The organism is Heyndrickxia vini (assembly GCF_016772275.1).
In the GTDB taxonomy this organism is placed as follows: Bacteria; Bacillota; Bacilli; order Bacillales; family Bacillaceae_C; genus Heyndrickxia; species Heyndrickxia vini.
The window spans coordinates 1095003-1152673 of the sequence record NZ_CP065425.1; the positions used below are offsets into that span (position 1 = coordinate 1095003).

The 57671-nt window shown below is 37.2% G+C and carries 55 protein-coding genes, 1 other RNA gene and 2 pseudogenes (2 of these 58 cut by a window edge); 50 read left to right on the plus strand and 8 right to left on the minus strand.

Going from position 1 to position 57671, the window contains the following annotated elements; all coding sequences use genetic code 11:
* The 14 genes from I5776_RS05375 to I5776_RS05440 form a co-directional block, all read left to right on the plus strand.
* Nucleotides 1-309 carry the final stretch of a phosphoglycerate kinase gene (locus tag I5776_RS05375; protein WP_202779318.1) on the plus strand. Its footprint begins 876 nt before the window's first position, so the window shows 309 of its 1185 coding nt (coding positions 877-1185); its start codon lies beyond the left edge, outside the window; its stop codon occupies nucleotides 307-309.
* Nucleotides 310-537: 228 nt separating this feature from the next.
* A complete protein-coding gene (gene tpiA / locus I5776_RS05380; protein ID WP_202779319.1) occupies nucleotides 538-1299 on the plus strand; it encodes a triose-phosphate isomerase in 762 nt (253 codons plus the stop codon).
* Nucleotides 1292-2827: a 2,3-bisphosphoglycerate-independent phosphoglycerate mutase gene (gpmI, locus tag I5776_RS05385; RefSeq protein WP_202779320.1), complete on the plus strand. Its 1536-nt coding sequence runs from the start codon at nucleotides 1292-1294 to the stop codon at nucleotides 2825-2827. The genes tpiA and gpmI overlap by 8 nt, the downstream gene beginning before the upstream one ends.
* Before the next feature lie 38 nt (nucleotides 2828-2865).
* Nucleotides 2866-4158, plus strand: coding sequence for a phosphopyruvate hydratase (gene eno / locus I5776_RS05390; protein WP_107920636.1), 1293 nt, complete (start codon nucleotides 2866-2868; stop codon nucleotides 4156-4158).
* A 174-nt stretch (nucleotides 4159-4332) separates the two neighbouring features.
* Nucleotides 4333-4566 carry a preprotein translocase subunit SecG gene (gene secG / locus I5776_RS05395; RefSeq protein ID WP_202779321.1) on the plus strand — a complete coding sequence of 78 codons (234 nt, stop codon included), beginning with the start codon at nucleotides 4333-4335 and terminating at the stop codon, nucleotides 4564-4566.
* A 128-nt stretch (nucleotides 4567-4694) separates the two neighbouring features.
* Entirely contained in the window at nucleotides 4695-5441 is a 747-nt protein-coding gene (locus I5776_RS05400) for an alpha/beta hydrolase (protein ID WP_202779322.1), read from the plus strand.
* Nucleotides 5442-5453: 12 nt separating this feature from the next.
* Nucleotides 5454-7793 (plus strand): ribonuclease R, encoded by a 2340-nt coding sequence (rnr, locus tag I5776_RS05405; RefSeq protein ID WP_202779323.1) that lies wholly within the window; start codon nucleotides 5454-5456, stop codon nucleotides 7791-7793.
* 77 nt (nucleotides 7794-7870) lie between these two features.
* Nucleotides 7871-8338: an SsrA-binding protein SmpB gene (gene smpB / locus I5776_RS05410; protein WP_202779324.1), complete on the plus strand. Its 468-nt coding sequence runs from the start codon at nucleotides 7871-7873 to the stop codon at nucleotides 8336-8338.
* Between the two features lie 135 nt (nucleotides 8339-8473).
* Nucleotides 8474-8836, plus strand: a transfer-messenger RNA (tmRNA) gene (gene ssrA, locus I5776_RS05415).
* A gap of 401 nt (nucleotides 8837-9237) precedes the next feature.
* Nucleotides 9238-9600: a Na-translocating system protein MpsC family protein gene (locus I5776_RS05420; protein ID WP_202779325.1), complete on the plus strand. Its 363-nt coding sequence runs from the start codon at nucleotides 9238-9240 to the stop codon at nucleotides 9598-9600.
* Between the two features lie 419 nt (nucleotides 9601-10019).
* Nucleotides 10020-11552: an NADH dehydrogenase subunit 5 gene (locus I5776_RS05425; RefSeq protein ID WP_202779326.1), complete on the plus strand. Its 1533-nt coding sequence runs from the start codon at nucleotides 10020-10022 to the stop codon at nucleotides 11550-11552.
* Nucleotides 11552-14170, plus strand: a complete 2619-nt coding sequence (locus I5776_RS05430; protein WP_202779327.1) for a DUF2309 domain-containing protein — start codon at nucleotides 11552-11554, stop codon at nucleotides 14168-14170. The genes I5776_RS05425 and I5776_RS05430 overlap by 1 nt, the downstream gene beginning before the upstream one ends.
* A 236-nt stretch (nucleotides 14171-14406) precedes the next feature.
* Nucleotides 14407-15093, plus strand: a complete 687-nt coding sequence (locus I5776_RS05435; RefSeq protein ID WP_202779328.1) for a YjjG family noncanonical pyrimidine nucleotidase — start codon at nucleotides 14407-14409, stop codon at nucleotides 15091-15093.
* A gap of 132 nt (nucleotides 15094-15225) precedes the next feature.
* A complete protein-coding gene (locus tag I5776_RS05440; RefSeq protein ID WP_202779329.1) occupies nucleotides 15226-15687 on the plus strand; it encodes a DinB family protein in 462 nt (153 codons plus the stop codon).
* A 475-nt stretch (nucleotides 15688-16162) separates the two neighbouring features.
* Here I5776_RS05440 and I5776_RS05445 read toward each other — a convergent pair whose 3' ends face one another.
* Complete coding sequence (locus tag I5776_RS05445; protein ID WP_202779330.1) at nucleotides 16163-16726, minus strand: TetR/AcrR family transcriptional regulator; 564 nt, start codon at nucleotides 16724-16726, stop codon at nucleotides 16163-16165.
* Nucleotides 16727-17046: 320 nt separating this feature from the next.
* Between I5776_RS05445 and I5776_RS05450 the strand changes: the two genes are divergently transcribed.
* Nucleotides 17047-18135, plus strand: a complete 1089-nt coding sequence (locus I5776_RS05450; protein WP_202779331.1) for an isocitrate/isopropylmalate dehydrogenase family protein — start codon at nucleotides 17047-17049, stop codon at nucleotides 18133-18135.
* Nucleotides 18136-18227: 92 nt separating this feature from the next.
* Here I5776_RS05450 and I5776_RS05455 read toward each other — a convergent pair whose 3' ends face one another.
* Nucleotides 18228-18623, minus strand: a complete 396-nt coding sequence (locus I5776_RS05455; RefSeq protein WP_202779332.1) for a cupin domain-containing protein — start codon at nucleotides 18621-18623, stop codon at nucleotides 18228-18230.
* Between the two features lie 19 nt (nucleotides 18624-18642).
* Nucleotides 18643-18963 (minus strand): carboxymuconolactone decarboxylase family protein, encoded by a 321-nt coding sequence (locus I5776_RS05460; protein WP_202779333.1) that lies wholly within the window; start codon nucleotides 18961-18963, stop codon nucleotides 18643-18645.
* Between the two features lie 308 nt (nucleotides 18964-19271).
* Between I5776_RS05460 and I5776_RS05465 the strand changes: the two genes are divergently transcribed.
* From I5776_RS05465 to I5776_RS05530, 14 genes are all read left to right on the plus strand, one after another.
* A complete protein-coding gene (locus tag I5776_RS05465) occupies nucleotides 19272-19826 on the plus strand; it encodes an MFS transporter (protein ID WP_202779334.1) in 555 nt (184 codons plus the stop codon).
* 10 nt (nucleotides 19827-19836) lie between these two features.
* Complete coding sequence (locus I5776_RS05470; protein ID WP_202779335.1) at nucleotides 19837-20466, plus strand: MFS transporter; 630 nt, start codon at nucleotides 19837-19839, stop codon at nucleotides 20464-20466.
* A gap of 143 nt (nucleotides 20467-20609) precedes the next feature.
* Nucleotides 20610-21254: an SDR family oxidoreductase gene (locus I5776_RS05475; protein WP_202779336.1), complete on the plus strand. Its 645-nt coding sequence runs from the start codon at nucleotides 20610-20612 to the stop codon at nucleotides 21252-21254.
* 69 nt (nucleotides 21255-21323) lie between these two features.
* Nucleotides 21324-22181: an aldo/keto reductase gene (locus I5776_RS05480; RefSeq protein WP_202779337.1), complete on the plus strand. Its 858-nt coding sequence runs from the start codon at nucleotides 21324-21326 to the stop codon at nucleotides 22179-22181.
* Nucleotides 22182-22570: 389 nt separating this feature from the next.
* Nucleotides 22571-22837, plus strand: coding sequence for a hypothetical protein (locus I5776_RS05485; RefSeq protein WP_202779338.1), 267 nt, complete (start codon nucleotides 22571-22573; stop codon nucleotides 22835-22837).
* A gap of 97 nt (nucleotides 22838-22934) precedes the next feature.
* Complete coding sequence (locus I5776_RS05490; protein WP_202779339.1) at nucleotides 22935-23513, plus strand: YitT family protein; 579 nt, start codon at nucleotides 22935-22937, stop codon at nucleotides 23511-23513.
* A 123-nt stretch (nucleotides 23514-23636) separates the two neighbouring features.
* On the plus strand, nucleotides 23637-24041 hold the full coding sequence (locus tag I5776_RS05495; RefSeq protein ID WP_202779340.1) for a MerR family transcriptional regulator: 405 nt from the start codon (nucleotides 23637-23639) through the stop codon (nucleotides 24039-24041).
* Nucleotides 24042-24127: 86 nt separating this feature from the next.
* Nucleotides 24128-25324, plus strand: a complete 1197-nt coding sequence (locus I5776_RS05500; protein ID WP_202780698.1) for a macrolide family glycosyltransferase — start codon at nucleotides 24128-24130, stop codon at nucleotides 25322-25324.
* A gap of 44 nt (nucleotides 25325-25368) precedes the next feature.
* Nucleotides 25369-26232: an alpha/beta hydrolase gene (locus I5776_RS05505; protein ID WP_246483931.1), complete on the plus strand. Its 864-nt coding sequence runs from the start codon at nucleotides 25369-25371 to the stop codon at nucleotides 26230-26232.
* Nucleotides 26233-26358: 126 nt separating this feature from the next.
* Entirely contained in the window at nucleotides 26359-27378 is a 1020-nt protein-coding gene (locus I5776_RS05510) for a DUF3231 family protein (RefSeq protein ID WP_202779341.1), read from the plus strand.
* A gap of 133 nt (nucleotides 27379-27511) precedes the next feature.
* Entirely contained in the window at nucleotides 27512-27820 is a 309-nt protein-coding gene (locus I5776_RS05515) for a metal-sensitive transcriptional regulator (RefSeq protein ID WP_181294331.1), read from the plus strand.
* 16 nt (nucleotides 27821-27836) lie between these two features.
* Nucleotides 27837-28043 (plus strand): copper chaperone CopZ, encoded by a 207-nt coding sequence (gene copZ, locus I5776_RS05520; protein ID WP_202779342.1) that lies wholly within the window; start codon nucleotides 27837-27839, stop codon nucleotides 28041-28043.
* A 313-nt stretch (nucleotides 28044-28356) separates the two neighbouring features.
* Nucleotides 28357-30783: a heavy metal translocating P-type ATPase gene (locus I5776_RS05525; protein WP_202779343.1), complete on the plus strand. Its 2427-nt coding sequence runs from the start codon at nucleotides 28357-28359 to the stop codon at nucleotides 30781-30783.
* A 22-nt stretch (nucleotides 30784-30805) separates the two neighbouring features.
* On the plus strand, nucleotides 30806-31630 hold the full coding sequence (locus I5776_RS05530) for a DUF8832 domain-containing protein (protein WP_202779344.1): 825 nt from the start codon (nucleotides 30806-30808) through the stop codon (nucleotides 31628-31630).
* Nucleotides 31631-31926: 296 nt separating this feature from the next.
* Here I5776_RS05530 and I5776_RS05535 read toward each other — a convergent pair whose 3' ends face one another.
* Complete coding sequence (locus tag I5776_RS05535; RefSeq protein ID WP_202779345.1) at nucleotides 31927-32373, minus strand: hypothetical protein; 447 nt, start codon at nucleotides 32371-32373, stop codon at nucleotides 31927-31929.
* A 267-nt stretch (nucleotides 32374-32640) separates the two neighbouring features.
* On the opposite strand from I5776_RS05535, the gene I5776_RS05540 reads away from it, so the two are divergent.
* From I5776_RS05540 to pqqE, 7 genes are all read left to right on the plus strand, one after another.
* Complete coding sequence (locus I5776_RS05540) at nucleotides 32641-34602, plus strand: outer membrane protein assembly factor BamB family protein (protein WP_202779346.1); 1962 nt, start codon at nucleotides 32641-32643, stop codon at nucleotides 34600-34602.
* Nucleotides 34603-35006: 404 nt separating this feature from the next.
* A complete protein-coding gene (gene pqqA / locus I5776_RS21790) occupies nucleotides 35007-35081 on the plus strand; it encodes a pyrroloquinoline quinone precursor peptide PqqA (RefSeq protein ID WP_425490371.1) in 75 nt (24 codons plus the stop codon).
* Nucleotides 35082-35135: 54 nt separating this feature from the next.
* Complete coding sequence (locus I5776_RS05550) at nucleotides 35136-35375, plus strand: hypothetical protein (RefSeq protein ID WP_202779348.1); 240 nt, start codon at nucleotides 35136-35138, stop codon at nucleotides 35373-35375.
* A 4-nt stretch (nucleotides 35376-35379) separates the two neighbouring features.
* Nucleotides 35380-36294: a pyrroloquinoline quinone biosynthesis protein PqqB gene (pqqB, locus tag I5776_RS05555; protein WP_202779349.1), complete on the plus strand. Its 915-nt coding sequence runs from the start codon at nucleotides 35380-35382 to the stop codon at nucleotides 36292-36294.
* Between the two features lie 2 nt (nucleotides 36295-36296).
* A complete protein-coding gene (gene pqqC, locus I5776_RS05560) occupies nucleotides 36297-37058 on the plus strand; it encodes a pyrroloquinoline-quinone synthase PqqC (RefSeq protein WP_246483932.1) in 762 nt (253 codons plus the stop codon).
* A 6-nt stretch (nucleotides 37059-37064) separates the two neighbouring features.
* The gene (gene pqqD, locus I5776_RS05565) at nucleotides 37065-37415 is read left to right on the plus strand and encodes a pyrroloquinoline quinone biosynthesis peptide chaperone PqqD (protein WP_202779350.1); all 351 of its coding nucleotides are present in this window, start codon (nucleotides 37065-37067) and stop codon (nucleotides 37413-37415) included.
* Entirely contained in the window at nucleotides 37384-38523 is a 1140-nt protein-coding gene (gene pqqE / locus I5776_RS05570; protein WP_246483933.1) for a pyrroloquinoline quinone biosynthesis protein PqqE, read from the plus strand. Before pqqD ends, pqqE begins: the two co-directional genes overlap by 32 nt.
* Before the next feature lie 375 nt (nucleotides 38524-38898).
* Here pqqE and I5776_RS05575 read toward each other — a convergent pair whose 3' ends face one another.
* A complete protein-coding gene (locus I5776_RS05575) occupies nucleotides 38899-39282 on the minus strand; it encodes a YkvA family protein (RefSeq protein WP_202779351.1) in 384 nt (127 codons plus the stop codon).
* A gap of 241 nt (nucleotides 39283-39523) precedes the next feature.
* On the opposite strand from I5776_RS05575, the gene I5776_RS05580 reads away from it, so the two are divergent.
* A complete protein-coding gene (locus I5776_RS05580) occupies nucleotides 39524-40777 on the plus strand; it encodes an MFS transporter (protein WP_202779352.1) in 1254 nt (417 codons plus the stop codon).
* Between the two features lie 67 nt (nucleotides 40778-40844).
* Here the strand turns inward: I5776_RS05580 and I5776_RS05585 are convergent, their stop codons facing one another.
* Nucleotides 40845-41726 (minus strand): LysR family transcriptional regulator, encoded by an 882-nt coding sequence (locus tag I5776_RS05585; protein ID WP_202779353.1) that lies wholly within the window; start codon nucleotides 41724-41726, stop codon nucleotides 40845-40847.
* 133 nt (nucleotides 41727-41859) lie between these two features.
* Here I5776_RS05585 and I5776_RS05590 point away from each other — a divergent pair, with 133 nt between their 5' ends.
* The 6 genes and pseudogenes from I5776_RS05590 to I5776_RS05615 all read left to right on the plus strand — a co-directional run bounded on the left by I5776_RS05590 (nucleotide 41860) and on the right by I5776_RS05615 (nucleotide 49255).
* Entirely contained in the window at nucleotides 41860-42411 is a 552-nt protein-coding gene (locus I5776_RS05590) for a nucleoside deaminase (RefSeq protein ID WP_246483934.1), read from the plus strand.
* A gap of 118 nt (nucleotides 42412-42529) precedes the next feature.
* Entirely contained in the window at nucleotides 42530-43750 is a 1221-nt protein-coding gene (locus tag I5776_RS05595; RefSeq protein WP_202780703.1) for an amidohydrolase family protein, read from the plus strand.
* Between the two features lie 56 nt (nucleotides 43751-43806).
* Nucleotides 43807-45036: an amidohydrolase gene (locus I5776_RS05600; protein WP_202779354.1), complete on the plus strand. Its 1230-nt coding sequence runs from the start codon at nucleotides 43807-43809 to the stop codon at nucleotides 45034-45036.
* A 595-nt stretch (nucleotides 45037-45631) separates the two neighbouring features.
* A pseudogene (locus I5776_RS05605) lies at nucleotides 45632-46456 on the plus strand (DUF4822 domain-containing protein); the annotation flags it as partial.
* A gap of 655 nt (nucleotides 46457-47111) precedes the next feature.
* Nucleotides 47112-48566: a sensor histidine kinase gene (locus tag I5776_RS05610; protein WP_202779356.1), complete on the plus strand. Its 1455-nt coding sequence runs from the start codon at nucleotides 47112-47114 to the stop codon at nucleotides 48564-48566.
* Nucleotides 48567-48568: 2 nt separating this feature from the next.
* Nucleotides 48569-49255, plus strand: a complete 687-nt coding sequence (locus tag I5776_RS05615; RefSeq protein ID WP_202779357.1) for a response regulator transcription factor — start codon at nucleotides 48569-48571, stop codon at nucleotides 49253-49255.
* A 92-nt stretch (nucleotides 49256-49347) separates the two neighbouring features.
* Here the strand turns inward: I5776_RS05615 and I5776_RS05620 are convergent, their stop codons facing one another.
* Nucleotides 49348-50013, minus strand: a complete 666-nt coding sequence (locus I5776_RS05620) for an ankyrin repeat domain-containing protein (RefSeq protein ID WP_202779358.1) — start codon at nucleotides 50011-50013, stop codon at nucleotides 49348-49350.
* A gap of 500 nt (nucleotides 50014-50513) precedes the next feature.
* Between I5776_RS05620 and I5776_RS05625 the strand changes: the two genes are divergently transcribed.
* From I5776_RS05625 to I5776_RS05650, 6 genes and pseudogenes are all read left to right on the plus strand, one after another.
* On the plus strand, nucleotides 50514-52415 hold the full coding sequence (locus tag I5776_RS05625) for a BglG family transcription antiterminator (RefSeq protein ID WP_202779359.1): 1902 nt from the start codon (nucleotides 50514-50516) through the stop codon (nucleotides 52413-52415).
* Between the two features lie 160 nt (nucleotides 52416-52575).
* Nucleotides 52576-52908 carry a PTS sugar transporter subunit IIA gene (locus tag I5776_RS05630; RefSeq protein ID WP_202779360.1) on the plus strand — a complete coding sequence of 111 codons (333 nt, stop codon included), beginning with the start codon at nucleotides 52576-52578 and terminating at the stop codon, nucleotides 52906-52908.
* On the plus strand, nucleotides 52909-54309 hold the full coding sequence (locus I5776_RS05635) for a glycoside hydrolase family 1 protein (RefSeq protein ID WP_202779361.1): 1401 nt from the start codon (nucleotides 52909-52911) through the stop codon (nucleotides 54307-54309). It begins immediately after the preceding gene.
* A 4-nt stretch (nucleotides 54310-54313) separates the two neighbouring features.
* A complete protein-coding gene (locus I5776_RS05640; protein ID WP_202779362.1) occupies nucleotides 54314-54610 on the plus strand; it encodes a PTS sugar transporter subunit IIB in 297 nt (98 codons plus the stop codon).
* A gap of 47 nt (nucleotides 54611-54657) precedes the next feature.
* Nucleotides 54658-55937 (plus strand): annotated as a pseudogene (locus I5776_RS05645) (PTS sugar transporter subunit IIC).
* 91 nt (nucleotides 55938-56028) lie between these two features.
* A complete protein-coding gene (locus I5776_RS05650; protein WP_202779363.1) occupies nucleotides 56029-57219 on the plus strand; it encodes an MFS transporter in 1191 nt (396 codons plus the stop codon).
* A gap of 234 nt (nucleotides 57220-57453) precedes the next feature.
* Here the strand turns inward: I5776_RS05650 and I5776_RS21725 are convergent, their stop codons facing one another.
* The gene (locus I5776_RS21725; RefSeq protein WP_343066451.1) at nucleotides 57454-57537 is read right to left on the minus strand and encodes a DUF4822 domain-containing protein; all 84 of its coding nucleotides are present in this window, start codon (nucleotides 57535-57537) and stop codon (nucleotides 57454-57456) included.
* Nucleotides 57538-57640: 103 nt separating this feature from the next.
* Between I5776_RS21725 and I5776_RS05660 the strand changes: the two genes are divergently transcribed.
* A protein-coding gene (locus tag I5776_RS05660) for a GNAT family N-acetyltransferase (protein WP_246483935.1) crosses the window boundary here: on the plus strand, nucleotides 57641-57671 show its beginning. The gene runs 497 nt beyond the window's last position; only the first 31 of its 528 coding nucleotides appear in the window; it begins with the start codon at nucleotides 57641-57643; its stop codon lies off the right edge, out of view.

A 57671-nucleotide genomic window follows, 5' to 3' on the forward strand; every position in this document is an offset into this window, starting at 1 on the left:
CTAGATATCGGTCCGAAAACAGTTGAAATTTATCGTGATGTCATCGGACAATCTAAGCTTGTCATTTGGAATGGACCTATGGGTGTATTTGAACTCGAATCATTTGCAAACGGAACAAAAGGTGTGGCAAATGCGCTAGCTGACGCATCAAATACGTATTCTGTAATTGGTGGCGGAGATTCAGCAGCTGCAGTTGAAAAATTTAATCTTGCAGACAAAATGAGCCATATCTCAACAGGTGGCGGTGCTTCCCTAGAGTTTATGGAAGGTAAAACTTTACCAGGCGTTGCTGCCTTAAATGATAAATAATCAATAATGAAGGATGTTTTCGTAAAGTTAGTTGTGTTGTGTTTAACAATATGAAAACGCAGAGTGGATTGGAGCGAAAGGAACCTGACTCCTGTGGGATATAGAGGAAAGCAGGTTCCTGTAGCGGAAAGTAACGGTCTATGTCCCAAAAACAACAAAGAGGAAATGTACTTTTTCCCCACAATCTTTACACAATGAACCATAATGAATGAAGAAAGGGTGTTAGAAATGCGTAAACCAATTATCGCTGGAAACTGGAAAATGCATAAAACAATGTCTGAAGCGAAAGCATTTGCTGAAGAAGTCGCTGGTTTAGTCCCTAAAAAGGATGTTGTTGATTCTGTTATTTGTGCACCAGCATTATTTTTAGATCGACTTGTTGAATCAACCCATAGCTCGGACGTAGCGATTGGGGCACAAAACATGCATTTTGAAGAAAGTGGTGCTTTTACAGGTGAAATTAGTCCGAAAGCACTTGAAGATTTAAATGTAGACTATGTGATTTTAGGACATTCTGAGCGACGTGAAATGTTCAACGAAACGGATGAAGCGGTAAACAAGAAAGTATTAGCTGCATTCAACCATCACTTAGTTCCTATTGTTTGTGTCGGCGAAACACTTGAACAAAGGGAAAACAATGAAACAAAAGATTTAGTCGCTTCTCAAGTTCAAAAAGCATTAGCAGGTTTAACGGAAGATCAAGTGAAACAAACAGTTATTGCTTATGAACCAATTTGGGCAATTGGAACTGGAAAATCTTCTACAGCAGAAGATGCAAATGAAGTTTGCTCCCATATTCGTTCTGTAGTTGAAAGTCAATTTTCAAAAGTTGCAGCAGACGCCGTTCGAATTCAGTACGGTGGTAGTGTAAAACCAACCAATATTAAGGAGTATATGTCCCAACCGGATATTGATGGTGCATTAGTTGGTGGAGCTAGCCTTGAGCCACAAAGCTTTTTACAACTTTTGGAGGCGGTAAGCCATGAGTAAATCACCTGTTGCTCTCATCATTTTAGACGGGTTTGGTCTTCGACAAGAAACAAAAGGAAATGCCGTTACACATGCGAAAAAGCCAAACTTTGACCGCTACTGGGGAAATTACCCACATAATACTTTAACAGCTAGTGGTGAAGCAGTAGGACTACCGGAAGGACAAATGGGTAATTCAGAGGTAGGACATTTAAACATTGGTGCTGGTCGAATTGTTTACCAAAGCTTAACTCGTGTGAACGTGGCCATTCGTGATGGGGAATTCGTTAAAAACGAAACCTTCCTTCAAGCGATTGATCATGCGAAAAAAAATGGTACGAATCTTCACCTATTTGGTTTATTGTCTGACGGTGGTGTCCACAGCCATATTAATCATTTATTTGCCTTATTAAAACTTGCTGCAAATGAAGGATTGAAAAATGTTTATGTCCATGCATTTTTAGATGGTCGTGATGTTGGACCGAAAACAGCTGCAAAATATATTAAAGAAACACAAGAAAAAATGGATGAATACGGTGTTGGTGAATTTGCTACGATTTCTGGCCGTTATTATTCAATGGACCGTGATAAACGTTGGGAACGTGTAGAAAAATCCTATCGTGCAATGGTATCTGGAGAAGGACCGACTTATACTGACCCATTGGAACTTGTAGAAGATTCATATTCACACGGAATTTTCGATGAATTCGTCATTCCTTCTGTTATTACAAAAGAGAATGGTGAACCAGTTGCAACGATTAAGGATAATGATTCGGTTATTTTCTATAATTTTAGACCTGACCGTGCGATCCAAATTTCTAATACATTCACAAATAAAGATTTTCGTTCATTTGATCGAGGACCGAAACATCCTAATAACTTATTTTTCGTTTGCTTAACACATTTTTCTGAAACTGTAGACGGATATGTTGCTTTTAAACCAGTAAACCTTGATAATACTCTTGGTGAGGTTTTATCGCAAAATGGATTGAAACAGTTGCGTATTGCGGAAACAGAAAAATATCCGCATGTCACTTTCTTTATGAGTGGGGGCCGCGAAGCAGAATTCCCTGGAGAAACAAGAATTCTCATTAACTCGCCGAAAGTGGCAACCTATGATTTGAAGCCAGAAATGAGTGCCTACGAAGTAACGGATGCTTTATTGAAAGAAATTCAAGAGGATAAACAAGACGCAATCATATTGAATTTTGCGAATCCAGATATGGTTGGCCATTCAGGTATGCTAGAACCTACTGTTAAAGCGATTGAGGCAGTTGATGAATGCTTGGGTCGTATTGTTGATCTTATTATCGAAAAAGGCGGTACAGCTATTATCACTGCCGATCACGGAAATGCCGACGAAGTAGTTACTCTTGAGGGGCAGCCAATGACTGCACATACTACAAATCCAGTTCCTGTGATTGTTACGAAAAAAGGAATTGAGCTTCGTGATGGAGGAATCCTTGGTGATTTAGCTCCAACAATGCTTGATTTACTTAATGTTCAGCAACCAAAAGAAATGACTGGAAAGACGATTATTAAACATTAATTTATAAAAAAACTAATTTAAGAATAGGAGAAATAAACATGCCACATATTACTGAAGTATATGCAAGAGAAGTACTAGATTCCCGCGGAAATCCTACTGTAGAAGTTGAAGTATATACAGCTTCAGGTGCTTTCGGACGCGCGCTTGTTCCAAGTGGAGCTTCAACAGGAGAATATGAAGCAGTTGAGCTTCGTGATGGCGACAAAGGCCGTTATTTAGGTAAAGGTGTAGAAACTGCAGTGAAAAATGTTAATGATATCATTGCAGAAGAACTAATCGGTTATGATGTAACTGAACAAGTTGTTATTGATAAATTGTTAATTGAGCTTGATGGAACTGAAAATAAAGGGAAACTAGGTGCTAACGCGATCCTTGGTGTTTCTATGGCAGTAGCTCGTGCTGCAGCTGATTTCCTTGGAGTAGAACTTTACGAATATCTTGGAGGTTTCAACTCTAAACAACTTCCAGTGCCAATGATGAATATCGTTAATGGTGGGGAACATGCAGATAATAACGTTGATATTCAAGAATTCATGATCATGCCTGTCGGTGCACCTACTTTTAAAGAAGCATTACGCATGGGTGCAGAAATCTTCCATAACCTTAAATCTGTATTAAAAGCAAAAGGCTTAAACACAGCTGTTGGTGATGAAGGTGGATTTGCTCCTAACCTTAAATCTAACGAAGAAGCACTTCAAACAATTATTGAAGCCATTGAAAAAGCTGGTTACAAACCAGGTGAAGAAGTTATGCTTGCAATGGATGCTGCATCTTCTGAATTCTATAATAAAGAAGACGGTAAATATCATTTATCAGGTGAAGGTGTTGTTCGTACTTCCGCTGAAATGGTTGACTGGTATGAAGAACTTACTTCTAAATACCCAATTATCTCTATCGAAGATGGTTTAGACGAAAATGACTGGGAAGGTCACAAGCTGCTTACAGAACGTATCGGTCATAAAGTTCAATTAGTTGGTGACGATTTATTCGTAACAAACACGAAAAAACTTTCTGAAGGTATTAAACAAGGTGTAGGTAATGCGATCCTTATTAAAGTAAACCAAATCGGTACATTAACTGAAACGTTCGATGCAATCGAAATGGCAAAACGTGCTGGTTATACTGCAATCATTTCTCACCGTTCTGGTGAAACAGAAGACACAACAATTGCTGACATTGCAGTAGCGACAAATGCAGGTCAAATCAAAACAGGTGCTCCTTCAAGAACAGACCGTGTCGCAAAATACAACCAATTACTTCGCATTGAAGACGGTTTAGCAGACACTGCTCAATACTTAGGAAAAGACACATTCTACAACCTAAAAAAATAATAAACTAAAAGCCGGCACTAAACTGCCGGCTTTTTTTACGTTATTCACTTTTTATAATAATTATACGAAAATTTGAATATTTGGTGCCAGGCACCGAAAATTTCGTTTGTGTACAAGGTGGAATTGTGGTACATTTAAGGTACGTTTAGATGTTCGATTTGGAGGTGGGGTCTCATGCATACTTTATTTTTGACTTTATTGGTGATTGATGCGATCGCTTTAATTATTGTAGTACTTTTACAGTCAGGAAAAAGTGCTGGATTGTCAGGAGCGATTTCCGGTGGTGCTGAGCAGTTATTCGGGAAGCAAAAAGCTCGTGGAATGGATTTAGTTTTACATCGAATCACTGTAGTTCTTTCAGTATTATTTATTATTTTAGCACTTGGCGTATCATATTTTGGAATATAATAATACAAAAGCTACCTGACTTACCGTACGGTTGGTCGGGTTTTTTGTTTTTAGTACATATTTCTGGAATGTTCTTCATTTCTCTGTTAAAAATAAGGTAAGAATACATATGTAAAGGAGTTCACATCATGAAAATAGTGCCGCCAAAGCCTTTTACATTTGAAGCGGGTAAACGTGCTGTCTTGTTATTACACGGTTTCACAGGTAGTTCAGCTGATGTTCGGATGTTGGGACGGTTTCTTGAAAAACAAGGATATACATCCCACGCACCTATCTACAAAGGGCATGGAGTTCCACCGGAAGAATTAGTACATACAGGTCCGGATGATTGGTGGAAGGATGTAATAGCAGGCTATGAACATTTGAAAAATAAAGGATACGAAGAAATAGCTGTAGCCGGATTGTCACTAGGTGGGGTATTTTCCCTGAAATTGGGTTACACTGTACCTGTAAAGGGAATAATCCCTATGTGTGCACCGATGTATATTAAAAGTGAAGAAACAATGTACAATGGTGTTGTCGACTATGCTCGCCAGTATAAAAAATTTGAAGGAAAAGAAGAAAATCAAATTAATAAAGAAATTGAAGAATTTAAAAAAACACCAATGGAAACATTGAAAGGATTACAGAATTTGATATCAGAAGTAAGAGAAAATGTGGATATGATCTATTCACCGACCTTTGTTGTTCAGGCTCGACATGATGAAATGATCAATACTGACAGTGCGAATATTATTTATAATCATGTGGAATCTGAACAGAAGGAAATAAAATGGTATGAAGAATCCGGACATGTTATTACGTTAGATAAGGAAAAAGAACAATTACATCAAGATGTTTACGATTTTCTCGAACATCTAAATTGGTCTGAATAAGGAGGGATGTAAATGGATGAAAAAACGCAATCTCAGATTGAACGTATTTTAACCTATATGAAAGACGAAGCATACAAACCATTGACAGTGCAGGAACTAGAAGAAGTATTCGGAATTGAAGATTCTGCTGGATTTAAAGATTTTGTAAAAACTCTCGTGCTAATGGAAGAGAGAGGACTTGTCGTCCGAACGAGAAGCAATCGCTACGGACTCCCAGCCAAAATGAATTTGGTCCGTGGGAAAATGATTGGACATGCGAAAGGGTTTGCATTTGTAACACCCGATGAACCAGGATTTGATGATATTTTTATCCCACCACATGAAAAAAATAATGCTATCCATGGGGACGTTGTATTAGTTCGGGTTTCATCTGAAAGTTCTGGTTCAAGACGTGAAGGTTCAGTTGTAAGGATTTTAGAACGTGGAATTACGGAAGTTGTCGGAACATATACCGAGAGTAAATATTTTGGCTTTGTTATTCCAGACGATAAAAAATTTGGCAGCGATATTTTTATTCCAAAAAATGCGAATAAAGGTGCAGTTGAAGGGCATAAAGTCGTCGTACATATAACGGGATATCCGGAAGGTCATAAAAATGCCGAGGGTGAGGTTGTCCAAATTCTTGGTCATAAAAATGATCCAGGTGTGGACATCTTATCCATTATCCATAAACATGGGCTACCACAGGCATTCCCTGAAGAGGTACTGCAACAAGCGAATAGTGTGCCTGAAGAAATTGATGAAAATGAAATAGGTAATCGCAGGGATCTACGTGATCAAACGATTGTAACCATTGATGGTGCCGATGCAAAAGACTTAGATGATGCGGTAACAGTAACAAAACTAGAAAATGGCCACTATAAATTAGGGGTACATATTGCTGATGTCACACATTATGTAACGGAAGGTTCCCCAATTGACCGGGAAGCTTTAGAAAGAGGCACAAGTGTCTATTTAGTTGATCGGGTTATCCCGATGATTCCACATCGTTTATCAAATGGAATATGTTCATTGAATCCAAAAGTGAATCGTTTTACATTATCATGTGAAATGGAAATTAATGATAAAGGTGAAGTCGTTAATCATGAAATTTTCGAAAGTATCATAAAGACAACGGAGCGAATGACTTATTCCGATGTAAATAAAATTTTAGTTGATAAAGATGAGGAATTAAGGGAACGATACGAGCCTATTGTACCGATGTTTGAAACGATGGAACAGTTGGCGCAAATTTTGCGCACGAAACGGATGGAACGAGGAGCAATTGATTTTGACTTTAAAGAAGCAAAAGTGATTGTGGATGATGAAGGGAAGCCTGTTGATGTTGTTACGCGTGAACGATCTGTTGCGGAACGATTAATAGAGGAATTTATGCTGGCAGCAAATGAAACGATTGCAGAACATTTTCACTGGCTGGATGTACCATTCATGTATCGAATCCATGAAGATCCAAAAGAAGAGAAGCTGCAACGATTCTTTGAATTTATTACAAACTTCGGCTTGATTGTCCGTGGAACTGCTAATTCTGTTCATCCGCGTGCGCTTCAGGAAATTATCGAAGCAGTACAAGGAAAACCGGAGGAAATGGTCATTTCTACCGTTATGCTCCGCTCCATGCAGCAAGCAAAATATGATCCTGAAAGCCTCGGTCACTTTGGATTATCAACACAATTCTATACCCATTTCACTTCACCTATTCGACGTTATCCGGATTTAATCGTCCATCGATTAATTCGTACGTATTTAATTGAAGGAAAAATGGATGAAGCAACAAGAGCGAAATGGGATGCATCCTTACAGGAAATTGCTGATCATGCGTCGAAAATGGAGAGACGTGCAGTAGATGCTGAACGGGATACCGACGAGTTGAAAAAAGCAGAGTACATGGAAGATAAAGTGGGCGAAGAGTTTGATGGAATTATCAGTTCTGTAACAAACTTTGGTATGTTTGTGGAATTACCTAATACGATTGAAGGACTTGTTCATGTCAGCTATATGACAGATGATTATTATCATTATGATGAGCGTCAATTTGCTATGATAGGAGAAAGAACAGGTAATGTCTTTCGGATTGGTGATGAAATTACCATTCGTGTCATAAACGTAAATAAAGATGAACATGATATCGACTTTGAAATTGTCGGAATGAAAAATAATCGGGCAAGAAGGGGCGCACAAGAAAAGCCTCGAATTGTAAAAGTACGGGGATACAAAAAGGATTCGAAACAAAAAGGCCCACAAGAAAATAAAGATGAAGGCGAATGGTCCACACGCCCGCCAAAAACAAAAAAGAAAAAGAAAAAATCTTTTGCGAACACACCAAAAAATAAGCGAACAAAAAAACGTAAATGAATTGTAGCATCAATTAGGTGTCAGGCACCTGGTGTCAGGCACCTTTTAGGTCTTAAGGTCTAGGGGGAGTTGAAAATATGCCAAAAGGAGAAGGCAAGGTTGTTGCCCAAAATAAAAAGGCAAATCATGATTTTTTTATCGAAGAAACATTTGAAGCGGGAATCGTTCTTCAAGGAACAGAAATTAAATCGATTCGTGCAGGGCGTGTGAACTTAAAGGATTCATATGCGCGAATTCATAAAGGCGAAGTGTTCATATATAATATGCACATCAGCACATATGAACAAGGAAATCGTTATAATCACGATCCATTGCGTGAAAGAAAATTATTGCTTCATCGTAAACAAATAAATAAATTAATCGGTGAAACGAAAGAGGCCGGATATGCATTAGTTCCTCTTAAAATGTATTTAAAGGATGGCTATGCGAAGGTTTTAATTGGACTTGGAAAAGGGAAAAAGAAATACGATAAGCGGGAAGATTTAAAGAAAAAAGAAGCAAAACGTGAGATAGAAAAAGCATTTAAAGCACGTCAACAAATGTAACTTACACAAATTTACAATTGCATTCATCGCAAAACATGGTATAATAAAACATGTAATAGCCAGTTACTTTTAATGTTAAGCTCAGTTGTCTCGAGCGTCTTTCTCTTTATAAAAGAGATCGTAACCTTCTATCATGGGGACGTTACGGATTCGACAGGGATAGTTTGAGCTTAGGTTGCGAGTCGAGGGGGTCGTCCTCGTAAAAACGCCAAAGCCAATAATAACTGGCAAAACTAACAATAACCTCGCTTTTGCAGCGTAAGCTAGCATAGCGGATCCTCCCTCCATCGCCCATGTGGTAGGGTCAGGGTCTCAACTTTAGTGGGCTACGCCGGTTGTCCTCCGCCTGGGGACGATGGAAGAGACCAATCAGGCTAGCACTTCGGACGCCCGTCGATAGGCAGATGAAGGTGCGAAATACGAATATATCGACTACACTCGTAGATGCTTAAGTGGCAATGTTTCTGGACGTGGGTTCGATTCCCACCGTCTCCACCAAATACATATTTAATATGCATTGGTGGAAAACCAATATATTATAAAAGCGACTCATATAAAAATGAGTCGCTTTTCTATTTAAAATGGAAATGGTTGCTGATCCCAAATCTTCGTATCATCTAATGGGGCTTATGGTAAATTAGTAGTTTTATCTTGGTCCATCACTTGAACATACAATCCATATTCTATGATCTGATGTCGCTTGTTCAGTATTATTTTTCTGCTGTCTACTTGACAGGTTGCAATTCTGTCCTGCAAAATAGCCTTTATAGTAGATAATTTCAAAAAATTATTTATTATTGTGTCTTGATTATGTAAATATTCATAGATGAATGAAAATGGAATTAATCCAAATTAAGTTGTGAGTATTAATAGTTTTGTTCGAGGAGGATTTGTAATACATGGAAAAATCGAAAGGCTTTATTGAATCAGAAATAAGCAAGGCAATTACTAAATGGGAAAAGGACTTTCTTGGTCGTGGATCACTATCCGTTAAAACCAATATCTTGCAGGACATGATAATTGTGAATTTACAAGGTATTTTAACACCAGCTGAATATTCTGTATGTGAAACAAAAACGGGAATGCTAACTATAAAAAGAACACGTTCGGAACTCGTTGAATCAGGTATAGAAGACCTTTATGAAATTATTCAAACAATAACTGGGGAGAAGACTAAAAGTTTTCATACCGACTTAAGCTCTCGTACAGGAGAACGTGTGATGGTATTTAAATTATTTAATGATATTGAGTCAAAATTTTAATGTAATAAATATAATAAAATTGCTTATGGATAAAAATTAGGTTTAACAAAAAGTTGACAAATTTTATAATTTGTTTTAAATTATATCTAGCTTAATTCTTGAAAAATGTTTAATATGTAAAATTTAAAATTTTAGGGCTTTGGCATTTTTCTAATTTATATTGGTTTAATGAGAAGGTTTTCTAACTAATTTTTTTACATTTTTTTGTTATTATAATAGTACACAAACAAATAAAAGGTAGCTCTTCAAAAAACTTGGGTGAAGTTAGTTGAAGAGAAACCGACAATTTTCAAAATTCATTGATTAAAGAAGTTCAGTGGATTTTTAAAGTTGTCGGTTTTTTTATTAGTTAAATTAATCAAACCTTATCCGTAATTAACAGGAATTTTTTTAATGTCAGCTAGTAAGGAGAATTATAAATGTTAGTTTCACTGAGTTCATCGACATTGTTAACAATATTTATTATTACGCTTAGTGCGTCTTGCTTAAGTGGTTTACTATTTTTACATCCCAAAATACCCTTACGATATGTTCAGATTCATATCTGTATAGTTGTTTTACCTCTATTGGTCTCATTATTTGCACTTATTATTTCCAATACCAATGAAATTGTTGGACCTTGGCACTTAGATTCCTTATCTTGGCTATTGGCATTATTTATTCTTTCGATGGGATTAATTATTCAGCGTTTTTCCGTACGATACTTAATGGGAGATCGCTTTTATAGAAAGTACTTTACACTTTTTACATTCACTACAGTAGCAGCTTCAATTGCATGGTTAAGTAATGATTTACGCTTAATGGTCTTTTTTTGGGGTGCCACACTTTTAGGGTTGACTTTACTTATAAGACTAAACCGGAGTTGGAAAGTAGCTAATGAAGCGGCAAAAGTAACTGGTCGCTTATTTACAATAAGCTGGTTTGCTTTGTTGTGTGCGGTAGGTTGGCTTTATTTGGTTACGGGTCAATGGGAGATATCTTTCGCTTTTAGTGATAATCGTTTAGCTCTTCTTGGACCAATGGAGAGAACTGGGATTAATCTATTGATTTTATTAGCTGTAATGATACCTGCCGCCCAATGGCCATTCCAACGTTGGCTAATAGAGTCAGTCGTTGCTCCTACTCCTGTTTCTGCGATCATGCATGCAGGGTTAGTAAATGCAGGTGGAATCATCTTAACGAGATTCTCCCCACTATTTAATGGAGATATAATGCAGATTCTTTTACTTATACTTGCTAGTATTTCTGTATTTATTGGAACAGGAATTAGTTTGGTCCATGTTGATTATAAACGTCAGTTAGTTGGATCAACAATTGCACAAATGGGATTTATGCTCATTCAGTGTGCATTAGGTGCTTATTTAGCTGCTATTATTCATTTAGTTTTACATGGTTTATTTAAAGCTACATTGTTTTTGCAGGCTGGTTCAGCAGGTCACGATTTTCGTGCATCATCTAGCCTTAAGGAAAAACCATCAAACTTATGGATGATGTCTGGTCGGGTTTTAGGCTTACTTGTAGGTGTTGCTTTTTGGTTTATGGCTCCAGATAATGGATATCAAATTGTTAGTGCAATCATCCTTGGATGGTCATTGTCTGTTTCTTGGACACAGCTTGTTGTTTTTGGAAAGGGGAGAATTGGCAAAATTGCTGGTTTAGCATTTATGATTGGATTTTCTGGAGTTTACTTTATCATTCATATTTTCTTCTCTCAGTGGTTGCGAACAACTATTTCTCAAAGTTTTCAACCTCCCATGTGGGCTGTCGTCTTTGTTGTGTGTTTCTTACTAGTTGGTCATGCTATTGGTGCTTTGGCTGCCCGTAAACAATCTTCTACTTTATTTGCTGTACTCTATCTTTGGTTCGTACGATTTGGTGAGGCTAAACCTAAGTCGGTAGAAAGTCATCCAAACTACCTTAAGAAATTTATACATCAAGGAGGTAATCAGTGATGAATGTAACAGCAGTATTAACGGAGGAAACCATTAAAAATAAAAAAATTGAAATTGAAGAACATGCTGTTCATGATTTAGTTCTATCTGCTAGTCGAGTAATTGCACCACTTTCGCCAATCTCTAATTTTGCAGCACGTAACCCTTGGACGGGACTTGAAAAACAATCCTTTGAACAAGTGGCACATCTATTCAAAACTAATCGTGGTGTGGATATTTATCCTAGTGCATCCATTCTTCGTTCGGCAAAGAAACGCGGTGAGATTGATGAGTCTTTTCTTCAAGTAGGATTACAGAAATGGCTAGACTCACAAACCTTTCATTTACCTAGGGAGACTGCCGAGCGTTTTTGCCAGGAAGCATTAAAATTAGATACAATACCTTCTAGTTTACTTCTATCACCCGAGTTAAATAAATTGGGGAATGAAATCATGGACTTGGATATCACTCGTATCGAAAACTATTCAAGCAAACCCATAAGTGCAAAATTAAAAAATCAAGACGGTGAAAGGATAATTAATGAGCTCGATTATCATGTTATCAAATGGTGTAAATTATATCTGGACGATTCTCAGACGGGGTGGTCCATGCCAAATCGAGACAAAGGTTTTTATCATGCATGGCACCGTCTCATTCAACATGATCCATTGCTTAACAAAAATCAGCGTAAAATTTTAAAACGCTTACCTCAAGAAGCACATACAGCTTTACTAGAAGTACTATCTGCATTGGACATCTCTCGTTCAGAAATACAGACTTATTTGGAAGGACACCTTCTTTCCTTACCTGGATGGGCAGGTATGATGCTTTGGCGTTCTCAACAATCGTCTCATGAATATACACTTCTAACAGAATATTTAGCCATTCGAATTTCCATGGAATGGGTGCTAGTAAAACCTTATTTACCTTTGTCAAATCAACAATTTGAGAAAAAAGGTTCAATTAAAACACTTTTAGCATCATGGATCCATTGGGGAAACCTTTCAATCGAGGAATGGTATCTTATGTCCTCCTTTGAACAACTCGAATATTTGTCTTTCGCAAATCATTTTGATGAGAATCTTCGCCGAAAACTTTGGCTGGAAGCTTGGGAACAAACATATACAGAACGATTGAAAGAGAAGATTACTACGAAACAGCATGTGGTTGAAAATAAAAAATCCGTTTTAGCTCAATTAGCATTTTGTATTGATGTACGTTCAGAACCCTTTCGCAGACAACTTGAAAAAGAGGGGCCGTTTGAAACGATGGGCGTTGCTGGCTTCTTTGGTTTACCAATTGCCATTAGTGAACTTGGGAGTCATCACGTCCATGCTTCCATGCCGGTTATACAAAAACCTAAACATCAAGTAAAAGAATTTACAGATAATCATAAACAGGAAACCTTTCAACAACGCAAGCAGGTAGAAAATTCATTGAGCTATACATTTAAGATGATGAAACATAATGTCCTTACGAGTTTGCTTTTACCAGAAATTAGTGGACCATGGCTTAGCATGCGAATGCTTGCACGGAGCTTTATACCAAGAATAGCAGATAACTTCATTCGTAAACTTCGGAAGAATTGGTTAAACAAACCCGAAACTAATCTCTCGCTTCATTATGATCATGATATAGATTCTGAGATACCTGTTGGTTTTTCTAAAAAAGAAAAAGTGGAATATGTACGCCAAGCCCTACAATTGATGGGACTCACTAAGGATATTGCACCATTAGTCGCGATATGTGGGCATGGTAGTCAAAGTATTAATAATCCTTATGCTTCTGCTCTCGACTGTGGAGCATGTGGTGGTGCCGCAGGAGGATTTAATGCAAGGGTATTAGCCACCCTATGTAATCTTCAAGAGGTAAGGGAAGTGCTCTCCTTAGAAGGGATTAACATTCCAAAAGAGACGGTTTTTGTAGCTGCAGAGCATAATACAACAGTAGATGAATTACATTGGATTTATGTCCCTGAACTTTCGAAATCTGCACAAGAAGCATTTGATCATATCAAAGCTATTCTACCGAAAGTAACCCGTCAAGCAAATGAAGAACGTCTCGCTAAATTACCGAATTTAAACTTGAAACTTAAAAATCCTAGTGCTGAAGCACACCGATTTGCAGAAGATTGGAGTGAGATACGCCCGGAATGGGGATTAGCACGTAATGCCTCTTTTATTGTTGGGCAACGTGAATTAACGCAGGATTGTGATTTAGAGGGGAGATCCTTTCTTCATAATTATGATTGGAGACAAGATGAAAGTGGCCAACTTCTAACTAATATTATTGCAGGACCAGGAACGGTATCCCAAATGATTAATTTGCAGTATTATGCTTCAACGGTAGCACCTCATTACTATGGTAGTGGAAATAAAGCAACCCAAACTGTAACAGCAAATTTGGGGGTGATGCAAGGGAATGCAAGTGACTTATTATCCGGACTACCTTGGCAATCTGTCATGCTTTCAGATATTGAAGCTTTTCATGATCCACTTCGTTTGTTAATTGTTATCCAAGCACCTGAGAAGTATGTAGAACGTTTATTAAAGAATGATTTTGCCTTTCGAGAAAAAGTGCAGAATGGGTGGCTTCGACTTGCTAGTGTTGATTCAAATGGTAATTGGAAAAACTGGTAACTAAATAATCAAATCAGCGTTACTAAATGGATTAACATCCTAATTGCAGGATTGTAATTAGAAATAGGAAAATTTTAAGTTTAAAATAAAGCTTCACTACTTCTCAACTGATATGAATGATTACATTACATCTATTTAACATCTAGGAGCGCTTATATTAGATATTAAGATCAAAAGTATCATAATCAAGTTGACAATAATACTGGATAACAAAAACAAGAAATGGAGAGGTAATTTTGAAACGGTACAGAACTTTATTATTTGACGTAGATGATACATTATTGGATTTTGGCGCAGCAGAAAGGGAGGCTTTACGCTTGCTTTTTGTGGAGCAAAACATCCCCTTAACCGCTGAAATCGAAACACATTATAAAAAAATAAATCAAGGTCTCTGGAAGTCCTTTGAAGAAGGAAAAATAGATCGTAATGAAGTCTTGAATACTCGATTTTCGATTTTGTTTAAGGCATATAATCGAGAGGTAGATGGAGCTTTACTAGAAAAAAGCTATCGAAGCTACTTAGAAGAGGGCAAACAACTTGTCAAAGGTTCCCTTGAAGTTATAACAGACCTACAAAATCAATATGAGCTATATATTGTAACGAATGGCGTTTCCAAGACGCAGTATAAACGCCTACGTGCTTCAGGGCTACATCCGTTATTTAAAGATATATTTGTTTCAGAGGATACTGGTTTTCAGAAGCCAATGAAGGAGTTTTTTGACTATGTGTTCGCTAAAATTCCTAATTTTGATACGAAACAAGCATTAATTATCGGAGATTCCTTAAGTTCAGATATTAAAGGCGGACAGCTGGCAGGAATAGATACATGTTGGTTTAATCCTGAAAAGAAGCCTAATAGCACCGATATTGCTCCAACTTATGAGATTCAAATGCTTGAGGAGCTTTATCAAATTTTAACATAAAAAGAGTAAAGAATTTTTCATCAGTAGTCAATCAGTGAGGATGATTCGTATGGGAGGATATGTGTAGTAAAGGGATTTTAAGGATAGTAGCCGAATATTGGTTTTATAAAGATACTTAGGGGGATTAAAAATATGCAAAAGGTAGTTGAAGGAATTAATCATTGGATAAAAAGATTACCAGAAGAGTACAACTCTATGCATGAAAAAGAAATTTCTAATCGACCATTACCAAATAAATGGTCTAAAAAAGAAATTTTAGGACATCTATGTGACTCTGCGATAAATAATATTGAAAGGTTTATAAAAATTCAATATGAAGAACCAGTGTATGTTATTCAATCGTATAATCAAGACCAATGGGTAATGGTTCAGAATTATCAAGATAGAACCCTTGATGAGATAGTAAACCTTTTTCAGACATTAAATAAGCAAATTGTTAATATTGTTATGAATATTCCTAACGAAAAGCTATCCAATCTTTGTGACATTGGAAATAATCAACATAAGACACTAGAGTGGCTTATACAAGATTATCTTGAGCATATGGAACACCATATACACAATCAAATCTTAATTGAAAATAACGACTTATAAATTTAGTTCTTATTCAAGTAAAGGGCGCGATTGTTGAAGATCATAGGATGAATAGAATTTAAGAAATTTAAGGATAGTGGCATTGAAAGGTAGATAGAAGATATAAAAAAATTCTCAAAAAAATCGTTTGAAAGTTGAAGTTATGGAAATAAAAATGCTAAGGTTTGCATTTAACAGGTTCAAACAAAGAAATGGTTTTAAAATTGTTCAGGGGGTCAAAGGGCAATTAGTTAGAAATCTTTACTAGAATTAATTAATACTAGCCTTCTTTTTAATATTTCTAATCCTGAATAATCGGGTTCGATTATTAAACGAGAAGTAAAGAGGTAATACATATTAGCTAGACCAATATGTATTACCTCTTATTTTGTATGACTTTTTTGATTTAGGCATTGATAAGATTACATTGGTTATATTTTTTGTTTTCTTCTCAATCTAGACCAGTCTATATAATTCATGGTAAAAAAGAATCCAGTTATTGCAGAAGAACTGGAATTTGTTTAGAAACTAATTGAAGAGGCTTACTCGTTCCAGTCGTAAACGAAATAAGAAATGCGCCTTCGAGCATTGAGTTAATGACAATTCCTAACTCTTTCGCTCGATTTTCTTCATAGCCACTTTGAATTAATTTCCTCGTAAAAACATCTTGGAATTTTTCGTACGCTACTTGACATGCCTTTCTCAATTCTTCACTGGTAAGTGATGTTTCCAAGGCTACTGCTGCAATCGGTACTCCTTCTGAACAACGTTTTTCCTGAAACTGCTTTGCCATGTCATCAATAAACCCCTGAATAGCAACAACAGGATCGGAATGCCGATTTAATCCCTCTTCAATTCGTTCTGACACGAATCTTGCGGTCAATTGAACCGACTCAATGGCAAGCTGTTCCTTTCCATTTGGAAAATAATAATACAACGAACCTTTCGGGGCTTCACTTTCCTTTAGAATTTGATTTAAACCTGTAGCATGATACCCTTGCAATTGAAAAAGTCTAGATGCCGTCGATATTATTTTGTCTTTAGAATTTTCTTTTTCCATTTTAATCATTCCTTATTATATCAATCGGTCTATATATGGAGTTTATCTTATAAATTATACGGTGTCAATTTTTCCTATCATCTTGATTTACTTTTTCAAAACTACGCTCAAGTCTAAGATAACAAAAATGATCGTTACTGTTACAATTTTTAATAAGAAACTTCTCTTCTCATTAACATGCATATTGGGAGTAATAAATTTCCAACTAAAAGAAACATACATACTTATTCAATGGTATTTTAGACAATATTCATTTGCAATAGTAAACTAAAAATAGTTTATTGGAAAAGGTTATCATAATTTTAGAAGGGGGCTTAAAATTGGCAAAGTATAAATTAGGTGTATTATACGGTGATGGAATCGGACCTGAGATTGTAAAGTCCTCTGTTGAAGTTTTAAAAGCCACAACATCGAAATTAGCAAATGGAACTCAATTTGAATTTGTTGAACTTCCGATGGGGTGGGAAGGGATTAAAAAGTACAATGACCCTGTACCTGAAATGACAAAGAAGGGTTTAGAAGAAATGAATGGCTGGTTAATGGCTCCACATGATTCATCTGCATACCCGGACGAGCATCGTATTTCAAAAAGGAACCCTAGTGGTGAATTAAGACATTATTTTGATTTATATTCAAATGTCCGTCCAAGTCGAGTGTTACCGGGAACAAAAGGTTTAGTTGAAAAGGCAGATCTTGTAATATTTCGTGAAAATACGGAAGGATTTTTATCAGATCGAAATATGTATAAAGGCATTGGCGAGTTTATGGTGTCTCCGGATGTTGCACTTGTAACAGGAGTATTTAGTAGAAAAGCTATTGAAAGAATTGCTCATGAAGCTTTTAAACTAGCAATGACACGCCGCAAAAAAGTAGCCGTTGTACATAAAGCAAATGTAATCAAGTATGCTTTCGAACTATTTCGAGATATTTGTTATGAAGTAGGCGAAAAATATTATCCGGAAGTTGAAGTGGAAGACTACCTTATTGATGCCATGACAGCACATTTGGTCCGGAGAGCGGAAGACTTTGATGTGATAGTTACAGAAAATTTATTTGGTGATATACTATCAGACTTAGCCGGCGAGCTAGTTGGAAGCTTAGGATTATCACCGTCACTAAATACAAATGGTAAACAGGCTATGGCGCAGGCAGCCCACGGATCGGCACCTGATATCGCCGGTCAAAATGTCGCTAACCCTACTAGTATGATCTTATCAACGGTTATGTTATTACAATGGTTAGCTGCTAATCACGAAGATAATAAACTTAATGAAATAGCTAAAGTAATGGAGAAGGCTGTATTGGAGACTGTTGCTGAAGGAACGACTACCCGCGACTTAGGTGGTTCAGCAACTACTACAGAATTTACAGCTGCCATCATTAATAAAATTAATCGAAACGAACCTTAAAAATATCAAAAGGATAATGTGAATATTATTTTGTTTGAAAATCCTAAAAGATAAGGCATCGAATCAATTTTTGATGACTCGATGCCTTATTTTTATAAGTTATTATACCATTCATCTTCGACAGATTCTAACCAATCTGTTTCTCCCGGCGTCATTGCCAAGTGTACGAACCAACTGTCTTTTGTAGCACCGTGCCAATGTTTGACATTCGGTTGAATATTTACTACATCCCCCGTTTTAAGTAATTGTGCAGGTTTACCTTCTTCTTGATACCAACCTTCGCCGCCTGTAACTAATAATACTTGTCCAACTTTATGAGAGTGCCAATTATTGCGGGCTCCCGGAGCAAATGTTACATTCCCAATTGATGTATTAAGTGGCTTTGGATCGGTAAACACCATTTGTAAGTAGGCGTCCCCGATAAAATTTGGTTCCACTTTTTCCCCCAATGGAAAGATGGTGCTATTTTTTAATTCCTCATTTTTCATATTCAATCCCCACTTTCTTTTAATCAGTATAAATTTCTTTTGCGATATTAAAGGCTGACCATGCTTTAGGCCATCCTACATAGAACGAAAGATGAGTTATGATTTCAGCAATTTCATCTTTTGTTACCCCATTTGCCTTTGCTTTTTGAAGATGTGGAGTTAGTTGTTCAAAGTTTCCTCCTGCGATTAACGCGGAGACGGTAATCATACTGCGATCCCGAGGTGATAGTTCTTTCTCTCTTGACCAAACTTCACCGAATAAAACATCATCGTTAAGTTCAGCAAACTTTGGCGCGAATTTTCCTAATATGTCTCGTCCCGCTGTTTGTTTTTCCGCCATCTAATATATTCCCTCCCCAAAAAATTTTATTTACATGATGAAGTATAGACTTTAAAGTGCACTTTAATGCAAGCATGAAAAATAACTTCAGAGCTGCATATTGACTTAAAGTTAACTTCAAGTGATAAATTGGTTACATAAATAATAGCGAGGTGAAGTAAATGAAGATTACACAAGTAGTGCAAATGTTTAATCGAAGAACCTTAATGCTTAAATATTATGAACGAGTATGGGTGATTCACCCAGTCAACGGAAAAGAAAATTGCCATCAATAAAGCGACGGTAATTGAAAGGAGATGAATTTTTTTATGCGTAAGGACAAATTAATGACTACTTCTTTGCTTTCGGTTGCATTATTAATATCTTCCGGGCCGTTAATAGCCGCAAACATTCCGGCAATCTCGAAAGAATTTCCAAAAATAAATCCAACCCATATAGGACTTTTAACAACCATTCCATCACTGTTTGTCATTCTAGGTATTTTAATTGCGAACCGATTGGAATTAATAATTGGAAAGAAAAGAACAATATTAGTTGGGTTAGGATTTGTTTTTATTGCGGGGATATTTCCGGTGCTAAAGCATGATGTCTTCTCATTATTGTTTCTTTCACGATGTTTCTTCGGATTGGGAATCGGTTTATTCAATCGCTTAATTATTCAAATGATTAGTGATTTGTATCAGGATAATCCTAGAAGAAAAGCTACTGTCATTGGATTGGAAAGTGCCTTTGAAGGATTGGGCGGCATCTGTTTGACATTTTTTAGTAGGACAATTATTGAAAATCAACTGGCAAACTTCTTTTCTTATTTATGCTTTAGCGCTCCCAATTTTTCTTGGATTCTTTTTCTTTGTCCCGAATGAAAAGAAGCGAATGAAAAAGAGGAAAGTAAAGGAATCAAAAAGTCGAAACGATGGGGTATCCTATCGGCAAATTATTGGGTATGGTATTTTACTTTTCGTAATTGTAACGATTTTTATAAATTACAATATTCAAGTTACCCCGCTAATTTTAGAAAAACGTATTGGTAATGCAACGATTGGCAGCAATAATCTTGCTTTCATTGGTTTAGGGGCGTTTATTGCCGGTTTTGCATTTGGCAGGATCTTTCAGCTTCTGAAGGACTATATCATGCCAGCCGCTCTTTTATTACTCGCAATTTCAATGTATGTTACGACGATTTCAGAAAATATAATGCTTACGACAATTTGTTCCCTTTTCATCGGTTTTTCTTTTCGTTGTATCATGCCGTTTTTGTTTCATACTTTTACACAGCAAAATGAAAAAACAGCAAAACTTGGAACAACCATGGTGTTGGTTGCTTATAACATAGGTGCTACCCTTTCTCCTTATGAAGGGTCAGTGTTTTCAAAGCTTTTACACGTTCACACTGTTCAATCCTTATTTCTTGTAAGTTCAATTATCATTTTATTGGTGGCTATTATTTGTTTGGGTATTGCTTTTGTAAAGGGAAATATGAATAAGGCCGTGAAAAGTATTTAAAAATTTTCTTCTTTGATTTGACTTAGAGTCAACTTTAAGTTGTATGCTTTTTACAAGAGATAAGTGAATTATCGATGGAAACAAAATCAGCAAATAATTTAATTAAAGTTCTCTGAAAAATTAAGAAGAAAGGAAGATTAATCATGAACGTACTTATTATAGGAGCAAACGGTCAAATTGGCCAACATGTCGTGAGAAAAATACAAGAATCAAGTGGGCACAATGCCATCGCTATGGTTCGAAAGGAAGAGCAAAAAGCGAAATTTGAGGAACAAGGAGTTAAAACAGCACTTGTTGATTTGGAGGGAAGCATTGAGACAATAGCCAATGCGGCAAAAGAAGCTGATGCGGTTGTATTTACAGCTGGTTCAGGCGGTCATACGGGTGCTGATAAAACGGTGATGATTGATTTAGACGGGGCAATCAAGTCAATGGAAGCGGCCAAACAAGCTGGGGTGAAGCGTTTCATCATTGTTAGTGCAATTGGCGTTCATCATCGTGACAGATGGATGAATAGTGCACCGTATTATAGTGCGGCAAAGCATTACGCAGATGTTTGGTTAGAGAAAAGTGGTCTCGATTATACGATTATCCGTCCAGGGGGGCTGACCAATGAACCTGGAACTGGGAAGGTAAAAGTGGCTGTTGACCTTGGATACGGGAAAATTCCTCGTGAAGATGTTGCTGCAGCAATTGTTGCTTCACTGGAGAATAGTCAAACAATTGGTAAATCCTTTGATATGATTGGTGGAGAAACGTTGATTGAAGATGCACTAAAAACATTATAAGAGCTTACGATAATGAAATTATTCCTGAAAATAAATGAAAAATTACTACAATGCAAAGGAGACAACAACATGTTTAACGAAACTTACAAATTATCAAATGGTGTAGAAATTCCAAAATTAGGTCTTGGTACTTGGTTGCTTGACGATGCACAGACAGCACAAGCAGTGCGTGATGCGGTAGCTATTGGTTATCGTCATATTGATACTGCTCAGGCTTATATGAATGAAGCTGGTGTAGGTAAGGGAATCCGTTCCTGCGGCGTTGGAAGAGAGGAACTTTTCATCACGTCAAAGGTTGCTGCCGAATTAAAGACCTATGATGCTGCCATGCAGTCTATTGATGAGTCGTTAACAAAACTAGGACTGGATTACCTCGACCTTATGATTATCCACAGCCCACAGCCTTGGGATGAGTTCCGTGGGGAGAATTGCCATTTCGAGGAAAACAAAGAAGTATGGAAAGCAATGGAGGATGCTTATAAGACAGGCAAGGTAAAGGCAATCGGTCTTTCCAACTTCCTTCAGGATGATGTAGAGAATATTCTTGCAAGCTGTGAAATCAAGCCTATGGTCAATCAGATATTGGCACATGTGAGCAATACTCCTTTGGAGCTCATTGAATTCTGTCGGAAGAATGACATCTTGGTAGAGGCATATTCACCCATTGCACATGGTGCAGTTTTGGATAATGCGGAAGTTAAGGTAATAGCTGATAAGTATGGAGTAACTGTTGCTCAGCTTTGCTTACGTTATGATATCCAGCTTGGTCTTGTAGTCATTCCTAAGACGGCAAACCCGGATCACATGAGAAACAATGCAGATCTTGATTTTGTTATTAGTGATGCAGATATGGAAACCTTAAAGAATATAGAGCACATCCAGAATTATGGTGAGCATAGCTTCTTCCCGGTATTTGGCGGGAAATAAAATAAACAGTCATGAATCAATAGAATAAACATCCGATGTTGAAACATTACCATCACTGCAGGTACGCTGGAATGGTTAGATCCTGTCGATGATGAAACGTAAAATAATGAACGCATCGAATCAATTGATTCGATGCGTTTATTCCATTTAGAAGAGAAGCGGTCCGAAGGGGAAGGAAAGCGTGAGGCCATGGTACCGGAAAGGAGAGAAGCGGTCCGAAGGGGAAGGAAAGCGTGAGGCCATGGTACCGGAAAGGAGAGAAGCGGTCCGAAGAGAAAGGAAAGCGTATGGCTATGGGTCCGGAAAGGAGAGAAGCGGTCCGAAGGGGAAGAAAAGCGTGAGGCTATGGGTCCGGAAAGGAGAGAAGCGGTCCGAAGGGGAAGGAAAGCGTGAGGCCATGGTACCGGAAAGGAGAGAAGCGGTCCGAAGGGGAAGAAAAGCGTATGGCCATGGTACCGGAAAGAAGGAAAGCGTATGGCTATGGGTCCGGAAAGGAGAGAAGCGGTCCGAAGGAGAAGGAAAGCGTGAGGCTATGGGTCCGGAAAGGAGAGAAGCGGTCCGAAGGGGAAGGAAAGCGTATGGCCATGGTACCGGAAAGAGAAAAGCAGTCCGAATTTGAACATCTCGCCAGTATGAATGTACTACCAGATTTTTAACCTAAAAAGATAAAAGGTCCCTAGATAGAAACGATACTTTGTTTAGAATGTTTTTCGGACAGTCCCCATATGCATAGATTAAATAGGGGGGATTAACATGTTTGCTAGAATTGCTGCAATGATAATAGGGAGTGGTCTTATTGGAATTGGGGTGAATGGCTTCTTGGTTCCACATCATTTACTAGATGGAGGAATTATCGGTCTTGCCCTTATATTGCATTATTATTTTGACTTTCAAACGGGGTTATGGTCAGCGTTGTTAAGTATTCCATTAATCCTTTATGCATGGGTGAAGGATCGGGGTCAATTTCACGGCAGTATATACGGAATGATAGTGACAGCTGTTTTTCTGGATTTGCTAGCTCCTTATCAATTTCCTCTGCCCATATGGCTAAGTGCTATTTTGGGTGGAGCGGTTTGTGGAATTGGTGTGGGTTTAATGCTCCGTTACAAAACAAGTACTGGGGGAACAGACTTGATTGCTTATTTCATAGCCAAAGCAACTCCTTTGAGTATAGGGCTAATTATTGCTATATTGGATGGAATCATCGTTTTAATCGGGTTTCAAACGTTGGGACTTTGGAGCGTCGTGTTTTCAATCATCACCATTTTGTCTGCGGGGCTCCTAGCGAATCTCTGTTATGAACCCCCAAATAGCGGGTCTGTCCCCAACTAATTGTTATTTGCCTATTCAAAGCAGTAACAATAAATGTAAAAAATGTAACCATGGTTGCGGTTCGTGCATTTCTTAATATATAAAATTATAATAGAAACAAATACATAAAACGAGGTGGGGATCATGACTTATTCAATTGGCGAATTTGCAAAAATGATCGGTGTAAGTACAAGCACACTTAGGTACTATGAAAAGGAAGGGTTACTTACTCCTCGTCGAGATGAAAATAATATACGAGAATTTACTGATGATGATATTGGGTGGGTTCAGTTTTTGCTCCATTTAAAAAATTCGGGAATGTCGATGGCAGAGCTAAAGCAATATACGAAATGGCGTGCAATGGGAGACGAAACGACACCGGAAAGGTTGGATTTACTTGAAAAGCGTAAGCATCTCGTAGAGGAAGAGATCCAAGCGCTGCAAAAAAATCTGCATGTTCTGAACCAAAAGATTGAATTCTATAAAGATAGACTAGAAGGGAATATATATGAATTTGTTCTGTACCCTGGTGGAGAAGCGAAGTCATAAAACAAGCGAGTGAGGCTGATAGAAAACTTTTTCTTTATGGCTATGTTGTAAACTATTAATTTTTGATTAAGAATGGAGTGACAGAAGTGGCACGAGCCTTATTTATTAATGCTGGATCAGAAGGGCATATCAATCCAACGATTGGTGTTGTAAAGGAGCTTATTTCGCGTGGAGAAGAAGTAGTGTATTTTACAATTGAAGATTTTCGAGAGCGTATTGAAAAGACGGGAGCAACTGTCCGAACAATAGACGGTCAAAAATTTATAAAAGCATTTATCTCGGGTGGCAGAAATAATTTACTCGAAAGAATTAATGGACTTTTACATACGGCAGATATCGTCATTCCAAGCGTACTTGAACAGATTGAAGGAGAAAATTTTGATTATCTAATCCACGATTCCATGTTTGGTTGTGGACGTATCCTTGCTCAAATCCTTAAACTGCCGGCAATCAATTCGTGTACTACTTTTGCTCAGACTAAGGAAAGGTTCGATAACATGTTCGAACAGCTTTCAGAAAATATCCCTGCAGAAACAATTGATGAATTTCAAAGACTGACGGGAATGGTGAAGGAAAAGTATGGTGTAGAGATCCATTCCCCTTACGAAGTTTTATGTAATCCAGCATCGCTTACACTAGTTTATACAATTAGAGAATTCCAACCTTCTGGAGAAGACTTTGACCAAACTTATAAATTTGTAGGTCCATCTATTTCTTCACGATTAAATGAAGAAACTTTTGACTTTACTGCAATCAAGGGAAAAAATCCAATCTATATTTCACTGGGTACGGTCGTAAATCAGGCTATTGATTTCTATAAGCTTTGTTTTAGGGCATTTGAGAACACCGAACATACAGTTGTTATGTCTATTGGAAATAAAGTTCAACTAACTGATTTGGGAGAGATTCCAAATAACTTCATTGTGAAAAATTATGTACCGCAAACTGAAGTATTGAAACACACTAAATTATTTATCACACATGGTGGAATGAACAGTGTCCATGAAGGCCTTTATTACGGAGTTCCGCTCATTGTCCTCCCACAAAGCGCAGATCAACCGATCATTGCCGAGCAAGTGGCCAAAATGGGTGCTGGCATAAAGTTACAAATGCAAGAATTGACAGCAAATCAACTATGTCATGCCGTAAATCACGTATTAAACCAACCGACCTTCCATAAAAATGTTGCAAATGTGAGGGATTCCTTTCAAGCATCGGATGGTTATCATCAAGCGGTTGATGCCATTTTCAAATTTAAAAGTCAAAATGAAATCTTAAAATAATAATTACCGTAACAACTGTGGTTTCAGGCAAGGAAGGAGATAAGATGAAAATAGGGAATAAACAACTGCAACCAAAACTTTTATTATCGATTGTTATTTTCCTTATCGTCGTTATTGGAATAACATTTTATTTCTTTCAGCATGTTAGTGGACAAGAGGTTAAAGAATCGAATCTTAAATATGGCAATAACCGAATGCAAACATTAGATCTCTTCACACCTAAAGTTCGGAACGGAGAGAAAATACCGGTCATCATTTATGCTCATGGTGGCGGATGGGGCGGTGGTGATAAATCAAATGTTTCGGCAAAACCTGATTTTTTTACCAAAAAAGGATATTCATTTATATCAATTAACTATCGCCTTTTTCCAAAAGCTACCTATGAGGAAATGGCAAATGATATTACCAATGCGATAAAATGGGTGTATGACAAAGCCAACCATTATCAATTTGATCGGACGAAAATAAATCTGATGGGCCATTCTGCTGGTGGTCATTTAATCATGCTAGTCGCTTCAAATCCAACCTATTTGAATAAGGTAGGTCTTTCACCCGAAATAATCAATTCTGTCGTGAACATAGAAGGTCCGCTTGATTTAACAGATTTTATCAATAGATTTGGACGCTACAAAAAGGTGTTCGGAAACGACCAAGAAGTATGGAAAAAAGCCTCACCTATTTCTTATGCTGCAAATAAAAATCTGCCACCAATGTTTTTGATAGACCACGGAAATCATTCTATTGAAAGATTTATGGATACAACAACAAAAGCTGACAACACGGTCGCAAATTTTAAAGCCCGATCTCTTTCCCATAGCGAATTAACTCAGCTTCTCGGAACAACCAAAACCGAGGAAGCAACCAACATGACTAATGCAGTGTTCGAATTCTTAAAGAGGTTAAATTAAATTAAGGTGTTGTTTACTATTTGACAACATCTCTTTTTTATTTGTTGCAAGCTTTTCATCCTTTTACATAAATACAAAGATTTTGTGAAAAATAACAAAAAAGGTCGAGGTCATGGGAGGTGTATCATGGTAAAGGAATTTCACGTGAGGCTTACATCAACAGAAATTACAGCTCTTTGGGGATCATATATTAATGACAGTGCCTTAGTGTGTAACATAGAATATTTTTTATCTAAAGTCGAGGATGAAGAAATTAAAGCAATAATTAAATATGCTTTAAGGATTGCTCAAGGTAATGTTAATACTATAACTGAAATTTTTAATAAAGAAAAATATCCTATACCCTATGGATTTAAGCTTAAGGAGGATGTTAATTTATCAGCTCCTCGATTGTACTCTGATACTTATGCTTTGTACTACCTCCATCAAGCATCTCAAATTGCTCTACAAGGCTACAGTATTAATTTAGCATTATCCGTTCGAGCGGATGTTTATAGCTATTTCAATGAGTGCATTTCACAATTGACTAAGTTTCTTAGAGAGGTAAAGGAGCTGTTATTATCCAAAGGTCTTTATATAAGGGCGCCATATTTACCAATTCCCGAGGATATTGATTTCGTAAAAAAGCAAAGTTTCCTTAAAGGGTTTTTCGGTGAAAAAAGACCTTTAACTGGTACAGAAATTACAAATCTTTTTGCTAATTTTGAAAGAAATGCTTTTGGAGCAGCGACCTTACTTGGATTTAGTCAGGTTGCTAAATCAAAAGAGGTTTCCAGTTTTTTGTTCAGAGGAGTGGAGATTGCTAAAAAGCATTGTGATATTTTTGAATCTATACTTAATAAAGATAACCTTCCTGCTCCTATGACATGGAATATTGAAGTTACAGACTCAACCAGTTATACTTTTTCGGACAAACTAATGATGTTTTATACAACTGCACTTATCGCACTGAGTATAGGTTTTTATGGAACAAGTATGGCAATGAGTCCAAGGAAGGATTTGGCTCTGCAATATGTAAGGCTATCCGCTGAAATTGCCAAGTATGCCGAAGACGGTGCAAAAATTATGATTAATAATGGATTCCTTGAACAACCTCCAATGGCTGTTGACAGAGAGGAATTAGCCTTGCAAAAAACGAAGAAGTAAGCAATATAGCCCTGAATTAATGGGGCTTTTTTCCTTTGATTAAAAATATAAAAAAGGTTTTCTAAATCCCTTTACATACATTAGGGGGGTATTGTATATTGTAGATGTGGAGGTGATAGGGGTGGAAGAAAACATGAATCATGATTGTAATCTTTCTGAAGGAAGAAAGAGCCATCATTCCGATAAAGTGAAGAAAAACTTGGTTACTCGTTTAAATCGAATTGAAGGTCAAATTCGTGGAATAAAAGGATTAATCGAAAAGGACACGTATTGTGACGATGTTATTACCCAAATCGCGGCTACACAGTCAGCTTTAAACAGTGTGGCAAAAATCCTTCTAGAAGGTCATCTTAAAACGTGTGTATTGGAACGAGTTAATGAGGGTGATACAGAGGTACTAGACGAAGTACTTTTAACAATAGGAAAATTAATGAAAAAATAAATAGGAGTGATTATAAATGGAAAAAACTACTTTAAAGGTGAACGGAATGTCGTGTAATCATTGTGTAAATTCTATTGAAGGAAGCGTCGGCAAATTACAAGGTGTTAAATCAGTAAAAGTTCATTTGGATGCTGGAAAAGTTGACGTAGAATTCAATCCATCCGATGTATCCTTAAATGAAATTAAGGAAACAATTGATGATCAAGGGTATGATGTTGAATAGAATGACTCTTTTCTAAAATTTGTTGTTCTACACACTTAACAAGAGTGAAAACGCAGAGTGGATTGGAGCGGAAGGAGCTTGACTCCGGCGGGATATAGAGGAAAGGTCGAGACCCCACAGGCGCGAAAAGCGCCGAGGAGGCTCGACTTCCTCCCCGCGGAAAGCAAACTCCTGCAGCGGAAAGGAACGGTCCATTTTATGAACAACAAACTTAACGAAAACAGCTAATAGAAAAAAGGAAAACGTGCCTAATAAAGCACGTTATCTTTTTCAATGAAATATACCCCCCACCAGTATAAAAGAGGTGTTAAATATGAGTAATGAAATCAAAGAAACGGATTATCAAATTATAGGGATGACCTGTGCGGCATGTGCCACAAGAATTGAAAAAGGGCTCAAAAAAATGGATGGCGTAAAAGAAGCCAATGTTAATTTAGCGCTGGAAAAGTCAACAATAAAATATGATCCTGAAGTGGTTTCTGACCAAGATTTCCAAAAGAAAATTCAAGGTTTAGGCTATGATGTTGTAAAGGAAAAAACAGAATTTGATATTACGGGAATGACCTGTGCAGCTTGCGCAAATAGAATTGAAAAAAGATTAAACAAATTAGATGGAGTAGAACAAGCCGCCGTTAATTTTGCATTAGAAACCGCTCTTGTGGAATACAATCCAGAACATATCTCCGTCCCTGAAATGAAAGAGGCGATAAAAAAGCTAGGATATAGCCTTGAGCAAAAGAAGGAAAATGCAGGAGAACAAGTGGACCATCGCCAAAAAGAAATTGAAAAACAACAAGGGAAATTTATTTTCTCACTTATCTTGTCCTTGCCATTATTGTGGGCGATGGTTAGTCACTTTGAATTTACGTCTTTCATTTGGCTACCAGATATGTTTATGAATCCTTGGGTACAGCTTGCCCTTGCAACACCTGTGCAATTTGTCGTTGGAAAACAGTTTTATGTAGGAGCTTTTAAAGCGTTAAGAAATAAGAGCGCAAATATGGATGTCCTTGTTGCACTTGGCACATCGGCTGCTTATTTCTATAGTTTGTATTTAAGTATTAGCTCAATTGGCTCCGGAGCTCATACGGTAGAACTCTATTATGAAACAAGCGCTGTCCTTATTACTTTAATTCTCTTAGGAAAACTGTTCGAAGCAAAAGCAAAAGGACGTTCTTCTGAAGCAATTAAGAAGTTAATGGGACTGCAGGCAAAAAATGCGACTGTCGTGCGTGATGGTGAAGAGTTAATTATTCCGATTGATGAGGTTTTACAAGGGGATATAGTATATGTTAAGCCTGGTGAAAAGATCCCAGTAGATGGTGAAATTGTAGAAGGCCAGTCGGCACTTGATGAGTCGATGTTGACGGGTGAAAGTATTCCGATTGATAAAACGGTTGGCGATACAGTTATTGGTTCTACGATTAATAAAAATGGTTTCCTAAAAATTAAAGCAACAAAAGTCGGTAAAGATACAGCATTAGCACAAATTATTAAAGTAGTTGAGGAAGCACAAGGATCGAAAGCCCCGATTCAACGATTAGCTGATGTGATATCAGGGATATTTGTACCTATTGTAGTTGGGATCGCGGTTATTACTTTCTTAATATGGTATTTCTTCGTAAGTCCCGGAGAATTTGCGGAAGCCCTTGAAAAATTTATCGCGGTATTGGTTATCGCATGTCCTTGCGCACTCGGTTTGGCGACACCCACTTCGATAATGGCTGGATCGGGTCGTGCCGCGGAATTTGGAATTTTATTTAAAGGTGGAGAACATCTTGAAACAACCCATCGCATCGATACAATTATTCTTGATAAGACAGGAACAGTGACAAACGGAAAACCGTCTTTAACAGATGTTATTTTATCAGAAGGTATGGAGGAAAAGGAATTTCTAAAGCTGGTTGGTACGGCTGAAAGAAACTCGGAACATCCACTTGCTGAGGCGATTGTTGAAGGGATAAAAGAAAAAGGAATCAGTCTACAAGGTTCAGAAACATTCGAAGCCATTCCGGGTTACGGCATTCAATCAACTGTAAATGGCAAACAACTATTCATCGGAACACGCAGACTTATGGCGAAACAAAACATTACTGTACATGAAGAAGAATTAGCAAAAATGGAGAACTTGGAAAAGCAAGGGAAAACAGCTATGTTAGTTGCCATTGATGGACATTTTGCGGGAATCGTGGCAGTTGCAGATACGATTAAAGAAACATCAAAAGAAGCCATTTCTCGTTTGCGCAGTATGGGATTAGATGTTGTGATGATTACTGGAGATAATACGCAAACGGCACAAGCCATTGCGGATCAAGTGGGAATAAAGAAAGTCATTGCTGAAGTTTTACCAGAAGGCAAGGCAAAAGAAGTCGAAAAGCTTCAGAAATCCGGTAAAAAAGTAGCGATGGTCGGGGATGGAATTAATGATGCTCCGGCACTAGCAATAGCTGATATTGGGATGGCAATTGGTACAGGTACCGATGTGGCGATGGAAGCTGCTGATATTACTCTCATTCGTGGTGATTTAACGAGTATTGCGGATGCAATATTCATGAGTAAGAAGACGATTACTAATATTAAGCAAAATCTTTTCTGGGCGCTTGCTTATAACTGTATAGGAATCCCTATTGCAGCGGTAGGTTTCTTAGCACCGTGGTTAGCGGGTGCAGCAATGGCATTTAGCTCCGTATCGGTTGTTCTTAACGCACTAAGACTGCAGAGGGTTAAGTTAAAAGCGTAAATGTAGAAAGGAGCAAGCTTCCATGAAAAAAGGAATGATGATTTGGACGATTTCAGCGCTCGTATATCTTGGACTCGTCATTGCTGGATACAGTGTTTATGCAAGTATAAATCCAAAAACGGAGAAACACATTACTCATACAACGACTGAACAGGGAGGTGAAAACATGAATCAGCAACACATTCATCACCAGGATCAAGCCGCAGACACCGTTAGCGAGGTAACACCAAAAGTATCCTATGATAACGGAGAACTTACAATTGAATTAAAAGATAAAAATAATCAAGTTCCGGAACTAGAAGTTTCTCATGAAAAATACATGCATCTCATTGTAGTAAGTTCTGACCTAGAGGAGTACCATCACGTACATCCAGAGCAAAAAGGTGAAGGGATCTATAAACAAAAGATCAATTTAGCGAATAATTCTTACAAAGTGATTGTTGATATTACACCAAAAGGACTGCAATATTCGGCAAAACCGATTGAATTGCATGTTGGTGAATCCCATTACGACCAACATGATAACCATCTTGTTGCCGATAAGAATTTTACAAAGACAATCAATGGTCAAACCGTTGAATTAACTACTCAATCTTTTGAAGTAAACAAAGAGATTACGCTTAATTTTGACGTGAAAGATGCCAAACCTGATCCTTATTTAGGTGCTTTAGGCCATGTTGTCGTTTTAGATGAAGACGGAGAGAAATATATTCATGTTCATCCGGTTGCGGATGATAAGACCGTATTTGAAACACGATTTGATAAACCTGGGATTTATAAACTTTGGGCCGAATTTAAGTTTGGCAATCAAGTGAATGCCTATCCATTTATTATAGAGGTCAAATAATGAAACTAACAAAATATTACCTGCTGACGAATGGCAGCAGGTAATATTTTCAACTATATTTATACTATAACGAGGTTGTAATTTTAATATTGGAGATCGGCGATTAGCCTAGGAATATATTCATGAGGATTGTTTTGTTCGCTTTGAAGCCTTAAAAGTAAAGATGGACCAGATATACAAGATGTAACTCGGTAAAAAAATGATTTGATTTTTTAAATAGGGAGGTCACGTACTTTAGCATTAAACGTCTTAACGATTTTTGCTGCTAAAAATGTGCCTCCTTTTGTTCATCGCTATTATTTTTTTATTTGGAAGTTAACCGTCCATTGCCCTTTTTGTTGAAAAATTGTATCGGTATTAAATGCTACGTTTGATGTGGCAGGTATATATTGTGGCAGGTTTACCTTTACAGCGCCTTGATAGGTTTGGTTGTTGATCTTTTTATGCCACGTATTATTTCCTCGAACGAGATTGTCACCAATAGAAATATCAGGGTTTATTATTCCAGAATCTTCGGCTATCTGATCCCCCGACTTTGATTGGATCGTATAATACACCACCATCTCCTGACCGTGGTTTGTAATGGTGTAGTTATTTATCATCAGTTTGATACCATTATTCTCTGCAGACCCGATAACTTGTTCTGATTTGGCGAATGAACTTTGTAGAGGAACAGATATTAATCCAACTAGTAAGCAAAGCATAAAAATTAATCTACTAAATCCATTTAAGAAACCTTTCATACGATCACCGTCCTACTTTTAATTTATCGTTCAAAAAGGAGTTATGTAACAGCCTTTATGAACATGCTCATTTATAGATTGTCTCCATTTTTCGTAAATATGCTAAATCCAAATGAACTTTGTGAAAATTAATACGAACATCATTGACCTTGCTATGTATATTTATTTTTTATTTGCTCTTTTGCATAATTAAGGATTGTTTTACTCAATATAGAAAAAGAGAAAGGTCTAATACAAATTTAATTTTAAAGCATAGGAGGTCTTTTCTTGAGACGCTATTTAAAAGTAATCGGTATAGCTTTGTTGGCTTTGGTATTAGTCGTCGGATGTCAGTCGAAAAACGAAAATAAGAAGAACAATGCCAATAACCAAGTAGCCAAAAATAAAAATGATACCGGGTTTCCTAATTGGGGCTATGACTATCAACATACTAGGCATGTACCTTATGATAAAATTACAAAAGATAATGTTAAAAAGTTAGGAATTGTTTGGCAGAAGGATTTGTCAGATTGGGATAAAAATGTACCTAATGCTTCAGAGGATTTCCCAATTGTTCAAGATGGCGTCATGTATGTAACGACCTCATTAAATCGGGTATTTGCAATGGATGCTTCAAACGGAAAGAAGATTTGGGAATGGAAGTTGCCAAAGGATGTACAGGAACATCTTGATAAGGCGGATTTGAGTCTTTTAGAGATAGTGGCCAGTCGTGGGGTAGCTGTTGCGGAAGATAGTGTATTTGTACTTATTGCCGATAATCGTTTGGCGAAGCTTAATAAGAAAGACGGAAAATTAATTAAAATGGTTAATCTTTGGGACAGTATTGAAGGTGTCACACTTGAAAACAGATATTATGAAACAATGGCACCTATGTATTATAAAGGAAATATCTATGTAGGTAGCAGTGGCGGTGATAATGGTATTCGTGGTTTTGTTATGGCCTATAAAGCAAGCAATTTAGAACCCGCTTGGAAGCAACCATTCTGGACAATCCCTAAAAAGGGAGAGGGCTGGGTAAAGGGAAAATACACTGGGGGAGGAGCTGTATGGAACCCAATGTCATTTGATCCGGACACCGATATGATGTATTTTGGGGTCGGAAATCCAGCGCCAGACTACTTTGCAGCCGTACGACCTGGTAAAAATCCATATACAGATTCGGTGGTTGCACTGGATAGCAAAACAGGAAAGTTTATTTGGGCAAAATCTGAAGTTGAAAAAGATGAATGGGATTATGATGCGGCATCCACTCCGATGGTTCTTAATGCCACGGTAAATAACAAAAAGAAAAAAGTTGTCGTTCATGGCGGCAAGAACGGAAAATGGTATGCATGGGATGCGAAAAATGGAGATACCATTTATGATGGAGTTCCGTTTGTTAAAATCAAGCACTCTCCACTGCCAACGGATGAAAAAAAGGCAGTACCTCAATGGCCAGGAGCAGAAGGTGGACAAAATTACGCGCCGGAAACGTATGATCCTACTTCCAATTATGTATTAATCCCCGGGATTAACAAGCCATCTGTGGCAGTGGCAGCGAAAGATGAGAAGGAAGTTGAGCAAAAGAATGGTCTATTCCCTGGTACATCTATTTTACCAACTCCAAAAGGTGTTGAAATATCAGGTACCATTACAGCAATCGACTTAAATACCGGTAAGAAGGCTTATCAGAATAAGACGGAACAACCAATGCGCGGAGGGTTTACGAGTACGACTACAGGACTTGCTTTCTATGGAGCGCTGAATGGAGATGTTAATGCCCTTGACATCAAAACTGGAAAAGTATTATGGAATATGAAAAGTGGCGGAGATCAAATTATGATGGCTCCATCCATTTATATGGTTGACGACAAACAATATGTTACGTTCGTCACTGGGACGAAAATTGTTACCTACGGACTTGGAGGTAACAAAAAAGTTATTCCGGAACAAAGTCAAGGTTCAGGGAAACATGATAATGCCAATCATGGAAGCCACGGAAATAAAGAGAAAGATAAAAAACAACCGGCGAATATGAACCCTGAGGCTATTTACAAAAAGAGCTGTGTCTCCTGTCATGGTGGAAATCTTGAGGGTAAATCCGGTCCGAATCTACAAAAAGTCGGTGCATCTATGTCAGAGCAGGATATATTAAATCAAATTATTAACGGAGGCGGGCGTATGCCTGGAGGTCTTGTTGATAATGACCAAGCGAAGGCTTTAGCAAAATGGCTTTCCAAAAAGAAATAGTTTTTCTAAGTAAAATATGACCACCCTTTAAGTAAAAATCCTTAAACCGAGAAACTTCGTTCGATAATCATTCGAACTTTAGTCTTCTCGGTTTTTTTTATGAGATCAGAAAGTATAAATTTTATAGGATTAATGTTCCTAATAAATATCTTCTGCTATGTCTAGCTCCAGCGCCTATCGACTAGAAAACGTCAGGACTTTTCCCTACGATAAGTCAAAGTCCCGTAAGTCTTTTACGTCGATGAGCAAGGCGCTTGCGCTTTTCTAATAGGAAAAAGGACAACTTCATACTAAAATTCTAGTTATTTCGGGAAATTCACTGTCATAAGATAAATTTGAAAGGGATAATCCGACACTACACGAAAGACTTGTGAATGTTAGTGTCATCTAAGGTGGTGAACAATATGTGGGTGAAGCCTGAATACAAAGAAATCAATACATCTTCTGAAGTGACAATGTATGCTTATATCGGAAAATAGCAATGTTATTACTCGATTTTAGCACATTATAAATATACGCAAGGTGGTGTTAGGATGAATGGTTATTTAAAGGCGGTGATCGGTGCAATTATCGGGGCTGCAACAGCAGGAGGGTGGTTGGTTGTTGATCTCTTGCTTCCGGAACCAATTGGTGATTATCTCTTATTTGCCCTCATGGGACTTGCAAATGCGGCAATTGGCTGGCAAGTTGGAAGGGTATTGGAAAAAAAGCGAAATGCTGAAAACGGCAATCTTGAAACTCCTAGGAAAGGACTGAAGACAAATTCGAATTAGAGTTTTGGGTACCGCTGCAGGAGGAGGGTTTCCACAGTGGAACTGTGCCTGTCCAAACTGCCGGGATGTTCGTGAAGGGGCTCCAGCACTTACTCCATTTTTACAATCATCGCTTGCTATAAATGCCAATGAAAAAGACTGGTACCTTATCAATGCTGGACCGGATGTAACCAATCAAATTGAATCCTTCGCACCACTGCATGCAGGTCCTGGAATAAGAGAAACCCCTTTAGCTGGTGTTATTTTAACAGATGCCGAGCTCGATCATACGATTGGATTATTATCACTGCGCGAGGGATCCAAATTGACTATTTATGGAACTGAGGCTATTAGAAAGAGTTTGCATTCTGCCTTTCCTGTTTTTCCAATGCTTAAAAATTACTGTGCTTGGGAATGGCAGACTCTTTATCCCGATTCCATGCAAGAAATCGGAGCTTTTGGTGAAAGCGTACAATTAATGATTGAGACAGTACCCGTTTCAAAAAAACCCCCGCTGTATATTCAGTCAAATATAGTAGATGAGGATCGTCATTTAGATGTTTGGGAAGCTGGATTGGTTTTTCACAATATAGGTTCCGGAAAATGTTTCGCTTATTTTCCTACATTAGAAAACATTACCCCAGCAATAGAAGCTCACTTACGTAAGGCTGACGTTTTAATGGTTGATGGAACCTTTTGGTCGGAAGATGAATTGACAAGGTTGGGAGCAACCGAACGTGACGCCAGAAACATGGGGCATTTGCCAATTAGCGGTCTATCAGGAACTGCACAAAAGCTAGCATCATTCCCTGCAGAAAGGAAAATTCTGACCCACATAAATAATAGCAATCCTATTTTGAGAAAGGACTCAAGGGAGAGGTATACATTGGAACAACTTGGTTTTGAAATTGCCTATGATGGAATGGAAGTGGAGGTGTAATCGTGCTCGAACACCGCAAGTTTATTACGAAAGAAAAGGAACCGGATTTTAAGAATGAAAAGGTTTGGAAAAAAGAGGAATTTACTGAAAAATTGAGGGATGTAGGGCGCTCCTCCTATCATGATAAACATCCTTTTCATGCGGCGATGCACCAAGGAAATTTAAGTCGTGAACAAATCCGTGGTTGGGTAGCTAATCGTTACTATTATCAAAAATCGGTTCCAATTAAAGATTCAGCTATTTTGTCTAACCTACCATCAAGGGAGCTTCGGCGTGAATGGATCGGTCGCATCATTGATCATGACGGCACGAACGGTGAAGATGGCGGTATTGAAGCATGGTTGCGACTAGGAGAAGCTGTAGGCTTGTCTCGTGAAGAAATTGTGCAAGAGGAACATGTTGTACCAGGTGTTCGTTTTTCCGTTGACGCTTATGTTAACTTCGCACGGTCAAAACCATGGATTGAAGCAGTTGCCTCCTCATTAACAGAATTGTTTTCTCCTAATTTAATAGCTAAGCGGATTAAAGTACTAGAGCAACAGTATCCTTGGATTGAAAGTAGAGGTCTTGACTATTTTCAAAGTCGCTTAACTCAAGCGCCTCGTGATTCGGATGTAGCTCTCAAGCTTGTATTAAATTATTGTCAAACTCCAGAAGCCCAAAGGCGGGCTGTTAAAGCTTTACGTTTCAAGTGTGATGTATTGTGGGCACAGCTTGATGCCATTGAAAAGGCATTTCCTTATACGTCTGGTAGAAAAGAATAATACTAGGTGGTGAAGTCAATTTTACTTAGAAGCTTTCCGAAACTTGCAGCAAAGGCACGTTTGAAGTTTGATAAGGTTAGAGGGAAACATCTTCTTTTATTGCCGGAAAGGGTAGTCATTTTGAATGAAACGGCTGCCTCCATTCTTACACTCTGTGATGGTAGTCAAACGGTAAGCAGTATGAGTGAAAAGTTAAGGGCTTCGCTATTGAAAGATGCAGAGGAAAGTGGGATAGATGCGAAGCCTGACTTGAATACGATGAAGGAAGATATTTCTGAGTTTCTGCAGGAGATGGTGGAACAGGGATGGGTGGTGATTTCTACAGATGACAAAGTCAATCATAAGAAGCAAAAATGAAGTGGAGCCCCCATACTCACTGCTTGCTGAGTTGACTCATCGCTGTCCATTACATTGTCCCTATTGCTCAAATCCTATTGAGATGACTTCGAAGGAAACTGAAATTACAACCGAAGAATGGAATCGTGTATTATCCGAGGCTGCTGATTTAGGAGTGGTAGAAGTTCATTTTTCCGGTGGAGAACCGCTCCTGCGTGATGATTTAAACGTTTTAATTAGCCGGGCACATTCATTAGAAATGTACAGTAATCTTATTACAAGCGGCATTGGATTAACGATGGAAAAAGCTGCTCAGTTGAAGGCGGCAGGTTTAGAAAACGTGCAGGTGAGTTTCCAGGCAGGGGAAGCGAGACTTTCGAACATAATCGGCGGGTATAAAGCATTTGAAAAGAAACGGGAAGCTGTCTATGCAGTAAAAGAAGCCCAATTACATTTATCGCTAAATGTAGTACTTCATCAGATGAATCTAGAAAATTTGAATGACATTATTTTGCTTGCAGAAGAAATGGGTGCGGAACGATTGGAATTGGCAAATACTCAGTATTATAACTGGGCTTTGCTCAATCGGAACCGACTGTTACCGAGCCGGGATCAAGTTGAACGGGCCCGTGAGGTTTATGAAGAAGCTAAAGTGCGTCTTAGAAGAAAAATGGAAATTATATGGGTTATTCCTGATTATTATTCATCGACACCTAAGCCTTGTATGGGTGGCTGGGGAGCAATTGGCTTAACAGTAGCACCAAATGGGGTTGTTCTTCCTTGCCCAACGGCAGGGATGATTAAAGATTTATCCTTTGAGAATATTCGAGATGCATCATTAAGAGATATTTGGTATGATTCAATGTCCTTTAACAATTTCCGTGGTGATGAATGGATGCCTGAACCTTGCCGTTCCTGCGATTTACGCCACGAAGATGGAGGGGGCTGCCGCTGTCAAGCTTTTGCCTTAACGGGAGATGCATATGCGACCGACCCAACGTGCATGTGGGCTCCGGATCATCAACTGATCGAAAATGCAATACAGGATGCGAAAAGCGCATCTTCAACACAGACATCACCAATAATCTATCGAAGGCATTTTCAAGATAAACCCGCGTTAAAAAAATAAATTATTGCAAATTTGTGCTTAAGGGCCTCATACATACCCTTAAGCACTCTTTTTTTGCTAAGCAAGGCGCTTCCGCTTTTCTTAGCAACGAAGGATAATCAAAATAAGCGGACATTTTCCGGTTATACAGCAGAATAGAGCTCAGTTCGGGGGATATAAGCGGAGGATTTCCGGTTAAGCAAAGCAAAATCACTCATTTTCACGTTTTTTGAGTTAATAGTCGGAATTTTTCCGGCTATTTAAGGTATTTTTGATGTTGTTTCCTAATTAGGGGAAATTTTTCCGCCTATTTATCAAACTCGATTTTAGCGTCTAATGAATTGACTTAAAGCAAGGACAATTTGAATATCTAGTGAGATCAACGCCTCTTTTTTCTTATTTTAAAAAATATTTAAAAAGAATAGATGTTGTAAGACTAAACCAAACAAGTACAATTACAATCGCTGCCGGCCAATTTTTTCGTAACTTTTTGGGTGTGCTGCTGGCTGTCACCCGACACTCTTGTAAAATATGTTTTGGTATTAAAGAGAATGCTCCTAAAATTCCTAATGGAAGTAAAATGACTTCATCTAAATAGCCTAATACTGGAATCACATCCGGAATAAAATCTATCGGACTTAATGCATAAGCAACTATACATACTGAAAAAACTTTTGCATACCATGGAGTTTCCGGATGGCGATAAGCTAAATAGAGAATATAGATATTACGTTTTAGATTTTGTATAAATTCCTTCCATTTGTTTAGGCGTATTGCCATTTTAATTTCAATTCCTCTCTAATCCTCAATTGGGAAAAGTTTATCGTTATCCTTATCCTGCTTCAAACCAATTCTTTTTAAACATGTTATGAACTAGAATACTTTGTTGTGTTTATAAAGGACGTCACCACTTTCTAATTAACCGTGTATAAATTATATTTTGGAATGGAACCCTTTTAAGGAGAGACTGCGGAAATCCAATATTCCCTAGCAATTTATGAAAACTAGTTGAAGTGAAGTGATGATAGTGGGCACATTAATTGGACAAATTCATTCGTCTGTTAGGCAACTTATGCTTGTCAATCTTTTACGCAGTATTGGACAAGGCATGCTCGTTGTTGATTTGGCTTTATATCTTGATGAATTGGGTTGGAGTACTGTGGCAATAGGAAGTGTGCTTGCATCTGGGGGGTTACTAGGTGTTGGACTTGCACCTTTCGTTGGGATATACAGTGATCGATATGGAAGAAAGCCGTTTCTGCTTTTTTCTGAATTTTTAACAGCTGGGTGTGCACTGATTGGAATCTTAACGACAAATCCTATTTTCTTGTTTATCGCTATTACATTTTCTGGATTCGGAAAGGCAGATGCTGGTTCTCCCAGTCCGTGTGCTCCAGCTGAACAAGCTTGGCTTGCATCCTTTATCCCAACGAACGAACGCGGAAAGGTATATAGTCTGAATAATGCTCTTAGTTTTTTCGGAATGGCGGCAGGAGCGTTACTAGCGGGGACTATGCCTTTATGGGAAAGTCATTTTCAAGGTATATCTTTTTATCGTCTCCTATTTTGTTTTATCTTCCTTACTTCACTTATTAATGCAATGATTATTTTGGCAATTCGAGAAGATAAGGTTGAAAGAAAACATGTAGTAGAAGAGGAATCAAAGAATCACGAAAAGAAAATCTTACAAGAGGAAAATGTTGCGGTCTTAAAGTTGGCTGCTATTAATATTCTTAATGGAATTGCAATCGGATTAACAGGACCGATGATGGCTTATTGGTTTTCAGTAAAGTTTGGAGCAAGCAATACTCAGATTGGCGGCACACTTGCAGTCACCTTTTTGGCGACAGGTATGACTTCGATTATGCAAGCAAAATTATCCCACCAACATGGGACCATTCGATCGATTGTCACGATTCGTTTTATAGCAAGTCTACTGTTAATTTTAATGCCAATCCTTTCATCCTATACACTGGTTTCTGCGATGTATATTATGCGAACAGCATTAAATAGGGGAACGCAGGGAGCACAGCAAGCATTAAGTGTGAGCTTGACCCGAGACATGCGCAGTGGTTTCGCATCCAGCATTAATATCTTTTCCATGCGTCTGCCGATATCAATAGGACCTTATATTACCGGTTATCTTTTCGGACTAGGTTCATTGTCCCTTCCTTTTTATATAGCATCTGGATTACAATGCAGTTTTGCCTTGTTATACGGAAAAATTTTCGGCACCTACGATAGTAAAGTGAAATCTCAAGTGTCATCTAGTTAACAAATTTGATCATACTTTATCCTAATTAAAATAATACTTATGATTACGTACTTATTTCTCGCGTATTTTAGCTGTTTCTCACTTTTCTTATTAAATCAACGAAATTTTGAGCACTTTTAGATAGGTAATGATTTTTTAGCCATATTAATCCGACAGATGCAGATAGCGTGTTACTTGCTATTTTGTGGGCGTGTATGGGGTATCCTTTATGACGTTTAAGTATCGTGTCAGGAACAATGGAAGCTCCAAAGTCTGATGAAATTAAATCCATTAAAAGGGTAATATCGGAACACTCGCCAACAATGTTGGGTTGTAACTGGAACCTTGAAAATGCCTCCTTAATTATATAATGCACCCCTAATCCTTCCGTACTTGGCAAAATTAGTGGAAAGTTCTGAATTTCAGCAAGTGAAATTTCATCATCAGCAGGTTGCCATTTTTTTGATGTAATGAAGTAAAACGGTTCTGAATAAAGATGGTGAACGGAAAGATTATCCAAATCGAGTGGTAGTCTAATGATCGCAAGTTCGACTATCCGGTCTCTTACTAATTTACAAAGGTGTGAGGATTCATTTTGTTGTATTTTATAAGTAACCTTAGGATATAGTTTTCGAAATTTATGAAGGATTTCGGGTAACTCGACTACTGAAAACGTATTGATACCGATTGTCAGTCTTCCATTTACCCCATTTCCCACTTCCTTGACTTCCATTTTTGCCTCTTCCATTAGCTGAGTCATTCTCAAGGCGTATTTGTATAAAGCTTTCCCGGCTTCTGTCACTTCGAAATACTTCCCACTTCTTTCTACTAATTTTGATCCTAATTCCTCTTCCATTGTTTTTAAGTGTTGGCTTAATGGCGGTTGGGAGATATGAAGTCTTTCAGCAGCAGCAGAAATTTTCCTTTCCTCTACAATGGCTATATAATAACGCAACTGTCGTATGTCCATCGACAGACCCTCCTTTTATTATATGAAAAACTTAAGAAAAAGTAATTTTTTTTATATTTTTGATATAGCTAGACATATGTTAGCATATTTTTATAGACGAGAAAAGAGGAGGGATGATGGAGCGTCTTTTCACATGCCATTCAGATGGTTAAACTTTAGCCGTAGCCCGTTTTTAAATTTCCAACTATTTACAAATTATTACAACGAGGTGATTTCCATGGATTTTGTAAAACGTACGATAGATTTAGCACTAAAAAATGTAGAAGAAGGCGGTCGTCCATTTGCTACCGTAATTGTTCGAGAAGGAGAAATTATTGCTGAAAGTCCGAACCTGGTAGCACAAACGCATGACCCAACAGCACACGCTGAAATAATTGCCATTAGAGAAGCATGTAAAAAATTACAAACAGAGCATTTAACTGATTGTGAAATTTATATTCTTGCAAGCCCATGTCCGATGTGCCTAGGCTCTCTCTATTATTGCAGTCCAAAAAAAGTAGTTTATATTACAACACGTGAGGATTATGCTCCTTACTATAAAGATGACCGTAAGTACTTTGAGCTGGATACCTTCTATGATGAGTACAGCAAACCAATCGAAAAACGAAGATTACCAATGGTGCAGCAAATGGATGAAAATAGTATAAAAGTATACCAACGCTGGGCAGAGTTAAATAAAAAATAAACGTATAGACTGAGCTATTTTAATAGTAGGAATTAAAAGTGTACAAGTCTTTCAAGTAAGGTTTGTACACTTTGAAGCAATTGTAAAGACTTTAAAATCGGGGGAGGTAAAGAAAGTGATAAATTCATCATTCTGGTTAACGAATGTCTGTTTAGAAACGGGTTACCACTATGAAAAGGGAGCAGTTACAGGAACAAAAACAGAACGTTTCCACGTAAGGATTGAAGATGGAAAAATAAATGAAATAGTTGTAGCGAACAAACCTTTAGAAACCAATTTACCTAAACGAGATGCGAATAATTATTTAATGCTTCCATCATTTAGAGATATGCACATTCATATTGATAAAACCTATTATGGAGGACCTTGGAAAGCACCATCCATTCCAACTAAAGGTCTCATTACTAGATTGGAAGAAGAAGAAGAACTACTTCCACGTTTATTGCCTGTTGCTGAAGAAAGGGCAATAAAGCTATTAGACTTGGTATTGAGTGCAGGTTCGACCCATATTCGTACACATTGCAATGTTGATCCCTTTATTGGATTGAAAAATTTAGAAGCTGTGTTAAGAGCAGTGGAGGCTTATAAAGATAAAGTCTCTGTTGAAATTGTAGCATTTCCACAACACGGTTTATTGCGCAGCAATTCAATTTCATTGGTTAGGGAAGCATTACGCAGCGGAGCTTCTTTAGTAGGTGGTGTCGACCCGGCAACGGTTGACGGAAATATTGAAAAATCATTACAAACGGTAATGGAACTGGCTGTAGAAGCAAATGCAAATATTGACCTTCATATACATGATCCTGGGCACCTTGGCATTTTTACTTTTAAGCGATTAGCAGCATTAACAGAGGAAGCTGGTTGGCAAGGAAAAGTTACGATAAGCCATGCATTGGCATTTGCTGATATTTCCCCTAAAGAAGCGAGTGAAGTCGCCGAGTTACTAGCTCATCAAGGAATTTCAATTGCTTCATCTGTTCCTATCGGAAGAACGATTCCAATTCCTCTCTTGCATGAAAAAGGAGTAGAAATTTCTTTAGGAGATGATAGCATTACCGATCACTGGTCTCCATTTGGAAAAGGGGATAGCTTGGAAAAAGCAGGGACGTTAGCGGAACGTTTCGGTTTAAGCAATGAACGTTCATTAGGACAAACTTTAGGATATATTACAGGAGGAATCACTCCTCTAAATAAAAATGGTGAACGTGCCTGGCCAAATATTGGCGATGATGCTGATCTTGTTCTCGTTGACGCAAGTTGCTCTGCTGAAGCTATTGCTAGAAGAGCAGAAAGAAAAGCTGTTCTATTTAAAGGAAATCTCGTTTCCGGCGCAATTTAATAAAAGGTTTGTATATATTTGTATGCCTAAATAATTGAAAAGAAGGGATGGATACGATGAGTACTAATTTTTGGTTAACGAATGCCCGACTAGAAACGGGATACGAATTTGATAATGATGTCATAACAGGAACGAAGACTGAATGTTTCCATTTATTAATTCAAGATGAGAAGATTGCAAAGATTATATCTGCTGAAGAGACCCTTACAGATGATTTACCAAAAAAAGATGCGAAACAGCAATTGATACTTCCATCTTTTATAGAAAAGCATTGTCATTTGGACAAAACATTGCTAGGTGATAGGTGGCGTGCAGTAACACCAGTTAAAAATATTTTTGGACGATTTGAAATAGAGAAAACAGTTCTACCGACTTTAGAGACAACTACGCAAGAACGTGCAGAAAATCTACTTGATATCTATTTGAAATCAGGAGTTACACATGTACGGACACATGTGGACTTATATCCCGAGGTTGGTTTAAAGAACTTAGAAGAAGTGCAAAAAGCATTGCAAACGTTTGAAGGAAAGTTGTCACATGAAATTGTTGCATTTCCGCAGCATGGTTTATTGCGTTCAAAGGCAAGTGGTTTAGTAAGAGATGCCCTTCGCCAAGGTGTGAGCTTTGTTGGCGGTGTTGACCCTGCCACGGTAGATGGGGATATTGAAACTTCTTTACAAGAAATGGTCGAACTCGCGGTAGAAGGAAATGCGGGAATCGATTTGCATTTGCATGATGCGGACCATCTAGGTATCTTCACAATGAAAAGATTAGCAGAGTTAACAAAAGAAGCCGGACTACAAGGAAAGGTTGCAATCAGCCATGCATTTGGACTAGGAGATATTTCTGAAGTTCAAGCAGAAGCGATGGCAGAAATATTGTCTGATGCAGGGATCTCTATTATTACAAGTGTTCCACTTGGAAGAAAGTTTCCACCTGTTGGCTTGTTAAACGGAAAAGGCGTATCGGTTGCCGTCGGATGTGATAATATTTTTGATGTTTGGTCACCATTTGGAAATGGGGATGTGTTAGAACGCGCCGGCCGTTTAGCAGAAATTTCGGGATGGGGAAATGAACAATCATTAGCACAAACGCTTCAATTTATTACCGGAGGCAAAACACCGCTTGATTCTGATGGAAAACAAGTGTGGCCGCAAGTGGGGGATGAAGCAAGTATCGTCATCGTTGAAGCTTCTTGTTCTGCTGAAGCAATTGCCAGAAGAGCGAAACGGATAGCGACAATGTTCAAAGGCAATATCGTATCGGGTTCACTCGAATCGAAATAAAAGACGGAAAAGGATCAGGGGAATTAATAGAATACCTTTCGAAAATAATAATAGTTTAGAGGACCAAGTCATATAATTAGTGTATTTTGTAAGAAAGTATAATTACTGTTGATGTAAGTTTAAGGATAAATATTATTTACTAGAAGAACTACCTTTCGTCTTCCACGACATTAGGTAGTTCTTCTTTTTTGTATATGTACATGAGTAATAGTAGTACTGAGTATGAAAGGAATCGATTTGATCTAACGAAGTGCAACTATTAATTATATTTAATGTTTTTTATCTTTTTTTAAGATGCATTTTATAGGCAGTTTAGATGTTCGAGATACAATGAAAAAGTCAACAAATCGAGTAAAGGAAAAGGAGAGAAAGAATATCTAAACCGAAAAATGGAATAGAGTTGACAAATAAAAAAGAAAAAAATGGAGATGTAAATATGAAAAGATTTAAAGCAATTTTGATATTATGTGTTGCATCCGTACTTTTACTTGCTGCTTGTCAATCTAAGCAAGATGACAAGGATGTCTCAAAAAAGAATGAAACAAAGACAGAAGAAACAAATACAGCCAACGATACAAATACAGAAAAACCGTCTGAAGAAAAAGTGACTAAAGGTCAAGAAATGGCTAAGATTTTAGGCAGCACGGATTGGCAAGGTACTAAGGTGTATGATAAAGACGGCAATGATTTAACAAAAGAAAATGCAAATTTTATCGGTCTTGCAAAATATGATGATAAAACAGGACATTATGAGTTTTTTGATGCTAAGACAGGTAAAAGCCGTGACGATAAAGGGACATTCTTTATCACGAATGATGGGAAAAAGAGAATCTTAATTTCAGAAGCTGGTTACCAAGCGGTTGTCGACATGACTGAACTTACTAATGATATTTTTACTTATAAAAGAATGGGTAAAGATGCTAAGGGTAAAGATGTAGAAGTATTTGTTGACCATGTTCCTTATAAAGAAAATAAGCTTGCTTTTACTGATCCCGATCAAACGTTGGAGACTACTACAGGTGATATCGTTAAAGATGTTCCCGGAGATCAAGTTTTAGGCAGCACTTTATGGCATGGAACAAAGGTATTAGATGAAGACGGCAATGATGTAACAGAGTATAATAATATGTTTATCAGTCTAGCGAAATTTGATGGTGAGACGAATAAATATGAGTTTTTCAATGATGAAGGCAAAAGCCGCGGTGATTATGGGTACTTCTCCGTTATACACGACAATAAAATCAGAGCACATGTTTCAATCGGAGATAATAAATATGGTGTGGCTCTTGAAATTACAGAGATGAATGATAACAAATTTACGTATAAAAGAATGGGTAAAGATAAAGACGGAAAGGATATAACTGTATTCGTTGAACATGAACCTTATAAAGGTGATCTTAATCCGGAATTTACTTTTTAATAGGATGCTAAGGCGAACTCTTCTTTATTCAATCAGAATAGTTCGTTCCTTCTTTATTAGTATTTCCTTCGATATTTTTTCAGGTACGATAGATTCTAGGTATCCCTTGTTATCGGTTCACTTTTGCTCCTTCAGGTACGATAGATTCCGGTTTTCCCTTGCTATCGATTCGCTATTGCTCCTTCAGGTACGATAGATTCCGGTTTTCCCTTGCTATCGATTCGCTATTGCTCCTTCAGGTACGATAGATTCTAGGTATCCCTTGCTATCGTTTCACTTTTGCTCCTTCAGGTACGATAGATTCCGGTTTTCCCTTGTTATCGGTTCGCTATTGCTCCTTCAGGTACGATAGATTCCGGTTTTCCCTTGCTATCGTTTCACTTTTGCTCCTTCAGGTACGATAGATTCTAAGTTTCCCTTGCTATTGGTTCGCTTTTGCTCCTTAGACCCTTTATGGCTACGCTAAAGACTAATTTAAATGGTTGAATCAAATAATTAAACTTTTTTAATAATGATTTTGAAGTTTTTTAAGGATTATGTGGTATGTTTTGAATGAAGTTTTAGTATGTAAAAGTTAATTTCTTATTTTCTTTGAAAATATCCTAGTACATAAGCGAAGAATAAGATGGAAGGAAGTTCTTAGGGGTGATGGTTGGTGTCAATTAAAACAAAATTTCTATTGTCGTATATCGGGGTCATTCTTTTCTCCGTCGCTTTATTGTTGGCAGCTACATTTTTAATTATTTTTACGATAACAGGGGATTTGAAATCAATTGAGCGTTTTTATAAAAATACGTATGTTCAAAAGCCATTGACACCAGCAGAGGAGAACGCTTTTCTTGATTTAAAGCTGATGGCAAAGCATAATCCTGAACAGCTATTGGATACAAGTCAGTTGGATAAAATTGATCAGAAGAAAATAAGTATTGTTGTTAGAAAGAATTCTAAAATCATGTATTCTTCACCTGCATTTGATATAAATTCATTGCGTAAAGCACTGCCCCCCTTTGAGGAAACGAATATAAATTCGCGGGATACTATTCAGGTAAACAGTTTATTTTTTACTTATGTAAAATTTGATTTTCGTTTTGCAGATAAGGATGAAGGGAGTATTTTTGTTCTTAGAAAAGTAAGTTCATATGCTAAGTTATCTCAGGAATTATTCCCAATACTAATCAGCTTACTGCTGCTTCTTTTTATTATGATTATAGGTGTACTAAACTATTTAGTTTCACGAAGCATTATTAAACCGATATTTATTTTAAGAGAAGGTGCCGAACGAATAAAATCCGGAGATTTAGATTTTCAAATTACCGCTTCCTCAAATAATGAGATTGGACAGTTGAATCAGGCATTTGAAGAAATGAGAATTAAATTAAAGGAATCCGTGGAACTTCAGCTTCAATACGAAGATAATCGAAAGGAATTACTATCAAATATTTCGCATGATTTAAAAACACCTATAACATCGATTATTGGTTATGTAGAGGGAATAAAAGACGGTGTAGCAAATACTCCGGAAAAAATGGATAAATATTTGACAACTGTTTACACAAAAGCAAAGGATATGGACTTATTAATTGATGAATTATTCTTATTTTCTAAATTGGATTTACAGAAAGAACAATTTTCATTTGAAACGATAGAAATTGTTAAATATATGTTGGATTACGTTGAGGAATTGTCACTTGATCTACTTGAGCGGAATATTCATATAAAATTGAATTTTACACATAAGCCGATTTATGTAATAGCTGATAGAGAAAAGCTAAAACGTGTTTTGGCTAATTTAATTAGCAATTGTGTGAAGTATATGGATAAGAAGGAAAAACATATTGTTATTTCTCTCTTTGAAAAGTCTAATAATCTAATTGTCCAGGTGAAAGACAATGGACCTGGGATTAAACCTGAGGCCTTACCACATATTTTTAACCGTTTTTATCGTGCTGAACAGTCTCGAAATTCACAAACGGGTGGAAGTGGATTAGGGCTGGCTATCGTCAAAAAAATAATTATTGAGCATGGTGGAGAAATATGGGCTACCAGCAAATTAGGTAAAGGGACTAGTGTCTTCTTTTCCTTAAATAAAGTTCAGAAAAAAGGTGAATAGAATTGAAAAAGATATTACTTATAGAGGATGAAGTAAGCATTGCAGAGTTACAAAAGGATTATCTTGAGCTTAGTAATTTTAGTGTTGAAATACAGCATTCAGGTGAATTGGGACTTAAACAGGCACTCGAAGAAGATTATGATCTAATTATATTGGATATTATGCTTCCTGAAATAAGCGGATTTGAAATATGCAAAAAAATAAGAGAGGTCAAAAATATACCGATATTATTAGTATCTGCCAAAAAAGAGGATATCGATAAAATTCGTGGTCTTGGCTTAGGGGCAGATGATTATATTACAAAGCCTTTTAGCCCTAATGAGCTTGTTGCACGGGTAAAGGCTCACTTAGCGCGTTACGATCGTTTATCGGGAGGGAGTGGACTAGCAACGACAATCAATGTCCACGGAATATCTATCGATAAAATAGCACGCAAAGTGTATATAAATGGTGAATACGTCATATTTACCACAAAGGAATTTGATTTACTAGCATTCCTAGTTATGCACCCAAACCAAGTATTAAGTAAAGAACAGTTATTCGAAAGAGTGTGGGGGTTAGATACTGCTGCAGATGTTTCCACAGTCACCGTACATATTCGGAAGTTACGTGAAAAGATTGAAAGAGATGCCGCACATCCAAAATATTTGGAAACCGTGTGGGGAGCAGGCTATCGTTTTAATGTGTAGGGTTTTTTATGATCATCCACTTAAGTAAGAAGCGCCTTCAATGTTGAAGGCGTTAATTTTCACTTTCTATTATATTGATAGTGTAGATTTGCCTATTTGGCACCTGCTTTTAACAAGATTTCTTCAATTCCTTTAAAGCCTTTTTCACGTGCGTGTTGCAAAGGTGTCACATTGTTGCCGTCTGGAATGTTCACATCCGCTCCATGATCGATAAGCAGTTGTACTGCTTGCTGTTGTTTCTTGCCCCCATTATTCAATATTATGGCTTCTAATAATGCCGTCCAGCCTAAGCTATTAACATGATTGACATCAATATCGGTTTTCGTGAGAAGCTCTTTAATGACGTCCAAATGCCCATGTTCTGCTGCAGGGATCAATGCCGTTCCGCCATATTGGTTTATAAGCGATGGATCGGCCCCTGCACCGATAGTAAGCTTTAGAATTTCGAGGTAGCCTTCCGCACCTGCATCAATCAATAGTTTTGCAGTTTCGATATCATTATTATAAGTTGCAATCATAGTAGGTGTTCTTCCTTTTGAGTCTTGGACATTGATATTAGCGCCATTTTTAATTAAATGGCTAACTGTTTTAGAATCTTGCTGTTCAGCTGCTTGGATTAATTGTTCCTTCATGTCGTTTGCCACCTTTTTTTCACTTTTTGTGTCCACTACCTGTTTTGAAGCCTTCCCATTTCCTTCGGAGACACAGCCCTGAAGGTTTAAAATGCATATTGTAGCAATCGTCAACTGCTTCCACATAAAATACACCTGCCTATTATGATTTTTAAACCGTGAACTAATAAATTTTTGATTTTCCAGTCAACGAAGGTGATTTGGAATCCAGCCGCATTTTTACCTCAGCTGTTATAGTTATAATAAAGATTAATTGCAAATTCCCTCTAAAAAGTTTCTTGAAAAAAGATAAACTTATTAGGAACTTTTTTTAATGTTTATTAAAATAAATTTAAGAATGCTTTTCTCATTAAAGAGATTCTAACTCTTTTGTTTAAGCGGTTTGGGCACATTAATCAAAAATTTGAAACCTCCTAAAACTTTTTGTCCAAATTAGAGTTGAGAGTAATTTACAGAATTTTAATAACTCTATTGCTTTTCACGATAGTATGAATTATGGTTAAATAAATATAAAAATATTATTCGCCAATTATTGACATCTCTCTACAATTTATATTCTCTACATAGTAGTCGGTTTAGCAAAGTATTTATTCTAAAATCAGTTGCTACTAATGAGGGAGGGTATTATGAATAAACGACAAATTCAGTTAGTACGATATCTTATGAAACGGAATGATTGGGTTAAAGGAGAACAATTAGCAGCGTATCTAAACGTTAGTTCTCGTACTATACGTAATGATATTCAATCTTTACAATCAACAGGGATTATAATAGATTCTTCTAAAAAAGATGGATACCGAATGGATAATTCTGTTGAAATTGTACGCCTTTTGGAACAGAAAAATGAATTTCCTGAAAATGCGCATGATCGTATGATGTATATATTAAAAAGGTTACTTCATTACTCTGAACCGCAAAATGTATACGATTTAGCGGATGATTTATTTGTAAGCGAATCTACTATCGAAAAGGATTTGTATCGCTTGAAGGCGTTTATTTCCAAAACAGAAGGCAAGGTGAGGTTAAAGAGAGTAGAAAATACATTTATGCTTGAAGGGAGTATACGGGCAAGACGAACACTATGGTCCAAATTGCTATTAAATGAAGTAAAAGAGAATTTCATTGACATTAATGCATTTGAAAATCAATTTAATGAAGTAAAGTTAAATGATATTAACAAAATTCTACAAGAGATACTACCAGATTATGAGATATATTTAAATGATTTATCAATGATAAGTATGGTTATTCATATAGCAATTGTAGTAGATACAATTTTGCGTAACGAAGAAACGATCTCAACTTCTGAAATTGATTATACTAGTTCTAAAGACGAATTGGCTGCTGCTCAGAGGATTTGCGAAAAAATTGAAAAAATGTACTCTATTTCAATTCCATTACCAGAAACCGAATATATAGCTATTTTACTTGGTGGAAAGAAAAGTTTTTATTTTAAAGATACTTTAAGGCAAGTAGCGGAAAAAAACATAGATAGTTATTTTATTACATTGGCAAAAGAGCTAATTATATCGATTCGAGATACATTTTTAGTTGATTTAACTGATGATGATAAGTTACTTGTCGGTCTTTCAATGCATTTGAAATCACTTTACAACCGTAATCGCCGTGGTGTTGAAATTCATAATCCAATTCTAACTGACACTCAAAAGAATTTCCCATTAATATATGACATGGGAATATTTATGGGGTTGCAATATGAAAAGAAAACAAGCCAAAAACTAAATGAAGACGAAATCGGTTTGTTGACGTTGCACCTTTGCATAGCCTTCGAACGACTGGCAAAGCATAAACAAAAGGGGAAACGCCTTGCTATTCTTTGTCCGACAGGGTTTACCACAAGTCGATTATTGAAAGCTAAACTAGAAAACGAATATGGGGAAAAAATTAATGAATTAAAATTATTTTCTATTTCAGATAGGGAAGCCATAACTAATTTTAATCCGGATTTAATTCTTACAACCTCAAAAGTTCCTGAGGATTTTCCATTTGCTACTATTGAAGTTTCGCCATTTTTGTCAGAAATAGAAAAGGAGAAAATTAGTACCTATTTTCAGCCAATAGAGAAGGCACTCATCAATGAGGATATCAGCATATACTTTGATAAAAACCTATTTTTTAAAGATCTAAAAGTCCAAACACCAAATGAGGTAATTGCCTTTCTTTCTACTGAACTGAACAAAAGGGGGATTGTTCCTTCAAAATATAGTGAGCTCATTTTAGCACGGGAAGCAATTTCTTCAACTGCTTTTGGAAATTTGATTGCTTTGCCACATCCAATTGAAAAAGTTGCAAGTAAAACGGTCATCGCTGTAAGCACATTAAAAAAACCGATTCAATGGGGACCTCAAAAAGTTCAGCTCGTTTTGTTATTTGCTCTTGCAAATGATAAAAAGGAGTTAATGGACAGCCTTTTTCGGGAAATTATTGATTTATTAGATAATCCAAGAAAGGTAAAAGAGATCATACAAGTTGATAGCTATGAATCGTTTCTTCAACTAATTAAATAATACAAATAAACCATGCATATTGGGATACCAATTATTATGTATGGTTTTTTGCTATGTAAAATCATATTTTCCTAATGTAAGAGGCAAATAATTATTTTAACTGTTTTCGATATCAGGTTACTATTAGTTTGTAGAGATCAGATAGAGAGGTGTCAACAGCATGAGTTCGAATGATCAAACTGAAGCTGTTTCATTTGGCTTAATTCTTCATAGTGGTAATGCCCGAAGCCATGGTATGGAAGCAATTGCTGCTGCGAAAAATGGCGATTTAGAAACAGCAAAACAATGTATTGAAATGGGAAAAAAAGAACTACTCAATGCTCAAAAAGTACATGCGAATATGATTCAGAATGAGGCAAGTGGTAATAAAACGGAATTATCGCTATTGCTGATGCACGGTGAAGACCATTTTATGATGGGACAACTTACAATTGATTTAGCTAATGAGTTAATAGAAGTTTATCAAAAGTTTGAAAGTGGGGTAGAAAAATAAATGTTAGATAAGAATTTTCTTTGGGGAACAGCAACTGCATCCTATCAATGTGAGGGAGGATGGAATGAAGGAGGAAGAGTTCCATCATTATGGGATGAATATCTACATAAAAATAACTTGGAAAATGGGGATAATGCATCGGATCATTATCACAGATACAAAGAAGATATCCGCTTAATGAAAGAAGGGGGGCATAAGGCATACCGCTTTTCATTAGCTTGGCCAAGAATCATTAAAAACCGTGAAGGTGATGTAAATCAAGAAGGAATTCAATTTTATCATAATATTATTGATGAATGCTTGAAAAACGGTATTGAACCATTTGTAACACTCTTTCATTGGGATCTACCCCAATATTGGGAAGACAAAGGTGGATGGGCAGAGCGTGAAGTTTGCGATGCTTTTGTGCGATATGCACAGGTTTGCTTCGAGGAATATGGAAATAAGGTAACATTTTGGTCAACGTTCAACGAACCACGCTATTATGTTTTTAGTGGATACAAGATAGGTAACTATCCTCCGGGTGTAGACGACACACAAAAAACCATTCAAGCTTCCTTTTATATGATGCTTGCTAATGCGTTAACTGTAAGATTGTTCCGAGAAATGAAAATGGATGGCCAGATTGGAATTGTCCACAGTTATGCACCAATTTTCGGTGTTGATAACAGTCTGGAAACAAAAATTGCCATGCGCAAAGCGGATAATTACTTTAATAATTGGATTCTAGATACGGCAATTAAAGGTGAAATTCCGATAGATATGCTATCAATCCTTAACGAAAAATATGATTTATGCTTTATGAAAGTAGAAGACTTTGAGGCAATTAAACAGAATACCGTTGATTTTGTTGGTTTAAACTATTACGCCCGCGCGTTAATTAAGCCATATACTGACGGTGAAACAATTTTGCGTATCAATAATAAAGGAAAAGAAGCAAAAGGTTCCAGTAAGGTAGTCGTAAAAGGATGGTTTGAACAAGTATTTGATAATCCGGACTCTACTTATACAGAATGGGATACGGAAATTTATCCACAAGGATTATATGAAGGGATTATGCAAGCATACAAAAAATATGGGATTCCAATTTATATCACTGAAAATGGAGTTGCTTTCTATGAAGATGTTTCCGGAGAGAAATCTGTTGATGATCAGGGCAGGATCCATTTCTTAAATGCGCATATTGATGCTATTTTACGTGCAATAGAAGATGGGGCAGATGTGTTAGGGTACTTCATTTGGTCAACAATGGATCTTTACTCTTGGAAAAATGGCCACGAAAAACGTTATGGTCTAGTTGGAATAGATTTCGAAAATAATTTTGAAAGAAAACCAAAATCGTCATTTTATTGGTATAAAAAAGTATGCGAATCAAACGGCGCTACCATTGAAAGGAGTTAAGATTATGTTGAATATTTTAATTGTTTGTAATGCAGGGATGTCTTCGGGTATATTAGCTCGTAAAATGCAGGATGCTGCAAAGGGAGAGGCATCAGTTAAGGCAATGGGTGTCAGTGAGTACCAGGAAAATTTAGAAAATGTTGATGTTATTTTGGTTGGACCACAAATTCGCTTTCAATTAAATGAAATAAAAGCGAACGCTGGAATTCCGGCGATGACAATCGATTTAGCCAAATACGGAATCATGGATGCAGAAGGAATACTGGAAGACACCTTTCAATTTTATGAAGGAGAGAAATAATCATGAGTAAATTCAACTCATTGACAGCGGTGATGGAAAATAAAGTTATGCCAGTAGCCAATAAGCTCGGACAGCAACGACATCTCGCGTCGATTCGTGATGCCTTTATTAGCCTCTTGCCAATTACTTTGGCAGGTGGGCTTGTGGCAATCGTAAATTCTCCTCCTGTCACAGATAAAACAACCAACGGATTATTACTTGCATGGAAAAGTTTCGCGGAAAATAATGGAACCGTTCTCAATTGGATATTCGCTTTTACACTAGGTGCAATGTCGTTGTATGTGTGTATTGGAATCACTCACTTTCTATGCCGATTTTACAAAATCAATTCATTTATTCCGATTTTATTTTCAATCATGGGCTTTTTCTTACTTGTTACTCAGCCGCAAGAATTAGGTTGGGAAGCAAAAACATTAGAGTTTAGTTATATTGACGGTAAAGGTTTACTTCCGGCAATTTTAATTGCAATCGGAACAACAGAGCTATATCGAATTATGAAACAAAAGGAATTTGGCAAAATCAAAATGCCGCCAAGTGTTCCTGCTAGTCTAAGTGATGTGTTTGCATCATTAATTCCAGGCATGGTTATCATTGCGGCTTTTATTATTGTGTTTGCGAGTTTCAACGCTTTTAACACAACCTTGGCAAAGGCTTTATTTGATGTCTTATCTCCAACTTTTAAAGCCGCGGATAGTTTAGGTTTTGTTGTCATTATTACTATATTGACACATTTATTTTGGTTTTTGGTATTCATGATGCAGCACTTGCAGGAGTTATGGGACCGATTCGAGATGGGAATTTATCAATGAATGCCGCTGCACAAATGGCGGGAGAACAATTACCTCATATTTTTACGACATCGTTTTGGACCTATTTCACGGTTATTGGCGGTTGTGGATCAGTTATTGGCTTAGCAATCTTATTACTTTTTACTGCGAGATCGAAACAATTAAAGACTGTTGGTAAAGTTGGTATAATCCCTGCAATTTTTGGTATCTCGGAACCATTAATTTTTGGAACACCATTAATGTTGAACCCTGTGTTCTTCGTTCCTTTCATACTAACATCGACATTGAATGCAATTATTAGTTACCTTTGTATGTCAATAGGACTTATAGGAAAGACTTTTTCAATGTTATCATGGAATATGCCACCGTTTTTAGGAGCTTTCTTTTCTACATTAGATTGGAAAGCACCGGTTCTTGTTATTCTACTAATAGTATTAAATGCAATCATATACTATCCATTCGTTAAAGTTTACGATCGACAACTCTGCAAGAAGGAAATAGAAAGTATAGCCGAGACACGGTCAGAGAAAACAAGTTAAAATCAAAACGATATTTAAAATGCTTCTAAGTCTTCTGTTTGTATATAACGAATGATTTATTTCAGAAGCTAACATAGAAGGGCGTTAATGTATGGATAAACGTATATATATCTTGATGGTCATTTCATTTATTGTTGGGATGGTTGAGCTAATTATTGGTGGAATATTGGATTTAATTGCAACAGATTTAAAGATCGGCCTCGGTAAGGCGGGTATTTTAATAACAATCTATTCCTTCATTTTGGGCATTGTTGGACCGGTGTTAATGGTAGTAACTGCTAAAATGGAACGAAAACGATTAACGATGATTTTCTTGTTCTTATTTTTGCTAGGAAATGTTGTAACAGTTGGTAGTCCTACATACAGTATGTTATTTGTAGGTAGGATTATATCGGCAGCCAGTGCATCTCTCCTCATTAATTTGTGTTTAGTGATGGCTGCAAGTATTGCAGATCATAAATATCGTAGTAGAGCTATTGGAATTGTTTCCATGGGAATTAGTGCTTCAATTGTTCTAGGATTACCTATAGGTCTTATACTAGGGAATGCCTTTGGATGGAGAGCACCTTTTGTACTCATTATACTTTTGACTGTCTTGTCAATGGTAGGTGTATATTTCTTTTTAAGTAGAGTTAAACCTAAGCCATCCATCCCTATTAGGGAGCAACTGGCAACACTAAAAAACAGAAAAATATTTTTTGGCCAAGCGACAACGTTTCTATTCTTAGGTGGACATACCGTATTGTATGCTTACTTTACCCCCTTTTTAAAAGAAGTTATGGGATTTGAAGGGGCAATGATTAGTATTGCGTATTTGATATTTGGTATCGCCGCTGTTATGGGAGGCGGACTTGGTGGAATCATGGGTGATCGGCTAGGGACAAAACGAACGATTCTAATTGTTGCTATCGCATTTAGTTGTGCAATATTTAGTGTTAAGTTTACAATATTCTCGCCAGTACTATTTTTTATCGTCATGATTATTTGGGGAATGTTGAGTTGGGCGATGTCCCCACCTATGCAGAGCTATCTGATAGAAATATCTCCGGAGACATCAGATATTCAGCAAAGTTTAAATAATTCTTCTCTTCATTTCGGAATTGCTGTTGGTTCACTAATCGGTGGTGTTGTGATTGAGCATACTTCTGTTGGTTACAACGCGATCATTGGAGGAATCGTAGTGCTACTTTCTATTGGGACATCGTTGATTTCCATGTATAGCGGATTGTCCAGTAACAAGAAAAATGGGAATAAACATGAACTAATGCGAAGAGAAGCGTGATTAATTTTGAAACCGATGTTTAATTAAGGATTGCGATGAAGTCATAGGATAGTAGATGTGAGGATCAATTGATATGATCAACGAGTCCATCAATGTAGAGCGGGATGACTACGCAAATAGAATTATATGAAGTATAAGGTTCGTAAAAAATAAGGGCTGGGAAGTTCAAAAAGTTTGCTTTCAGTTAACTTTTGGAGTTCCCCTTTTGTCAATCTTATTTAACGTTCTTAAAAACTAAATTTTTGGTTTAAGTTTACCCTTATAAGGTTTATGTTCAACGAAAACAGTAATGTCCTTTCCGTTTTTATCTTTTCCCACCTAATTATAAAATGAATATTTTTGAATAGAATGTAAAAGCGACTCTACTTTACTTTATAGTGAGTCGCTTTTATATTTAAAATATGAGCATGGAAGTGAGGGGATGCAAATGAATATCCGTGTGTTGATTGAGT

What these genes read in the sequence shown, in the direction of transcription:
- I5776_RS05585 (WP_202779353.1), bottom strand. Translation starts at nt 41,726, where the DNA reads ATGGACATACGACAGTTGCGTTATTATATAGCCATTGTAGAGGAAAGG.
- secG (WP_202779321.1), top strand. Translation starts at nt 4,333, where the DNA reads ATGCATACTTTATTTTTGACTTTATTGGTGATTGATGCGATCGCTTTA.
- rnr (WP_202779323.1), top strand. Translation starts at nt 5,454, where the DNA reads ATGGATGAAAAAACGCAATCTCAGATTGAACGTATTTTAACCTATATG.
- I5776_RS05620 (WP_202779358.1), bottom strand. Translation starts at nt 50,013, where the DNA reads ATGTGGAAGCAGTTGACGATTGCTACAATATGCATTTTAAACCTTCAG.
- I5776_RS05590 (WP_246483934.1), top strand. Translation starts at nt 41,860, where the DNA reads ATGCCATTCAGATGGTTAAACTTTAGCCGTAGCCCGTTTTTAAATTTC.
- I5776_RS05630 (WP_202779360.1), top strand. Translation starts at nt 52,576, where the DNA reads ATGAGTTCGAATGATCAAACTGAAGCTGTTTCATTTGGCTTAATTCTT.
- I5776_RS05580 (WP_202779352.1), top strand. Translation starts at nt 39,524, where the DNA reads ATGATAGTGGGCACATTAATTGGACAAATTCATTCGTCTGTTAGGCAA.
- gpmI (WP_202779320.1), top strand. Translation starts at nt 1,292, where the DNA reads ATGAGTAAATCACCTGTTGCTCTCATCATTTTAGACGGGTTTGGTCTT.
- I5776_RS05495 (WP_202779340.1), top strand. Translation starts at nt 23,637, where the DNA reads ATGACTTATTCAATTGGCGAATTTGCAAAAATGATCGGTGTAAGTACA.
- I5776_RS05635 (WP_202779361.1), top strand. Translation starts at nt 52,909, where the DNA reads ATGTTAGATAAGAATTTTCTTTGGGGAACAGCAACTGCATCCTATCAA.
- I5776_RS05600 (WP_202779354.1), top strand. Translation starts at nt 43,807, where the DNA reads ATGAGTACTAATTTTTGGTTAACGAATGCCCGACTAGAAACGGGATAC.
- I5776_RS05470 (WP_202779335.1), top strand. Translation starts at nt 19,837, where the DNA reads ATGAAAAAGAGGAAAGTAAAGGAATCAAAAAGTCGAAACGATGGGGTA.
- I5776_RS05460 (WP_202779333.1), bottom strand. Translation starts at nt 18,963, where the DNA reads ATGGCGGAAAAACAAACAGCGGGACGAGACATATTAGGAAAATTCGCG.
- smpB (WP_202779324.1), top strand. Translation starts at nt 7,871, where the DNA reads ATGCCAAAAGGAGAAGGCAAGGTTGTTGCCCAAAATAAAAAGGCAAAT.
- eno (WP_107920636.1), top strand. Translation starts at nt 2,866, where the DNA reads ATGCCACATATTACTGAAGTATATGCAAGAGAAGTACTAGATTCCCGC.
- I5776_RS05465 (WP_202779334.1), top strand. Translation starts at nt 19,272, where the DNA reads ATGCGTAAGGACAAATTAATGACTACTTCTTTGCTTTCGGTTGCATTA.
- copZ (WP_202779342.1), top strand. Translation starts at nt 27,837, where the DNA reads ATGGAAAAAACTACTTTAAAGGTGAACGGAATGTCGTGTAATCATTGT.
- I5776_RS05420 (WP_202779325.1), top strand. Translation starts at nt 9,238, where the DNA reads ATGGAAAAATCGAAAGGCTTTATTGAATCAGAAATAAGCAAGGCAATT.
- I5776_RS05400 (WP_202779322.1), top strand. Translation starts at nt 4,695, where the DNA reads ATGAAAATAGTGCCGCCAAAGCCTTTTACATTTGAAGCGGGTAAACGT.
- I5776_RS05480 (WP_202779337.1), top strand. Translation starts at nt 21,324, where the DNA reads ATGTTTAACGAAACTTACAAATTATCAAATGGTGTAGAAATTCCAAAA.
- I5776_RS05505 (WP_246483931.1), top strand. Translation starts at nt 25,369, where the DNA reads ATGAAAATAGGGAATAAACAACTGCAACCAAAACTTTTATTATCGATT.
- I5776_RS05440 (WP_202779329.1), top strand. Translation starts at nt 15,226, where the DNA reads ATGCAAAAGGTAGTTGAAGGAATTAATCATTGGATAAAAAGATTACCA.
- I5776_RS05550 (WP_202779348.1), top strand. Translation starts at nt 35,136, where the DNA reads ATGAATGGTTATTTAAAGGCGGTGATCGGTGCAATTATCGGGGCTGCA.
- I5776_RS05640 (WP_202779362.1), top strand. Translation starts at nt 54,314, where the DNA reads ATGTTGAATATTTTAATTGTTTGTAATGCAGGGATGTCTTCGGGTATA.
- I5776_RS05650 (WP_202779363.1), top strand. Translation starts at nt 56,029, where the DNA reads ATGGATAAACGTATATATATCTTGATGGTCATTTCATTTATTGTTGGG.
- I5776_RS05425 (WP_202779326.1), top strand. Translation starts at nt 10,020, where the DNA reads ATGTTAGTTTCACTGAGTTCATCGACATTGTTAACAATATTTATTATT.
- I5776_RS05445 (WP_202779330.1), bottom strand. Translation starts at nt 16,726, where the DNA reads ATGGAAAAAGAAAATTCTAAAGACAAAATAATATCGACGGCATCTAGA.
- I5776_RS05535 (WP_202779345.1), bottom strand. Translation starts at nt 32,373, where the DNA reads ATGAAAGGTTTCTTAAATGGATTTAGTAGATTAATTTTTATGCTTTGC.
- I5776_RS05625 (WP_202779359.1), top strand. Translation starts at nt 50,514, where the DNA reads ATGAATAAACGACAAATTCAGTTAGTACGATATCTTATGAAACGGAAT.
- pqqE (WP_246483933.1), top strand. Translation starts at nt 37,384, where the DNA reads ATGACAAAGTCAATCATAAGAAGCAAAAATGAAGTGGAGCCCCCATAC.
- I5776_RS05510 (WP_202779341.1), top strand. Translation starts at nt 26,359, where the DNA reads ATGGTAAAGGAATTTCACGTGAGGCTTACATCAACAGAAATTACAGCT.
- tpiA (WP_202779319.1), top strand. Translation starts at nt 538, where the DNA reads ATGCGTAAACCAATTATCGCTGGAAACTGGAAAATGCATAAAACAATG.
- I5776_RS05575 (WP_202779351.1), bottom strand. Translation starts at nt 39,282, where the DNA reads ATGGCAATACGCCTAAACAAATGGAAGGAATTTATACAAAATCTAAAA.
- I5776_RS05530 (WP_202779344.1), top strand. Translation starts at nt 30,806, where the DNA reads ATGAAAAAAGGAATGATGATTTGGACGATTTCAGCGCTCGTATATCTT.
- I5776_RS05525 (WP_202779343.1), top strand. Translation starts at nt 28,357, where the DNA reads ATGAGTAATGAAATCAAAGAAACGGATTATCAAATTATAGGGATGACC.
- I5776_RS05475 (WP_202779336.1), top strand. Translation starts at nt 20,610, where the DNA reads ATGAACGTACTTATTATAGGAGCAAACGGTCAAATTGGCCAACATGTC.
- I5776_RS05455 (WP_202779332.1), bottom strand. Translation starts at nt 18,623, where the DNA reads ATGAAAAATGAGGAATTAAAAAATAGCACCATCTTTCCATTGGGGGAA.
- I5776_RS05490 (WP_202779339.1), top strand. Translation starts at nt 22,935, where the DNA reads ATGTTTGCTAGAATTGCTGCAATGATAATAGGGAGTGGTCTTATTGGA.
- I5776_RS05430 (WP_202779327.1), top strand. Translation starts at nt 11,552, where the DNA reads ATGAATGTAACAGCAGTATTAACGGAGGAAACCATTAAAAATAAAAAA.
- I5776_RS05515 (WP_181294331.1), top strand. Translation starts at nt 27,512, where the DNA reads ATGAATCATGATTGTAATCTTTCTGAAGGAAGAAAGAGCCATCATTCC.